General features: G+C 41.5%; 55 protein-coding genes (1 of these 55 running past the window's edge). 24 read left to right on the forward strand and 31 right to left on the reverse strand.

Going from position 1 to position 57671, the window contains the following annotated elements; translation table 11 throughout:
- Positions 1–339 precede the first annotated feature (339 nt).
- The 18 genes from IRQ78_RS18755 to mnmE form a co-directional block, all read right to left on the reverse strand.
- Complete coding sequence (locus tag IRQ78_RS18755; protein WP_194442910.1) at positions 340–2169, reverse strand: choice-of-anchor I family protein; 1830 nt, start codon at positions 2167–2169, stop codon at positions 340–342.
- A gap of 143 nt (positions 2170–2312) precedes the next feature.
- Entirely contained in the window at positions 2313–3671 is a 1359-nt protein-coding gene (gene glmU, locus IRQ78_RS18760; protein WP_194442911.1) for a bifunctional UDP-N-acetylglucosamine diphosphorylase/glucosamine-1-phosphate N-acetyltransferase GlmU, read from the reverse strand.
- Positions 3672–3943: 272 nt separating this feature from the next.
- Positions 3944–4366, reverse strand: coding sequence for a F0F1 ATP synthase subunit epsilon (locus tag IRQ78_RS18765; protein ID WP_054554812.1), 423 nt, complete (start codon positions 4364–4366; stop codon positions 3944–3946).
- Between the two features lie 13 nt (positions 4367–4379).
- Positions 4380–5765 (reverse strand): F0F1 ATP synthase subunit beta, encoded by a 1386-nt coding sequence (gene atpD, locus IRQ78_RS18770; RefSeq protein WP_054554811.1) that lies wholly within the window; start codon positions 5763–5765, stop codon positions 4380–4382.
- Between the two features lie 32 nt (positions 5766–5797).
- Positions 5798–6658 (reverse strand): F0F1 ATP synthase subunit gamma, encoded by an 861-nt coding sequence (gene atpG, locus IRQ78_RS18775; RefSeq protein WP_054554810.1) that lies wholly within the window; start codon positions 6656–6658, stop codon positions 5798–5800.
- Positions 6659–6717: 59 nt separating this feature from the next.
- Positions 6718–8259 (reverse strand): F0F1 ATP synthase subunit alpha, encoded by a 1542-nt coding sequence (gene atpA / locus IRQ78_RS18780; RefSeq protein WP_054554809.1) that lies wholly within the window; start codon positions 8257–8259, stop codon positions 6718–6720.
- A gap of 14 nt (positions 8260–8273) precedes the next feature.
- Positions 8274–8807 (reverse strand): F0F1 ATP synthase subunit delta, encoded by a 534-nt coding sequence (gene atpH / locus IRQ78_RS18785; RefSeq protein ID WP_194442912.1) that lies wholly within the window; start codon positions 8805–8807, stop codon positions 8274–8276.
- Between the two features lie 16 nt (positions 8808–8823).
- Positions 8824–9294 (reverse strand): F0F1 ATP synthase subunit B, encoded by a 471-nt coding sequence (atpF, locus tag IRQ78_RS18790; protein ID WP_054554807.1) that lies wholly within the window; start codon positions 9292–9294, stop codon positions 8824–8826.
- Positions 9295–9336: 42 nt separating this feature from the next.
- Entirely contained in the window at positions 9337–9570 is a 234-nt protein-coding gene (atpE, locus tag IRQ78_RS18795) for a F0F1 ATP synthase subunit C (protein WP_010561330.1), read from the reverse strand.
- A gap of 56 nt (positions 9571–9626) precedes the next feature.
- Entirely contained in the window at positions 9627–10484 is an 858-nt protein-coding gene (gene atpB, locus IRQ78_RS18800) for a F0F1 ATP synthase subunit A (RefSeq protein WP_054554806.1), read from the reverse strand.
- 15 nt (positions 10485–10499) lie between these two features.
- On the reverse strand, positions 10500–10880 hold the full coding sequence (locus IRQ78_RS18805; protein ID WP_054554805.1) for an ATP synthase subunit I: 381 nt from the start codon (positions 10878–10880) through the stop codon (positions 10500–10502).
- Positions 10881–11039: 159 nt separating this feature from the next.
- Positions 11040–11951, reverse strand: a complete 912-nt coding sequence (locus IRQ78_RS18810; RefSeq protein WP_194442913.1) for a ParB/RepB/Spo0J family partition protein — start codon at positions 11949–11951, stop codon at positions 11040–11042.
- Between the two features lie 20 nt (positions 11952–11971).
- Entirely contained in the window at positions 11972–12757 is a 786-nt protein-coding gene (locus IRQ78_RS18815; RefSeq protein ID WP_054554803.1) for a ParA family protein, read from the reverse strand.
- Between the two features lie 13 nt (positions 12758–12770).
- Entirely contained in the window at positions 12771–13391 is a 621-nt protein-coding gene (rsmG, locus tag IRQ78_RS18820) for a 16S rRNA (guanine(527)-N(7))-methyltransferase RsmG (RefSeq protein ID WP_054554802.1), read from the reverse strand.
- A gap of 15 nt (positions 13392–13406) precedes the next feature.
- Positions 13407–15296, reverse strand: coding sequence for a tRNA uridine-5-carboxymethylaminomethyl(34) synthesis enzyme MnmG (mnmG, locus tag IRQ78_RS18825; protein WP_194442914.1), 1890 nt, complete (start codon positions 15294–15296; stop codon positions 13407–13409).
- Between the two features lie 429 nt (positions 15297–15725).
- A complete protein-coding gene (gene mioC, locus IRQ78_RS18830) occupies positions 15726–16175 on the reverse strand; it encodes an FMN-binding protein MioC (protein WP_194442915.1) in 450 nt (149 codons plus the stop codon).
- Between the two features lie 586 nt (positions 16176–16761).
- Complete coding sequence (locus tag IRQ78_RS18835) at positions 16762–17502, reverse strand: isocitrate lyase/PEP mutase family protein (RefSeq protein ID WP_194442916.1); 741 nt, start codon at positions 17500–17502, stop codon at positions 16762–16764.
- Between the two features lie 146 nt (positions 17503–17648).
- Entirely contained in the window at positions 17649–19013 is a 1365-nt protein-coding gene (gene mnmE, locus IRQ78_RS18840; protein ID WP_194442917.1) for a tRNA uridine-5-carboxymethylaminomethyl(34) synthesis GTPase MnmE, read from the reverse strand.
- A gap of 209 nt (positions 19014–19222) precedes the next feature.
- Between mnmE and IRQ78_RS18845 the strand changes: the two genes are divergently transcribed.
- Together IRQ78_RS18845 and IRQ78_RS18850 are read left to right on the forward strand one after the other, a co-directional pair.
- Positions 19223–21370 (forward strand): TonB-dependent siderophore receptor, encoded by a 2148-nt coding sequence (locus IRQ78_RS18845; protein ID WP_194442918.1) that lies wholly within the window; start codon positions 19223–19225, stop codon positions 21368–21370.
- Positions 21371–21379: 9 nt separating this feature from the next.
- On the forward strand, positions 21380–22585 hold the full coding sequence (locus IRQ78_RS18850; RefSeq protein WP_194442919.1) for a PepSY-associated TM helix domain-containing protein: 1206 nt from the start codon (positions 21380–21382) through the stop codon (positions 22583–22585).
- Positions 22586–22641: 56 nt separating this feature from the next.
- Here IRQ78_RS18850 and yidC read toward each other — a convergent pair whose 3' ends face one another.
- From yidC to rpmH, 4 genes are all read right to left on the reverse strand, one after another.
- Positions 22642–24273 (reverse strand): membrane protein insertase YidC, encoded by a 1632-nt coding sequence (gene yidC, locus IRQ78_RS18855; protein WP_063530446.1) that lies wholly within the window; start codon positions 24271–24273, stop codon positions 22642–22644.
- 8 nt (positions 24274–24281) lie between these two features.
- Positions 24282–24554 carry a membrane protein insertion efficiency factor YidD gene (gene yidD, locus IRQ78_RS18860; protein ID WP_054563758.1) on the reverse strand — a complete coding sequence of 91 codons (273 nt, stop codon included), beginning with the start codon at positions 24552–24554 and terminating at the stop codon, positions 24282–24284.
- A 128-nt stretch (positions 24555–24682) separates the two neighbouring features.
- On the reverse strand, positions 24683–25105 hold the full coding sequence (rnpA, locus tag IRQ78_RS18865; protein ID WP_058583673.1) for a ribonuclease P protein component: 423 nt from the start codon (positions 25103–25105) through the stop codon (positions 24683–24685).
- 7 nt (positions 25106–25112) lie between these two features.
- Positions 25113–25247: a 50S ribosomal protein L34 gene (gene rpmH, locus IRQ78_RS18870; protein ID WP_008488847.1), complete on the reverse strand. Its 135-nt coding sequence runs from the start codon at positions 25245–25247 to the stop codon at positions 25113–25115.
- Positions 25248–25753: 506 nt separating this feature from the next.
- On the opposite strand from rpmH, the gene dnaA reads away from it, so the two are divergent.
- The 7 genes from dnaA to IRQ78_RS18905 all read left to right on the forward strand — a co-directional run bounded on the left by dnaA (position 25754) and on the right by IRQ78_RS18905 (position 35438).
- A complete protein-coding gene (dnaA, locus tag IRQ78_RS18875; RefSeq protein ID WP_054554793.1) occupies positions 25754–27151 on the forward strand; it encodes a chromosomal replication initiator protein DnaA in 1398 nt (465 codons plus the stop codon).
- A gap of 13 nt (positions 27152–27164) precedes the next feature.
- Complete coding sequence (gene dnaN / locus IRQ78_RS18880) at positions 27165–28268, forward strand: DNA polymerase III subunit beta (protein ID WP_054563760.1); 1104 nt, start codon at positions 27165–27167, stop codon at positions 28266–28268.
- Positions 28269–28274: 6 nt separating this feature from the next.
- Positions 28275–29369 (forward strand): DNA replication/repair protein RecF, encoded by a 1095-nt coding sequence (recF, locus tag IRQ78_RS18885; protein ID WP_054563761.1) that lies wholly within the window; start codon positions 28275–28277, stop codon positions 29367–29369.
- A gap of 12 nt (positions 29370–29381) precedes the next feature.
- A complete protein-coding gene (gyrB, locus tag IRQ78_RS18890) occupies positions 29382–31808 on the forward strand; it encodes a DNA topoisomerase (ATP-hydrolyzing) subunit B (protein ID WP_054554790.1) in 2427 nt (808 codons plus the stop codon).
- Between the two features lie 141 nt (positions 31809–31949).
- Entirely contained in the window at positions 31950–32849 is a 900-nt protein-coding gene (gene glyQ, locus IRQ78_RS18895; RefSeq protein ID WP_054554789.1) for a glycine--tRNA ligase subunit alpha, read from the forward strand.
- 8 nt (positions 32850–32857) lie between these two features.
- Positions 32858–34927, forward strand: coding sequence for a glycine--tRNA ligase subunit beta (gene glyS / locus IRQ78_RS18900; RefSeq protein WP_138618662.1), 2070 nt, complete (start codon positions 32858–32860; stop codon positions 34925–34927).
- A gap of 61 nt (positions 34928–34988) precedes the next feature.
- Positions 34989–35438, forward strand: a complete 450-nt coding sequence (locus IRQ78_RS18905; protein WP_054554787.1) for a hypothetical protein — start codon at positions 34989–34991, stop codon at positions 35436–35438.
- 213 nt (positions 35439–35651) lie between these two features.
- Here IRQ78_RS18905 and IRQ78_RS18910 read toward each other — a convergent pair whose 3' ends face one another.
- From IRQ78_RS18910 to fadB, 4 genes are all read right to left on the reverse strand, one after another.
- Entirely contained in the window at positions 35652–36176 is a 525-nt protein-coding gene (locus IRQ78_RS18910; protein ID WP_194442920.1) for an REP-associated tyrosine transposase, read from the reverse strand.
- Between the two features lie 135 nt (positions 36177–36311).
- Positions 36312–36551: a sulfurtransferase TusA gene (tusA, locus tag IRQ78_RS18915; protein WP_054554785.1), complete on the reverse strand. Its 240-nt coding sequence runs from the start codon at positions 36549–36551 to the stop codon at positions 36312–36314.
- A gap of 153 nt (positions 36552–36704) precedes the next feature.
- Entirely contained in the window at positions 36705–37871 is a 1167-nt protein-coding gene (gene fadA, locus IRQ78_RS18920; protein ID WP_054554784.1) for an acetyl-CoA C-acyltransferase FadA, read from the reverse strand.
- 5 nt (positions 37872–37876) lie between these two features.
- Positions 37877–40036 (reverse strand): fatty acid oxidation complex subunit alpha FadB, encoded by a 2160-nt coding sequence (fadB, locus tag IRQ78_RS18925; RefSeq protein WP_194442921.1) that lies wholly within the window; start codon positions 40034–40036, stop codon positions 37877–37879.
- A 195-nt stretch (positions 40037–40231) separates the two neighbouring features.
- On the opposite strand from fadB, the gene IRQ78_RS18930 reads away from it, so the two are divergent.
- The 9 genes from IRQ78_RS18930 (at position 40232) to IRQ78_RS18970 (ending at position 48067) form a co-directional block, all read left to right on the forward strand.
- Positions 40232–42118 (forward strand): transglycosylase SLT domain-containing protein, encoded by a 1887-nt coding sequence (locus IRQ78_RS18930; RefSeq protein WP_166339776.1) that lies wholly within the window; start codon positions 40232–40234, stop codon positions 42116–42118.
- A gap of 93 nt (positions 42119–42211) precedes the next feature.
- A complete protein-coding gene (gene pepQ, locus IRQ78_RS18935; protein ID WP_054554781.1) occupies positions 42212–43534 on the forward strand; it encodes a Xaa-Pro dipeptidase in 1323 nt (440 codons plus the stop codon).
- Positions 43535–43591: 57 nt separating this feature from the next.
- The gene (locus tag IRQ78_RS18940; protein ID WP_194442922.1) at positions 43592–44209 is read left to right on the forward strand and encodes a YigZ family protein; all 618 of its coding nucleotides are present in this window, start codon (positions 43592–43594) and stop codon (positions 44207–44209) included.
- Between the two features lie 95 nt (positions 44210–44304).
- Entirely contained in the window at positions 44305–45756 is a 1452-nt protein-coding gene (locus IRQ78_RS18945; protein WP_054554779.1) for a TrkH family potassium uptake protein, read from the forward strand.
- 35 nt (positions 45757–45791) lie between these two features.
- Positions 45792–46448 carry a flagellar brake domain-containing protein gene (locus IRQ78_RS18950; protein ID WP_187490738.1) on the forward strand — a complete coding sequence of 219 codons (657 nt, stop codon included), beginning with the start codon at positions 45792–45794 and terminating at the stop codon, positions 46446–46448.
- 468 nt (positions 46449–46916) lie between these two features.
- The gene (locus IRQ78_RS18955; protein WP_054554777.1) at positions 46917–47126 is read left to right on the forward strand and encodes an EF-hand domain-containing protein; all 210 of its coding nucleotides are present in this window, start codon (positions 46917–46919) and stop codon (positions 47124–47126) included.
- A 67-nt stretch (positions 47127–47193) separates the two neighbouring features.
- Positions 47194–47406: an EF-hand domain-containing protein gene (locus IRQ78_RS18960; protein ID WP_194442923.1), complete on the forward strand. Its 213-nt coding sequence runs from the start codon at positions 47194–47196 to the stop codon at positions 47404–47406.
- Between the two features lie 140 nt (positions 47407–47546).
- Positions 47547–47762 (forward strand): EF-hand domain-containing protein, encoded by a 216-nt coding sequence (locus IRQ78_RS18965; RefSeq protein ID WP_054554775.1) that lies wholly within the window; start codon positions 47547–47549, stop codon positions 47760–47762.
- Between the two features lie 86 nt (positions 47763–47848).
- A complete protein-coding gene (locus IRQ78_RS18970; RefSeq protein ID WP_054554774.1) occupies positions 47849–48067 on the forward strand; it encodes an EF-hand domain-containing protein in 219 nt (72 codons plus the stop codon).
- An 84-nt stretch (positions 48068–48151) separates the two neighbouring features.
- Here the strand turns inward: IRQ78_RS18970 and trkA are convergent, their stop codons facing one another.
- The 4 genes from trkA to def are packed head-to-tail and all read right to left on the reverse strand — an operon-like array spanning position 48152 to position 52303.
- Positions 48152–49528, reverse strand: a complete 1377-nt coding sequence (gene trkA / locus IRQ78_RS18975; RefSeq protein WP_054563775.1) for a Trk system potassium transporter TrkA — start codon at positions 49526–49528, stop codon at positions 48152–48154.
- A gap of 12 nt (positions 49529–49540) precedes the next feature.
- A complete protein-coding gene (gene rsmB / locus IRQ78_RS18980) occupies positions 49541–50827 on the reverse strand; it encodes a 16S rRNA (cytosine(967)-C(5))-methyltransferase RsmB (RefSeq protein ID WP_054554772.1) in 1287 nt (428 codons plus the stop codon).
- Complete coding sequence (gene fmt / locus IRQ78_RS18985; RefSeq protein WP_194442924.1) at positions 50820–51773, reverse strand: methionyl-tRNA formyltransferase; 954 nt, start codon at positions 51771–51773, stop codon at positions 50820–50822. The genes rsmB and fmt overlap by 8 nt, the downstream gene beginning before the upstream one ends.
- Before the next feature lie 20 nt (positions 51774–51793).
- Positions 51794–52303: a peptide deformylase gene (gene def / locus IRQ78_RS18990; RefSeq protein WP_054554770.1), complete on the reverse strand. Its 510-nt coding sequence runs from the start codon at positions 52301–52303 to the stop codon at positions 51794–51796.
- Positions 52304–52421: 118 nt separating this feature from the next.
- Between def and IRQ78_RS18995 the strand changes: the two genes are divergently transcribed.
- From IRQ78_RS18995 to hemF, 6 genes are all read left to right on the forward strand, one after another.
- The gene (locus IRQ78_RS18995) at positions 52422–53540 is read left to right on the forward strand and encodes a LysM peptidoglycan-binding domain-containing protein (protein ID WP_054554769.1); all 1119 of its coding nucleotides are present in this window, start codon (positions 52422–52424) and stop codon (positions 53538–53540) included.
- Positions 53541–53570: 30 nt separating this feature from the next.
- Positions 53571–54668, forward strand: a complete 1098-nt coding sequence (gene dprA / locus IRQ78_RS19000) for a DNA-processing protein DprA (protein WP_054554768.1) — start codon at positions 53571–53573, stop codon at positions 54666–54668.
- Positions 54661–55134 carry a DUF494 family protein gene (locus IRQ78_RS19005; protein ID WP_054554767.1) on the forward strand — a complete coding sequence of 158 codons (474 nt, stop codon included), beginning with the start codon at positions 54661–54663 and terminating at the stop codon, positions 55132–55134. Before dprA ends, IRQ78_RS19005 begins: the two co-directional genes overlap by 8 nt.
- Positions 55135–55205: 71 nt before the next feature.
- The gene (locus IRQ78_RS19010) at positions 55206–55775 is read left to right on the forward strand and encodes a DNA topoisomerase family protein (RefSeq protein WP_138617973.1); all 570 of its coding nucleotides are present in this window, start codon (positions 55206–55208) and stop codon (positions 55773–55775) included.
- Between the two features lie 34 nt (positions 55776–55809).
- Complete coding sequence (locus IRQ78_RS19015) at positions 55810–56376, forward strand: L-threonylcarbamoyladenylate synthase (protein WP_062564610.1); 567 nt, start codon at positions 55810–55812, stop codon at positions 56374–56376.
- A 2-nt stretch (positions 56377–56378) separates the two neighbouring features.
- A complete protein-coding gene (gene hemF, locus IRQ78_RS19020; protein ID WP_138617969.1) occupies positions 56379–57329 on the forward strand; it encodes an oxygen-dependent coproporphyrinogen oxidase in 951 nt (316 codons plus the stop codon).
- Here the strand turns inward: hemF and IRQ78_RS19025 are convergent.
- On the reverse strand, positions 57326–57671 hold the 3' portion of the coding sequence (locus IRQ78_RS19025; RefSeq protein WP_138617967.1) for a hypothetical protein. It continues 107 nt past the right edge of the window; only the last 346 of its 453 coding nucleotides appear in the window; its start codon lies beyond the right edge, outside the window; its stop codon occupies positions 57326–57328. The genes hemF and IRQ78_RS19025 overlap by 4 nt on opposite strands.

The following is a 57671-nucleotide window of genomic DNA, read 5'->3' on the forward strand; positions in this document are numbered from 1 at the left end:
ATAATACATCCTTAATTTTTCGAGTCAACACTTAATTTTAAACTTTCTTTTTAGACCGTTTTAAACCGAAGTTTTACTTAACTCTGTGTCACTTTGTTCAGCGCTTTTCATTGCTGCCCGCCGTGTCAGTGGATGCGCATTATAGGGATGCGAAGAATTAACGCAAGCACTTTTTGAAGGTTTTTTTGATTATTTTCGAATTAGTACAATAACCATACAAATAAAGGGCTACAGAGAGGTTTTAGCTCAAAAAGCAGTCATTTTTGTGAGGATAAAATGGCATAGAACAAGCGACATACATTAAATTAGCTATGTCGCTTTTTATTTTTATAAGGCGGATTAGTTAGTAGAAATTTCCCAAACAGCGATTGAACCCGAAATTTCATTACCAACAACTAGCAATGCTTCATTCGTTGCACTTTGTTCTGCAGGTATAAATGTCATACCTTCAGGAGCAAGATCACCTGTTATATCTGCATCAGCTTCTAGGCCACGATTAAAAAAGTAATCTTGGAATGTCACATTGTATGGATTAGTAATATCAAACACCATAATGCCACCCATACGCTCTAACCCGATAAATGCAAATGTACGTTCGCCAATCGTACCCAGTGCTAACGCTTCTGGTTCTGCACCTTTGTCATCAGAGCGACTATCACCGTCATTTTCATCTTCGTTATTATTGAATGCTGCTCCGTGAACTGATGCAGTAATACGTGAGATTTGATCGCCCGAGTCAAAAACCACCATGCCGTTACTATCCCAGATAGTAAAAGAGCGGGCACCATATGCATAGAGTGATTCATATTCGCCATTATTATCTTCATCACCTTTAACAGTGGTCACTTTTAAACGGCCAATATCACTGTTGTCATTGTTCAGGTAATCAAAATTGCTTGCCAGTGTTAAGTCTTTAGCTCTAGTTTCATCTATATATGATAAACAACCATCATCTTCATCGTAATCTAGACCACCTTTTGCTAAACAATCAGCTTCGTCGGTTGTATCAAAGAAGTATTCTCGTGCATCACCTTCGTTCGCTGTGACAATAAAGTTAGCACCTTTCCAGCTAAAGCTTGAAATCGTATCTGGTTGATACATGCCATAGAGGCCAGGGTACGATTTAAAGTTAACGCCACCGTCTTTATCAGATGCATCAAAAAGTAAATTAGACCAATCTTTAAAACCTAATCCTTTAAGCTCGAGGCTATTATCTTCAAGATTGACGATAGCAAGGGCGTTATTTTCTTGTAGTGAGACGTAGGCAAACTTATTGTCTTTCGAAACGCTGATGTATTCAGGTTCTAAATCCATTGCTACGGTTGTATTAATCAAGTTACCGTTGATTGTTCGACCTGTCGGGTTAGCAAATACAATCCCAAGTTCTTCAAGCTCTGCTTGTTTGTCGTTATAAGCCGAAAAAGTAATGCTAATAGCAGTATCTGCAATTACACCATCATTAATATTAATAATGCTGATAGAGCCTTCAGGGTCAATGCTATAGTCACCATTAGGTTCACCTTCATTTGCAACCAGTACTTTATTGCCATCATGGCTAAAAGTAACCATGTCGGGCAGGGCGCCTACAGATACATTTTTAATAAACTGAGGCTCGTCGCCACTAATATCATAAAATGCGATTAAACCTGCATCACCGGTATTACTAGCTGCCATTGCAACGGCTAAAAGTTCATTATTAGCATCAATCGCGATACTGTTCGCATCACCCACACTGTGCTCATTAAGTGCAAGGGTAATCTCTGAGGTTAAATTAGTGCCGTTTATAACCCCTTCGTTATCTTTAACTAAAGCTGCACGGTCAAAGCTATCGGCTTTCATGATATTAACGACCGCAGAATCACCGGAACTATTGATAGCAAATATTCGTTGTTTAGATGCTTGGTAAGCAACAATTTCCGCAGCACCTTCAGGGCTTTCTGCGTTCAGCACTGCACGGCCGATAAGATTTATAGTTAAAGCAGCGTTTGCATCTGTACCATTTGCTCCGTCATTTCCGTTTGTACCATCGGTGCCATTTACTCCATCAGTTCCATTTTGACCTGCAGGACCTTGCTCACCTTGTAGGCCGTCTTTGCCGTCGTCACCGTCTAATGAGCAGCCAGAAAGAATGGTTAAAAGTGATAGCGCAATAATTGATCTTTTTAACATTATTATTTTTCCTTGGAGTTGTATTGAGGCAATTACAACACGCAGGCATTACAACTATATGGCACTTTTATGAGAACAAAATTTAGTCATAAAAAAAGCGAGTATAAACTCGCTTTTTATTTATAAATTAGTAGGGTAGCTCATTACTTTTTAGTTGGGCGCTTCCAACCAGTAAGGTTACGTTGTTTACCACGAGCGACTGCAAGCTGATCATCTTCAACAGTATTAGTGATAACAGAACCTGCGCCAATCGTTGCCATTGAGCCAATATTAACAGGGGCCACCAGTGATGAATTAGAACCGATAAAGGCGTTATCTCCAATAATGGTTTTTGATTTATTTACGCCATCATAGTTACAAGTAATAGTCCCTGCGCCAATATTAACTTTTTCGCCAACTTCAGTGTCGCCTAAGTAGGTTAGGTGGTTTGCTTTTGAGCCTTTACCTAAGCGAGTCTTTTTCATCTCAACGAAGTTACCAATGTGCGAGTCTTCTTCCATAATCGCACCAGGGCGAAGGCGGGCATAAGGACCTAAAGTACATTTAGCAGCAACACTGGCTTCTTCAACAAGTGAGTTAGCTTTAATAACAACGTTATCGCCGATAGTACAATCTTTAAGTACGCAATTTGGGCCAATTTGTACGTTATTACCCAGAGTTACTTTACCTTCGAAAATAACATTAACGTCGATCAGTACGTCTTCGCCAGTCGTTACTTCACCACGTACATCAATACGAGCAGGATCAGCAAGTGTTGCGCCGTTTAGCATTAGCTCTTCTGCTTGCCATGCTTGGTATGCACGTTCAAGCGCTGAAAGTTGTACGCGATTATTAGCACCTTCAACTTCCATCGGATGCTCAGGCTGTGCAGAAGTAATTTCAACCCCTTCACTGTGTGCCATAGCAACAATGTCTGTTAGGTAGTATTCACCTTGGGCGTTATTGTTAGATAGGTTACCTAACCAACGTTTGAGTAGCGCACCATTAGCAGCCATAATACCGGTATTGATTTCTTTAATCGCAAGTTGCTCAGGTGAAGCATCTTTTTGTTCGATAATACCTACTAGCTTGCCATTTTCACGGATCATTCGGCCATAACCTGATGGGTCATCTAAGGTAACCGTTAATACTGCTAAGCCTTTTTCTGGAGTCGCAGCAAGTAGCTTTTCTAAGGTCGCGCGTTTTGTTAGTGGCACATCACCATAAAGAATTAATACGGTGTCATCATCGGCAATGTGTTCTTTAGCAACAGCAACAGCATGACCCGTACCGAGTTGTTCTTCTTGTAATACCCAGTTTACTTGGTTGTGCGATAGGGCTTCTTGAAGCTGATCACGGCCATGACCATAAACAAGATTTGTTTCACGAGCGCCAAGGGCAGTGGCATTATCAATAACGTGCTGAACCATAGGTTTGCCAGCAACTTTGTGTAATACCTTAGGTAGAGCAGAGCGCATACGGGTGCCTTTACCCGCAGCAAGAATAACGGTAGTCAGAGACATTAAAACAATATCCTTCTTTCTTTGTTTTAGGTGTGCAATATTTTGTGAGTTCTGGAAAACATACAAAGTTGTGTAAGTCACATCATGTGTAAATACGCAATCCTAATGTGTTGGACTGAACCTTGAATGAAACAGCTATTCACTATTAATTTACACTATTGTAGCGAGCTTTGATGAAGGATATAAGTATAAATATAAAGTAGGGTGCTAAACGGTGAATTTTAGGCACAAAAAAGCCCACGTTAAGTGGGCTTTTCGAAAACCGAGTAGGCTTACTTTTTACGTAATTGTTGAATTACGCGAAGTTGAGCGATTGCTTCAGCAAGTTGCACTGCAGCTTGTTGATAATCTAACTCAGCAGTTGACGTATTCGCCATTTGCTCTTCAGCATCACGTTTAGCTTTTTCAGCCGCTTGCTCGTCTAGGTCTTCACCACGTACTGCAGTATCTGCAAGAATCGTGATGCGATCCGGTTGAACTTCTAGCGTGCCGCCAGCAATATACATCACGTCTTCGTGACCAAATTGCTTAACTAAACGTACCATACCAGGTTTTAGGGCAGTTAATAATGGAGCGTGACCATAGTTAACACCAAGGTCACCTTCACTACCACTCACTTGAATCGATTCAACCAGACCAGAGAACAAGCTCTCTTCTGCGCTTACTACGTCAAGATGTACAGTCATAGCCGCCATACTACCCTCCTAATTACATGCTTTTGGCTTTTTCTTGAGCTTCTTCAATAGAGCCAACCATGTAGAACGCTTGCTCTGGCATATCATCAAACTCACCGTTTAAGATACCTTTGAAGCCAGCAATTGTGTCTTTAAGTGACACGTATTTACCAGGCGCGCCTGTGAATACTTCAGCAACGAAGAACGGCTGAGATAGGAAACGCTGGATTTTACGTGCACGAGATACAACTTGCTTATCTTCGTCAGAAAGCTCGTCCATACCTAGGATTGCGATGATGTCTTTAAGTTCTTTATAACGTTGAAGAACTGTTTGAACACCACGCGCTGTATCGTAGTGCTCTTGACCGATTACTAGTGGGTCAAGTTGACGTGAAGATGAATCAAGTGGGTCTACCGCAGGGTAGATACCAAGTGAAGCGATATCACGAGAAAGTACTACTGTTGCATCTAAGTGAGCAAACGTTGTTGCTGGAGATGGGTCAGTTAAGTCATCCGCAGGTACGTATACCGCTTGGATTGAAGTGATTGAACCCGTCTTAGTAGATGCGATACGCTCTTGAAGTACACCCATTTCTTCAGCAAGAGTTGGTTGGTAACCTACTGCTGAAGGCATACGACCTAGAAGTGCTGATACCTCTGTACCCGCTAGAGTATAACGGTAGATGTTATCAACGAAGAAAAGTACGTCACGACCTTCGTCACGGAACTTCTCTGCCATAGTAAGACCAGTTAACGCTACGCGTAAACGGTTACCCGGTGGCTCATTCATTTGACCGTATACTAGAGATACTTTATCTAGTACGTTTGAGTCGTTCATCTCATGGTAGAAGTCATTACCCTCACGAGTACGCTCACCAACACCTGCGAATACTGAGTAACCGCTGTGCTCGATTGCGATGTTACGGATAAGTTCCATCATGTTTACGGTTTTACCAACACCGGCACCACCGAATAGACCAACTTTACCACCTTTAGCGAATGGACATACAAGGTCGATTACCTTGATACCAGTCTCTAAAAGTTCTACTGAACTTGATTGTTCTTCATAAGAAGGTGCTGCACGGTGAATAGACATACGCTCTTCTTCACCAATTGGACCAGCTTCATCAATAGGGTTACCTAATACGTCCATGATACGACCTAGTGTCTTCGTACCTACTGGAACGTGGATTGGCTGACCTGTACCTTCTACTGCAGTACCACGACGTAAACCGTCAGTAGTACCAAGTGCGATACCACGTACCACACCGCCACCTAGCTGTTGTTGAACTTCTAAAGTTAAACCAGCTAAGTCGCCATCTGTTACTTTTAGTGCGTCATATACGGCTGGCACGTTGTCTTGTGGAAATTCGATATCCACAACGGCGCCGATAATTTGGACGACCTTACCTAAACTCATGTCTATTCCTCTCATTAAACTTTGCCGAAGCGTTAAACTGCTGCCGAACCGCCAACAATCTCACTAATTTCTTGTGTGATTGCAGCTTGACGAGCCTTGTTATAAACAAGCTGTAACTCATCCATAAGGTCGCCTGCGTTATCAGTTGCAGCTTTCATTGCAACCATACGGGCAGCCTGTTCAGAGGCAGCGTTCTCAACTACACCTTGGTATACTTGAGACTCAATAAAGCGTACTAACAGAGCTTCTAAAATTGCTTCTGGGTTTGGCTCATATAAGTAATCCCAAGAATGTTGAGATACTTCTTCTTCAGCTTTTGGCAAAGGGAGTAACTGATCGATTGTTGGCTCTTGCTTCATAGTATTAACGAACTTGTTAAATACTACGTATAAGCGGTCAATTTTACCTTCAGAGTATGCATCTAGCATTGTCTTTACAGGACCAATAACGTCTTGTAGTGAAGGTGTATCTCCTAAGTTCGCTTTTTTAGCGACTAACTTACCGCCAAAACGTTGGAAAAAGCCAGCTGCTTTGCTACCTAAAGTAGTAAATTCAGCTTCAACGCCTTTTTCTTTCCACGCTTTAACATCTAGGGCAACTTTTTTGAACTCGTTTGAGTTCAAGCCACCACATAGACCACGGTCAGTAGAGATAACAATATAACCAACTCGTTTTACTTCACGCTCTTCTAAGAAAGGGTGAGTAAAATCAAGATTTGCTTGAGCAACACGACCAATCACTTGGCGTAAGTTTTCAGCGTATGGACGGCTTGACGCCACACGTTCCTGCGCTTTTTTCATTTTAGACGCAGCAACCATTTCCATTGCGCTGGTGATCTTTTGAGTATTCTTGATACTCCCGATCTTGCTTTTAATCTCTTTTCCGCTGGCCATGACTCTCTCTCCGAATCAGGTGGGCTTTAGTTGCCTAAAGCTCACCATTCATAACTAAATTACCAAGTTTGCGTCGACTTGAACTTCTCTAGAAGTTCTTTAAGTTGAGCTTCAATCTCAGCGTTGTAGTTACCAGTTTCATTGATTTGAGCCATTAGCTCTGCGTATGTGCTGTTTGCATAAGAAATTAGGCCAGCTTCGAAATCCATGATTTTCGCGATTTCGATGTCTTTTAGGTAGCCTTTTTCAGCAGCAAATAGCGACAGAGACATTTCAGCAACAGACATTGGTGCGTACTGTTTCTGCTTCATTAGCTCTGTTACGCGCTCACCATGCTCTAATTGAGCACGTGTTGCATCGTCAAGGTCAGACGCGAACTGCGAGAACGCAGCTAATTCACGGTACTGAGCTAACGCTAGACGGATACCACCACCTAGTTTCTTAACGATTTTAGTTTGCGCTGCACCACCAACACGAGATACCGAGATACCAGCGTTAACAGCTGGACGGATACCTGAGTTGAATAAGTCAGTTTCTAAGAAGATCTGACCATCGGTGATAGAGATAACGTTTGTCGGTACGAACGCAGAAACGTCGCCGCCTTGAGTTTCAATGATTGGCAATGCCGTCAATGAACCTGTTTTACCTTTCACTTCACCATTAGTGAACTTCTCAACGTAATCAGCGTTTACACGTGATGCACGCTCTAGAAGACGTGAGTGAAGGTAGAATACGTCACCTGGGTATGCTTCACGGCCTGGTGGACGCTTAAGTAGTAATGAGATTTGACGGTAAGCAACAGCTTGCTTAGATAAATCATCATATACGATTAGCGCGTCTTCACCACGGTCACGGAAGTATTCACCCATAGTACAACCAGAGAATGGTGCTAGGTACTGAAGTGCCGCAGATTCAGAAGCTGATGCAACAACAACAATCGTGTTTTCTAATGCACCGTGCTCTTCTAACTTACGTACTACGTTAGCGATAGTAGATGCTTTTTGACCAACTGCAACGTACACACACTTAACGCCTGTACCTTTTTGGTTGATGATAGCATCGATTGCTAATGCAGTTTTACCAGTTTGGCGGTCACCGATCACAAGCTCACGTTGACCACGACCTACTGGGATCATCGCATCGATAGATTTATAACCAGTTTGTACTGGCTCATCTACTGATTGACGTTCGATAACGCCTGGTGCGATTTTCTCAACAGGTTCAAAACCGTCGTTATCTAAAGCGCCTTTACCGTCGATAGGTGCACCTAGTGTGTTAACAACACGACCAAGTAGACCACGACCAACAGGAACCTCTAGGATACGACCAGTTGATTTAACTTTTACGCCTTCTTTAAGGTCAGCGTAAGGACCCATTACTACAGCACCTACTGAGTCACGCTCAAGGTTTAGTGCGATAGCATAACGGTTGCCAGGAAGCTCGATCATCTCACCTTGCATACAGTCAGCAAGACCGTGGATGCGGATGATACCGTCAGTAACAGATACGATAGTACCTTCGTTACGAGCTTCACTTACAACTTCGAACTGCTCAATACGTTGTTTGATCAGATCTGAAATTTCAGTGGAATTAAGTTGCATGCTCTTTTTCCCAATTACGATTGTAGTGATGTAGCTAAGCGGGCTAATTTGCCACGTACTGAGCCGTCGATTACAGTGTCACCCGCCTTAATGATAAGACCGCCAACAACTGTAGTATCTTCACTACAATTCAGCTTAACTTTGCGTGCGAAACGTTTTTCAAGTGCCGCTACCAATGTTGCTTGCTGCTCAGCAGCAAGCGGTGTTGCAGAAATCACGTCAACGTCGATTTCTTGGTCGTAGTCCGCTTTAAATTCAGCGAATAACTCAGCAACAGCAGGCAGTGCAACTAAACGTCCATTTTCAGCCATCACCTTGATTAGGTTCTGACCTTGTTCGTTGAGCTGCTCTGCACAGATCTTGATAAACAGATCTGCTTGTTCAGTAGCAGTAGGCAATCCAGCTAGCGCGGCAGCGGCTTGCTCGTTGCTGGCAACATGGCCAGCAAAGAACAGCATGTCGTTCCAACTTTCAACAGTGCCTTTTTCAACGGCAAGTTCAAAAGCCGCTTTAGCGTATGGGCGAGCGATAGTAGCCAATTCAGACATGCTCATACCCTCCTAATTACAGCTCAGCGACAAGTTTTTCAACGATGTCACTGTGTGCGGCTTGATTGATTTCGCGCTCTAAAATCTTCTCAGCACCAACCACTGCCAGCGTCGCTACTTGTTTACGTAGTTCTTCTGTTACACGGTTACGCTCTGCTTCGATTTCAGAGTGCCCTTGAGCAATAATTTTTTCACGCTCTTGTTGACCACGAACAGTTTCTTCGTCAACGATTAGCGTGGCACGCTTTTTAGCTTGTTCAATGATATCAGCCGCTTGAGCTTTTGCCTCTTTAAGCTGCTCAGCAGCTTTCTTTTGCGCAAGTTCTAAGTCTTTTTCGGCTCTATCAGAGGCAGCTAAACCATCTTCGATTTTCTTCTGGCGAGCTTCAATTGCACCATTTAGTGGTGGCCATACGTATTTCATACAGAAAAGTACGAAAACCGTAAATGCAATTAATTCACCGATAAGAGTGGCTGTTAAGTTCACGACCGCTCCTCCTTAAAATAGTAAGCTGTTCAAAAAATAATATTAAAGTACGAACAACAATACCATTGCGATACCAACACCGATCATAGCTACGGCATCGATTAGACCAGCAAGGATGAACATCTTAACTTGTAATGAAGGTGCAAGTTCAGGTTGACGAGCACAAGCTTCTAGGAATTTACCACCCATGTTACCGAAGCCGATAGCAGTACCGATTGCACCGAAGCCGATAAGTAGAGCAACAGCGATGTACTTAAGACCAATCATTAGTTCCATTTTTTTCTCCAAAGTTTCAATTGTAAATTAAAGTTAAAATTTAAAAGTGTAAAAAATTAGTGATTATCTGAGCTTGCCATGCTTAGGTATACGATTGTAAGCATCATGAATACGAATGCTTGCAGTACGATTACTAAGATGTGGAATACAGCCCAAATAAAGTGCAACGGTAGTTGCATTAAACCAACTGCGCCGATCAAGATGAAAATCAACTCACCAGCATATAAGTTACCGAATAAACGCAGTGCTAACGAGAACGGCTTAGCAACTAAAGCGATTGTTTCTAGTAATAAGTTACATGGGATTAAGAACACCATCGCTAGCTTGTTATTAGAGCTAAACGGGTGAAGGGTTAATTCAGCTAAGAATCCGCCAATCCCTTTGATTTTGATTGCGTAACCGATCATCAGAATGAATACACCAATAGCAAGTGCAGCAGTCATGTTGATGTCTGTTGTAGGTACAATCTTCATGTAAACATCGTGAGAATCCATACCAAATGCTTGCTCGCCAACGAAGCCAGCGAATGCAGGTAGGAAATCAACCGGAATCAAGTCCATTAAGTTCATTAAGAACACCCAAACGAAAATCGTTAGAGCTAATGGAGCGATTAATGCGCTTTTACCGTGGTATGTGTCACGTACGTTGTCGCCAACGAACTCAACGATCATTTCAATGAAACACTGAAATTTACCAGGTACACCGGTATTTGCTTTCTTAGCGGCACTACGGAAGATCCATAAAAATACAAGACCTAGACCGATTGACCATGCGAGGGTATCTATATTCCATGTCCAGAAACCACTGTCTGCACACGCTTTGTTGAAGGCAAGACCAGCGTCGGTCGAGCACATCTTAGCGTTAGTTAAGTGGTGCTGAATATGGCTTGATAGAGTTACTTCTTCTGCAGCCATGTTATATCCCAAAAGTTAATGATTAAAAAAAACGGGCGCAAACAATCCGCTAAATAACACCAATACATAAACACAGAAAAACGGTAATAAAACGACCGTATAAGACTTCAGTATCAGTGCAAACAAAACGATTGTTAGCATAAATTTTAATCCGTTGCCGCGCTTTAGCGAGGCATACACTTGATTTACTCGACTTGCACCCATATAACGGAATGCATAGACAGCAAATACAAAATTAGGGAGTAGTGCAACAGCTCCGCCAGCAAGCGCTGACTGGCCGGCATTGACTCCCCAACCTATAAAAACAATTACTGCAGCGATTAATGCTACGATACCCTGAAGACAAATTAATTTAAATGCGGCAAGCCTATACGGCCTTGCTAACCTATTAGTCACGTTTTGTTAACCTTTAGAACGTTAAATTGTCAGGGTATGAAAACTGGCGAAATTATACTGATTCCTACCAGTTTTGCAACTTGAGTCGACCCTTTGTAGTGCAAAAACACCACAAATGTCTCTTTTTGGACATGTTATTAATTAATGACGGGAATAGTCTTAATTTATACGGCTTAAAATGCCATCCAACTCATCAAGAGTTGTATAAGAGATAACCAGTTTGCCTTTGCCTTTTTTATTGTAGTTTATTTCTACTTTGGCGCCTAAATTTTCAGCAAGTTTTTGTTCTAACTGTTTGACATCCGGATCTTTTTCTTGCACTTCTTTTTTCGGAGCAGGTTCTAAAATAGAGCGAACTAATTTCTCAGTTTCACGAACAGTCAACGCTTTAGCAACGGCTAATCTAGCAGCATCTGACTGCGCTTCGCCTTCAAGTGCCAATAAACAACGTGCATGACCCATTTCGATGTCGCCATGTTCTAACAAGATTTTAACATCTTCGTTAAGGTTATTTAGACGTAGTAAATTAGTCACAGTCGTACGCGATTTACCAACTGCTTCGGCGACTTGTTGATGAGTGAGTTCAAATTCGTTAAGTAAACGATTCAATGCAATCGCTTCTTCCATCGCGTTTAGGTCTTCACGTTGGATATTTTCAATCAATGCGATCGCAACGGCTGCTTCATCTGGTACATCTTTGATGATACATGGAACAGCATCTAATTTTGCAAGTTGAGCAGCACGCCAACGACGTTCACCAGCAATAATTTCATATTTGTCTGCACCAATTTGGCGCACAACAATTGGCTGAATGATGCCTTGAGCACGAATTGAGCTGGCTAACTCTTCTAGCGCTTCTTCAGACATGTCTTTACGCGGTTGATATTTACCCGATTGTAAAAACTCAATCGCTAATTTTTGCAGCTCACCTTTGCTTTGCTCTGCAACTACTTCATAGACTTGCTCTGGTGTTGCTGTCGCTTGTTGCTGATTATTTGCACTTGGGGCAGGTTTTGATGAACTTAATAAAGCGTCGAGTCCTCGGCCTAAACCGCGTTTTTTAGCAGACATGTTATTTTTTTACCTCGAAGTTAGGCTACTGCTGAAGATGTTTTCTCTTTTCTACGTAACATTTCGCCGGCTAGGGCTAAGTAAGCTTTAGCACCACTTGATGCACGGTCATAATACATGGCAGGGGCACCAAAACTCGGCGCTTCTGCTAAACGGACATTACGTGGGATAACGGTACGATATACTTTATCGCCAAAATGTTGTTTGAGTTGTTCTGATACATCATTTGCAAGGCGATTGCGCGGATCATACATGGTGCGCAAAATCCCTTCAATTGTTAACGCTGGATTTACTAGCTTAGATAGCTGCGTAATGGTATCCATTAATGCCGTTAAACCTTCAAGGGCATAATACTCACATTGCATCGGAACTAAAATCGAATCTGCGGCAGCCATGGCATTAACAGTAAGCATGTTAAGTGAAGGCGGGCAGTCGATAAAAATGAAATCGTATTGGTCTTGAATTTGTTCAAGCGCATTACGTAAACGCACTTCACGCGCAAACAATTCCATTAGTTTAACTTCAGCGGCAGTCACATCGCCATTAGCAGCAATTAAGTGATACTCACCTGAGGTTTCTTTATTGATCACTTCATCGATTGGTGTTTCTTCAATCAATAAATCGTAAATAGTCGCAACATCACCGTATTTATCGACACCACTACCCATGGTAGCGTTTCCTTGCGGATCAAGATCGATTAATAACACTTTACGCTTCGTCGCGGCCATCGATGCCGCGAGGTTCACAGCGGTGGTCGTTTTACCAACACCACCTTTTTGGTTTGCTAATGCGATGACTTTTGCCACAGTGCTCTGATCCCTAGTCTTTAGATAGAATGATTAGATGTCTTTGCGCATCTAACTCAGGTACTTCCAAGCTGATTTTTTCATCAAACTTAATACCTTTAGGTAATGAGTCTAGTTCTTCGCTCGGAAATACGCCTTTTAAGGCGATAAATTTACCTGAATGATCAATCAAGTGCGCACACCAGTCAACCATATCTTGTAAAGAGGCGAATGCACGACTTAATACACCATCTAATTTAACACTTGGTTGATATTCTTCAACTCTAGACTGCACTGGGGTTACATTTTCAAGACCAAGTGCATGTTTTACCTGCATCAAAAAGCGTACGCGTTTACCTAAACTATCTAACAATACAAATTGTGTATCAGGTAAAGCGATGGCTAATACGATACCCGGTAAACCAGGACCCGTACCTACATCAATGTAATGTTTGCCTTTAAGGTGTGGTGCAACAACTAAGCTATCCATAATATGTTTAACCATCATTTCTTCAGGTAAACGAACAGAGGTTAAGTTATAGGCTTTGTTCCACTTGTCTAATAATTCAACATATTGCACAAGTTGTTGTTGCTGTTTTTCTGTTAGCGCAATATCAGTTTGCGCTAACAGCGAAGTTAATTGTTGTTGTAACACTGTATTCCTCACCAACTACGCAGTCTTGCGCAGTAAGCCTTGCTTTTTCAGATAGACTAATAATAGCGAAATAGCAGCAGGGGTGATACCTGAAATACGTGACGCTTGGCCAATTGTATCTGGACGACTATCAGTAAGCTTTGCGATAACCTCATTTGATAAGCCAGAAACAGTTGAATAATCAAAGTCTTTTGGTAATACAGTTTGTTCATGACGTAGCTGCTTATTGATCTCATCTTGCTGACGAGCAATATAGCCTGCGTACTTAGTATGGATCTCAACTTGCTCAAGTGCAGCTTGGTTATCAAACTCAGAACCTAAACCATCAATTGCCATTAAGTCGTTATAACGAATTTCAGGACGGCGGATCAGATCTTCAAGGCTCGCTTCACGAGTCAGTGGTGTTTTTAATAACGCATTTACTTGATCAACAGCAACATGATCTTTGTGGATCCATGTTTCTTTTAAACGTTGCGTCTCTTTTTCGATGATTTCCATTTTTTCGTTAAATGCAGCCCAACGAGCATCGTCAACTAAGCCAAGTTCACGGCCTTTAGCAGTTAAACGGATGTCGGCATTATCTTCACGAAGTAATAAACGGTATTCAGCACGGCTAGTAAACATACGGTACGGTTCTTTAGTACCTAATGTTGCTAGGTCGTCAATGAGTACACCTGTGTATGCTTCATCACGACGAGGTGTCCAAGACTCTTTGCCTTGTACTTGTAATGCGGCGTTCATACCCGCAATTAAACCTTGTGCGCCTGCTTCTTCGTAACCGGTTGTACCATTGATTTGGCCTGCGAAGAATAAACCATTAATAAACTTAGTTTCTAATGATTGCTTTAAGTCGCGCGGATCAAAGAAGTCATACTCAATCGCATAACCAGGACGACAAATATGTGCATTTTCAAAACCAGTGATTGATTGCACAATTTCAAGCTGTACATCAAACGGTAAGCTCGTTGAAATACCATTTGGATATAATTCGTATGATGTTAAACCTTCAGGCTCAACAAAGATTTGATGTTTGTCTTTATCAGCAAAACGTACGATCTTATCTTCGATTGAAGGGCAGTAACGTGGACCAATACCTTCAATTACACCTGAATACATAGGTGAGCGATGTAAGTTATTGCGGATCACATCATGTGTTTTTTCATTTGTATAAGTGATGTAACACGGGATCTGCTGTGGGTGATCCGATTGTTTACCCATAAATGAGAATACAGGCGTTGGGGTATCACCTGGCTGTTCTTGCATCTTGCTAAAATCAACAGTACGCGCATCAATACGAGGAGGCGTGCCTGTTTTTAAGCGATCAACACGGAAAGGTAATTCACGTAAACGCTCAGCAAGTGCAATAGAAGGTGGATCACCGGCACGACCGCCTTTGAAGTTCTCTAAACCAATATGGATCTGACCACCTAAGAAAGTACCTACGGTAAGAACCACAGAAGGCGCGCTAAAACGAAGACCCATTTGCGTTACAACACCGATTACTCGATCACCTTCAACGATTAGATCGTCACATGATTGTTGGAAGATCTTTAAGTTTTTTTGATGTTGTAAAGTATGTTGAATAGCTGCTTTATACAAAGCACGGTCAGCTTGTGCACGTGTAGCACGTACTGCAGGGCCTTTAGATGAGTTTAAAGTACGAAATTGAATACCGCCTTTATCAATAGCCTGAGCCATTGCACCACCAAGAGCATCGATCTCTTTAACTAAATGGCCTTTACCAATACCGCCAATTGCCGGATTACAAGACATTTGACCAAGGGTATCCATATTATGAGTTAGCAATAGGGTATTCATGCCCATGCGAGCAGATGCTAATGCAGCTTCAGTACCTGCATGTCCACCACCTACAACAATAACATCAAAACGTTCGTGAAAAATCATTTATGGGATCCTACTTAATCGACCAGCAAAACTTTGCAAAGGGAGCGTATTCTACCTAGAAATTTAGAGAAGATAAATGATTAAACAGTGCTCAAGATCTAAGTGGGTGATCTCTAATAATATAAAGGATCTTTTAAAGAGATCTTTTATTACTCTTATTACTAGTAACGGCTAGATCTGTTGATAATGTTCGCTTTACTATTTAAAACATAATCTTAACGCAGATCTAAAGGTGTTAATATGATCGGATCTTCCCGCGTAAAAGCTTTGATCAAAAGGCCTATTTATACACAGGGCAATATCGATTGGATCTTATCCAAGGGATAAACTAGGTTAAAATCGCAGTTAGATCAGTGTTTATCCACAATCTGATCTAAATTATCAGTAAATTGTGGGTAACTTTTATAACAACGATCAATACCGATCGGCTTAATTGAGCCCTGCTGATTCGATCCAGCTTGGTAACCAGGCTAATGCCGTGTCTTCTGGCAATGCTTCATCAAGAATATTTAGCTCTAAGCGTTCTGCCACGCGGTTTGCGCCTTTATTAGCTAATAACTCATCTAGATTACGGCCTGCATAGTTATAGGTGTCGTAACTAGTGTCACCTAACCCAATCACACTGTAGTTTAATCCTTTAAGATCAGCCTGTTGGTTAATAGACTCAACAAATGGCAGTAGGTTCTCTGGATAGTCTCCAGCGCCGTATGTAGAAGTACATAACAACCAAATAGTATCTTGCTGATTAATATCATCAAATATAGGCTGTTCATGAAGCTGCACTTGGATCCCTTGTTGTTCAAGGGCTTCTGTTAGTTGCACTGCCACGTATTCTGCAGATCCCATTTGGCTGCCAACGATGATATTTACTGATTGCATGTGATTGATCATGTATAGAAATAAGTGGCCACATGATAACTAAGTTAGGGTGTGAGTAAAGCGTTGAATTACGATCTGAATAAGTTTTTCTGCTTAAAATGACAGCTTTAATTTAATACTTTTTATAATCTACTGTTTTTAATAGTTTTTTATATTTATTCATAAATTAAACCCTTTGATCAAGCTGTTAATAAATTTGGGGAAAGTTCTGATCAAGTTAAATATTGGAAACTGTATAACTTTGCTAAGTTGTTGATCTTTAATTGTGTGTAAGCGCTTAAATTTTCAGATCTGATAAAAATAGTGAGTATGATCGTTTTGTGGATAGATCGCTTGTTGATAACGATCGGTTTGCAATTTGCGATCAATAAAATAGATCGAAAAAAACTTAAATAAGCGCTAATAAAGGCTGTTTTTAAGAAAATTAGTTATCAAAAAGGGCTGTTGTATGAAAATAAATTCAAATTTCCGCGTTTTTTTATGATCAAATCAGCCTTTAGATCTAAAAAAGCCCCAAATGTGGATAACATTTTTAGCTAAATTCGATCTTAAAAGCTGTTTTGATCTGATTTTTTAGCTCGCTAAGTTAGTTTTCGATCTGAGTTAAACTGGTTTTTATCGTATTACCGACTAGATCATAGAGCGAATTACCCAATGAAAACCGTTTTGCACCACCAGCGAAAGCGGCTTTTGCTGAGTTAAAATTGCTCATTGCCATCACATTTAATGGCATATCTATTGTGTTAGCTAAGCCGGTTATGTGCTCTATGTTCGTTAAGCCGGGCACAAACAGACCGTCAGCACCTGCATCTTGATACGCTTTTGCTCGCTTTAATGTTGCTTGAAAAGGGGAGTCACTAACAAAGTAGGTATCGGTTCTGGCGTTTATAAATAAACCACCGAAGCCATTTTCGTTAAGTACTTTCTTTATTTCACTAATAATAGTGCATTGCTGCTCGGTAGATCTCAGTGCGTTAGTGTCTTTATCTGAGTCCTCTATGTTGATGCCTACAACTCCTAATCTTGCTAACGCTAAAACGTTTTCGCTAATTTGCAGCGGATCGTTACTGTAGCCTGACTCTATATCCACAGAGAGTGGAATATGAAGGTGTTCGGTTAAGCTTTTAGCCAGTGCTAATTGAGTTTTAAAAGAGATGTTTTCACCATCAGCTAACCCTAAACTGGCAGCAATTCCCCAGCTGGTTGTTGCTACGGCTTTAGCTCCCGCAACTTGGATGAATTGTGCTGAACTAAGATCCCATGCATTAGCGAGTACAAAGCCCCCATGCTGGTGGTGTAATTGGTGAAAAAGTTGATATTTGTCCATGATGTCCTCCATTTAATGACATCGCTAGACTAATTGATATGAGGTTAATTACTGGCTGGTTTCGGCCCTGAACCGATAATTGATTACTGGACTAAAAACAAAAAAAGAGTCTTGCGACTCTTTTTTATAATATTGATGACCGGAATTTATTTACCGATACAGAACGAACTAAAGATTTTCCCTAGTAGGTCATCAGAGGTAAATTCACCCGTTATCTCATTTAAGAACTGTTGAGTTAGGCGTAACTCTTCAGCCAAGATCTCACCAGCAATATGCATCTCTAATTGCTCTTTGCCTGTGTTTAAATGATAGGCAGCATGATCAAGTGCATCTAAGTGACGACGGCGTGCCATAAATCCACCTTCTGTGGCGCCTTGGAAACCTATACATGCCTTCAAGTGAGTACGAACTAACTCTATACCCTCTGCATTTTTAGCACTCAAACGGATCACCGGATATTGATTATGTTCATCCATACCGACATTTTCACCGGAAATATCGGCTTTATTTCGGATCACAGTAACACCCATACCCTCTGGTAACTTGGCCATAAACTCTGGCCAAATATCATGAGGGTCAGTGGCTGATGTATCAGTGCCGTCTAACATAAATAGTACGCGATCGGCTTGGTTAATTTCATCCCATGCGCGTTCAATACCAATTTGCTCTACTTTATCTGGGCTTTCACGCAGGCCAGCGGTATCAATAATATGTAGTGGCATACCATCAATGTGGATATGTTCGCGTAATACGTCACGTGTTGTACCCGCTATTTCGGTAACGATGGCTGCATCACGGCCAGCTAACGCATTAAGTAGGCTTGATTTACCAGCGTTAGGGCGACCAGCAATAACAACACGCATACCTTCACGCATGATGCTACCTTGTTTAGCTTGCTGAGTTACATTCTCTAATTGATCAATGATGGCATTGAGATCTGTTGATACTTTACCGTCTGATAAAAAGTCGATTTCTTCATCAGGAAAATCAATTGCAGCTTCAACATACATACGTAGGTGAATGACTTTCTCCACCAGCGTTTCAATATGTTTAGAGAATTCACCTTGCAGTGATTGGAGGGCGCTTTTTGCTGCCTGTTCACTGGTTGCATTAATTAAATCGGCAATTGCCTCTGCTTGAGTTAAATCAAGCTTATCATTCATAAATGCGCGCTCAGAGAACTCACCTGGCTTTGCTAAACGTACACCGTCAATTTGGCTAATTTCTTTTAATAGCATATCTAATACGACAGGGCCGCCGTGACCTTGTAGTTCTAGTACGTCTTCGCCGGTAAATGAATTTGGCCCTTGGAAGTAAATAGCAATACCTTGGTCAAGCTGTTCACCGCTCAAGCTTTTAAATGGCACATAGTCTGCGTAACGTGTTTTAGGACAACGGCCAATAATCTGTTCTGCCACTGTTTTAGCTAAGCTACCAGAGACGCGAATAATACCAACCCCACCACGTCCTGGTGCGGTCGCTTGTGCTGCAATTGTGTCTTGATTAATCATGCGATGAAATAATGCCAATAAAAGAATGAATGCTGGCTCTATTGTAACCTATGGCTTAATTTCATGCGAATAGCTGTTTGAGTAATGAGGTAGCAAAAGTCTGATGTAAGTAATACTTTATTTAGCTTTAATTAATAATAAACACTCATTGAAAATGATAACTATATTCATTAACATGTTGCGCATTCTAAATCTTATCGTTTTTTATTATGCGTCATTCTGCTGTTTTTATTGCACTTGCTGCTGGTTTTTCGGGCGTTGCCCATGCTCAAACTGAAGTGACTACTTCGGATCAAAGTGATTCAAAAGAACTCGAAAAAATAGAAGTTGTTGGCCGTGCGTTTTCTTTATATCGCCCAACCGAGTCAAGTTTTGCTACTCGTACCAATACACCTTTAGAGAAAATTCCTCAGTCAATTCAAATTTTGCCGCAGGAGCTGATTAGTGATCAGGCTGCTCGCCAAATTACCGACCTTTATAGCAATATAGCTGGTGTTAATGCCTTTAGTTATTCAGGCGTGACATTCCGTGGTTTCCGCCAAGATGAGATTTTATATGATGGCGTAAAGGGCGATCCTTTCAATGGCTTTGCTGTGCCGCAATTATTTAATATTGAACAAGTTGCGGTTTTAAAAGGACCTGCTGGCGCTATATACGGTAGTGGTAATCCGGGTGGTATTATTAACTATGTAACTAAGAAGCCTAAATTCACCAGTGAACACAGTATTGAAGTTGAAGTAGGTAATGATGACTTCTTCAGTGGTGCATTAGAAAGCACAGGAACATTGAGTGAATCACTTGATAATCATGCTTACCGTGTTGGTCTTTACCGTGATACTGAAAAGCCATTCCGTGCTAATACTAGCAGCGATAATACCATTGTTGATCTTGGTTATACGTGGCTTATAAACAGTGCAACCGAATTGACCACTCAGTATACCTATATAGAGCAAGAGTTGGGTGGGGCACGTTTACGTGGTGTACCTGCTGATGATAATGGCAATTTTCTAACTGATATTAGCTGGAATCATAACGAGGCGACAGACTTTCAAAATGTTGAAGCCCATGTCTATCAGGCTACTTTAAAACATGAATTTAATGATGTTTGGCGCACAGATGTCACAGCACGTTATTTTGATAACAAAGAAGTGCAAAACTACCATGAACCAAGAGGCCTCGTAGATACAGATGACGACGGTATTGTTGATTGGAGCCATCGTGAGTTTCGTGATCAAGTTCGTGAGAACGAAGGCTTTAGCTTAACAGCTAATGCGATTGCGGAGTTTGCATTTGCTAATATGCAGCATCAAGTGCTGTTTGGTAGTGATTGGTATGAACATGATTTTGAAAGCGTCTACCGTACAGCTACGCAACAAAGTAAAGGTGGCCCAGTACCAGGACTTGATCTTAACAACCCTGAGTATGGTTTAACCTCTGCTGATGATTATGATCTTGATAGTATTACCCCACGGCTTGGCAAAACGAATAGCACCCGCTTTGGTGCTTACTTACAAGATCAACTAGATATCACCGCTAATTGGAGTGTGACAGCTGGCTTAAGGTATGATCGTTTTGAAGACAAAGATCTGTTAAATCAAACCGAGTTTTCTGATAGCGACTTAACCTACCGTATTGGTACCAGCTATAACATTAACGATATGTTCTTCCCTTATGCGCTGCATGGCACAGGCTTTGTGCCGCAAAGTGCGAGTAATCAAGAAACAGCAAAGGGCGGTCCGTTCTCGCCGGAGACTAGCCGTATTAACGAGTTAGGCTTAAGAACCAAACTATTAGCAGACACGCTTGCTGTTAATATGGCTGTGTACGATATTGTCCGCGAAAACATCCTACAACCTAGCTTATTAGGTGATGTTGCAGGTGACGGCGTTGATGATTTAGTTGCCGTTGGTGAAGTACAAAGTAAGGGTTTTGAACTTGAGGTAGTTGGCGATATTACTGATAGCTGGGTAGTGACTGCAAGCTATGCTTATAATGATACCCGTATTACTGAAGCAAACGACAGTATTACCAATCAAATTCCTGATAGTGATAAATTTGCTAACGCGCCGCAAAATACTCTAGGTATATGGACACGCTATGAGCTACCTAGCTTATCGTCATCTATTTCTGCTGGCTTAGATTATGTTGATGAACAGCTTAGTTTAGGCGGTCAACGTGTTAAACCTTACACTGTTTACAACATGGCGTGGCAAACAACCGTTGATAACTGGCAATGGCAGCTATCAGTTAAGAACCTATTTGATAAAGAATACGCAAGCAGTGGCTTTATCGAACGAACAGGGCACTTTCCTGGTGAACCACGTCGCGTTTATTTAAGTGCTAAATACAGTTTTTAATGGTGGCGTGTGAACGCTAAAAGTTGGTTTAACTTACATTCTTGGGCAGGACTCTTTGTTGGAGTCCTGCTTTTTGTTACCTGCGTATCGGGAACACTCGCTACGTTAAGTCATGAACTCGAGTACTTAACAGACGCTAAGTACCGTGCTTTAACTTCTTCTGCCTCTACTAACTACCTAGCTCTCGAAAACACCCTTAATAAGCATTATCCGCAAGCTCAGTTACTTTATATCCAACGTCATAAGCAAGATTACCTTGCCACTGAAGCGGCTCTTAAAGTCGGTGATTCATTTCGCTTTGTATATTTAGATGCTGCAACTGGTCGCTTACTCGGTGAAGGAGAGTGGGCGCGGATATCGCGGTTTTTACGTAACTGGCATATGAACTTATCGATGGGCTGGACGGGTAAATTAATCGTCACCAGTTTGAGTATTTTACTCGTTATTTTATTGGTTTCGAGTTTTTATGTGTATCGGCGCTGGTGGCAAGGCTTTATGAAAAAGCCTGCTGCGCTAAGCCTAGATAAACGTAGTAGTTGGTCTGATTGGCATAAGCTGTTAGGGCTTTGGAGTTTATGGTTTATTGCTGTGATGGCCATCACAGGGGTTTGGTATCTGGTAGAACATGGGCTGCAAACTGCGAAGGTACCTCACTATGTCTCTAGTCCACAAGCTGTGAGTGAGTTTAAAAAACAAAGCCCTCGTAAAGGTCTATCGCCAATTAGTTTAGCTACAGCTTATACAGCCGCTCAACAGGCGTTTCCTAGCCTTGATATTCGCTATATTCGTTATCCTAATAAAGCGGATCAGCCTATAGAAGTGCGTGGTTATAACGATGATATTTTATTGCGCCTGCGTGCTAACCGGGTTTATTTAAAACCAAGTTCCGGTGAAGTTCTAGGCATACAAAAAGGGGAAGAACTAAACCTGCTTCCACGAATTAAAGACACCGCTGATCCGCTGCACTTTGGTAACTTTGCAGGCATTGGTACTAAGCTTATTTGGGGGCTATTTGGTGCATTGATGAGCTTTGTAAGCGCTGCTGGCATCTATATGAGTTGGCTTAGGGTTAAGCGTAAAACAACGACTGGAAAGTGGCTTGGTTTATCTGGGGTGGTTGCAATCGGTTTGGTAGTTGCTTCGTTACTAACAACGAGTTTGAGCTTTACTGAACGCAGTGTGCCTAATCAAGTTTATTCTCCTATTCTCGGTTAGCTATTTTCAGGCATTAAAAAAGGCGCAGTTAGCGCCTTTTTTATTGGGTTAAGAGTTTAGCCTCTTACCTTAATACCTTTTTTCTCCATACCGCGGTAGATGATTAGCATCTGAGCGATTGAGATAAGGTTCGATACTAACCAGTAAAGTACTAGGCCAGATGGGAACCATAAGAAGAAAATAGAGAATACTACTGGCATAAAGGTCATCATTTTTTGCTGCATAGGGTCAGTAACCGTCATAGGTTGCAGCTTTTGAGTGATGAACATACTTAAACCAAATAGAACAGGTAATACGTAGTATGGGTCCATTGCTGATAAGTCATTTAACCATAAAACGAATTCAGCATGACGTAGCTCAGTTGATTCTAAGAATACGTAGAATAATGCTAAGAATATTGGCATTTGTAGTAACAGCGGGAAACAGCCACCCATAGGGTTCACTTTTTCTTTGCGGTACATTTCCATCATAGCTTGACCGAATTTTTGACGGTCATCACCATACTTCTCTTTTAGTGCAGCCATTTTAGGTTGTAAGGCACGCATCTTCGCCATTGACGTGTATTGTGCTTTAGTAAGCGGGTACATTGCCGTTTTAACGATAACCGTGATTGCAATGATAGCTAGACCCCAGTTACCTAGGATGCTGTGTAACCACTTAAGTAGTACGAATAATGGTTGTGAAATAAACCATAACCAACCGTAGTCTACAGTTAGGTCTAAGTCTGGGTGAATTGCTTCTAGTACGTCAGACTCTTTCGGGCCCATGTAATAAGTTGAGCTAAGTGTTGCTTGCGTACCAGCTTGTACGTTAACTGCTTCACCTTTAGTACCAATAATTGCCGCATTACCAGCAACTAATTTGCTGTAAAGGGTATTTTGTTGGTCTTGCTTTGGTACCCACGCACTTACAAAGTAATGTTGAATAAATGCAATGTAGCCGCCAGCTGTAGTGATGTTAAGGTTTTTATCAGCCATGTCTGAGAAGCTGTACTTTTCGTATGGCTCTTCTTCAGTACCAAATGCTGCACCTAAGTAGTTTTGATCTACTAAGCTACCTTTTTCTTGTACTGTGCGTTTTACTTGCGTGTATAACTGAACTTGAATTGGATCAGCTGTTACGTTGTTTACTGTGTACTCTAAATCTACAGCGTAGTCGCCTTTTTTGAAGATATAAGTTTTAGTAAAGGTCACACCTTTACTGTCAGTAAACTCAAGTGGTACACGTAGCTCATCACCCGTTAAAGTGAATGCTTTTTGTGTGGTTTTATAAACAGGGCGACCAGCAACAGTTGCGTCAGGACCATTTAAACCAATTAAGCCACTTTGCGAGAAGTATTGCTTACCATCGAACTCACCTAATAGCATGTAAGGTGTGTTACTGCCTTTTTCTTCTTCGTACTGAAGTAAGTCTGTTTCAATGATGTCACCACCACGGGTGTCAATTTTAACAGTGAATACATCAGTTGTTACATCGATAACTGAGCGCTTTGCTGTCGTTACAGCTGGAACTTCACCGTCAGATGATGCTGGAATAAAGTCATCAGATTCTGGTGTTGTTGCGCCTAGTGTTTGTGTTGTGGCACTTGGATCAGCCTTTGGTGCGTTGTAGTCGTTATTCCATTCTTGAAATAATAAAAACGACACAAGCATCAAGCCGATTAATAAAAACGTGCGTTGCGATTCCATAACAGCTCTTATTTCTCGTGTTGGTGGTTAATATGATTTTTTGCCGGTACGGGATCATCCCCACCAGCATGTAAAGGGTGGCATTTTAATATGCGTTTAACAGCTAACCAACTGCCTTTTACACTTCCATGCAAATTAATTGCTTGAATAGCGTAACTAGAGCAAGTTGGATTAAAACGACAATGCGGGCCTAATAGTGGACTTATCCATTTTTGATAGCCGCGTATTAGCATGACTAAACAGCGCTTTGGAATAGCAACAAGTGGTTTAAGTAACCTCATGATGTGTCTGCCCCTGCGTTAATTTAGTCAATGGATACCATGAATTTAAATTCCCATCGTAGAATTTTAAATGCATGATTAAAAGGTGAGCTAAAGATACCTTAATTAAGCCTGTAATTCTATTGCTATCAGGCTTGTTTATTAGATTTAGCTGATTTATTCGGGCGTTTTTTAAATGGTGGTGGTTTAGGTGCACCAGGCTTGCAGCGTTCGTTAATTTTTCGCCACAATTTATTTAGTTGCTTTGTCAGCTCTTCGTTTGACTGTTCATCAATACCACTTTTAACCATAAGCACAATATCAATGTTATCGAGTTTATGTTGATTTAAACGGAAACTTTCGCGAGCAAGTCGTTTAATTCGATTACGTTGACAGGCTTTTTTAACGCGTTTTTTTGCGACCGTAAGACCTAATCGAGGATTAGTTTGGTCATTGCGTTTAGCTAATAGGGTAAAGAAAGGAGTCGCAGCGCGTGCTGGTTCATTAAAGATTCGAGAGTAATGCGAGGGAGTTAACAGACGTAACTCCCTGCTGAAGCTAAAGTCTTCCACTTATATATTAAGCAGAAAGAACTTTACGGCCTTTAGCACGACGACGAGCTAATACTTTACGGCCATTTGCTGTTGCCATACGAGCACGGAAACCGTGTGTACGTTTGCGTTTTAAAACGCTAGGTTGAAAAGTTCTTTTCATAACAATTCCATCCGATCGGTTAAGGTTAAAACATCCTATGCAGGTCGCGATCCTGGCACAGGTGCCATTGCGAGCGCGAGATATTATAGATGAAGACAACAAAAGTCAATCATTAAAACGCTGCAGAGGCCGTAATTATAAAGGATCCTTTTACCTGATCATATAGGATCATCATAAATAAGAAGTTTTCCACAGCCTCTGTATAAAAAGTGAATAAAAGCTTGGGAAAAGCCAATTCGATCGTAGAATTTGATCGCGATCTGGCTGCAAATTTGTTATGATCACTGTTCGAGCTTAAAAAATAATTTTCTTAAAAATCAGTGTTTTATTCTTTTATGTTGCTGAGATCATATTTTTCATAAAAATCAATCTTGTACTTGTGGATAAAGTACCTTCATAATAGTCGGTCTGGGCCAAGAAAGTTGGTCAAAGATTAGCAATAAATGTTTGATTTTCCATCATTAAAGATGAACGGGAATAAAAATTAAATCTCTGGGAGTTTAACTGTGTATCTGTCGGTTTGGCAAAGTTGTTTATATGTATTGCAAGATGAATTGCCTTCACAGCAATTCAGTATGTGGGTAAGACCACTTCAAGCAGAAAGTACCGAAGATACGTTGACTATATATGCACCTAACCGTTTTGTTTTGGATTGGGTGAGAGAAAAGTATTTAAACCGTATTAATGAACTACTCGTTGAAATTTGTGGTGATGAAGCACCTGAATTACGTTTTGATGTTGGTAGTAAACCTATTTTAAATGCCCAAGTGGCATCAGCACCGGCTGCAACAGAAGCTAGCGCGCCTGTTACCCAACAGACTGCCGAAAAACAACAGCCAAAACCTGAAAAAGCAGCGGTCGAACCTGCACCAAAATCAGGCTATAAATCAAACATTAAAGAAAATTACACCTTTGATAGCTTTGTTGAAGGTAAATCAAACCAATTAGCAAAAGCTGCAGCGACTCAAGTTGCAGATAACCCAGGTTCAGCATTTAACCCTGTATTTATATACGGTGGTACTGGCTTAGGTAAAACTCACTTATTACACGCTGTTGGTAACGGTATTATGGCTAATAAGCCAGACGCGAAAATTGTTTATATGCACTCAGAGCGATTTGTGCAAGACATGGTTAAAGCGCTTCAAAATAATGCCATCGAAGAATTTAAACGTTATTACCGAAGTGTTGATGCATTGATGATCGATGACATTCAATTTTTCGCTAATAAAGAACGCTCACAAGAAGAGTTCTTTCATACCTTCAATGCTTTACTTGAAGGAAATCAACAAATTATCTTAACTTCAGACCGCTATCCTAAAGAGATAGAAGGGGTTGAAGATCGCCTTAAATCACGTTTTGGTTGGGGCTTAACCATTGCTATTGAGCCACCAGAACTTGAAACGCGCGTTGCTATTTTGATGAAAAAAGCGCAGCAAAGTAAAATCAATTTACCTCATGAAGTTGCCTTTTTTATCGCGAAAAAATTACGCTCAAATGTGCGTGAATTAGAAGGGGCGTTAAACCGCGTTATTGCTAATGCAAACTTTACTGGTCGTCCGATTTCGATCGACTTTGTAAAAGAAGCGCTACGTGACTTACTTGCGCTGCAAGATAAACTGGTAACAATAGATAATATTCAACGTACTGTTGCTGAGTATTACCGTATTCGTGTGTCAGATTTACTCTCTAAACGTCGTAGCCGTTCAGTAGCAAGACCACGTCAAGTGGCCATGGCATTATCAAAAGAACTTACAAATCACAGTTTACCTGAGATTGGTGACGCCTTTGGCGGCCGTGATCACACAACTGTATTACACGCTTGTCGTAAAGTTAAATCACTCCGTGACGAAAGCCATGAAGTGAAAGAAGATTATCAAAACTTAATAAGAACCTTGTCATCTTAAGGCCGACTTTATTATGCAAATAACAATATCAAGAGAGCAATTTTTAAAACCTTTAGTTCAAGTGTCTGGTGCGATTGAGCGTAAGCACACTTTACCGATTTTATCGAACGTACTGTTAGTTGTTGAAAACGGACAACTTTCGATGACGGGTACTGATCTTGAAATTGAGTTAGTGGCGAGTGTGTTTGTCGGTGAAGATACCACTGATACGCAACTCACTTTACCAGCTAAAAAGTTACTCGATATTTGTAAAAGTTTACCTGATGGCTCAGACCTTACGTTAAGTAGCCAAGATCATCAGTTACTATTAACAAGTGGTAAAAGCCGTTTTTCTTTAACTACGCTGGCCGCTGAAGATTTTCCGAATCTTGAGCAGTGGGATGGTGAAGTTGAATTTCAACTAACGCGTTTAGAACTGCGTAAGCTTTTAGAAAGCACGCACTTTTCTATGGCGAATCAAGACGTACGTTATTATTTAAACGGTATGTCATTTGAAGTTGATAACGCAGATATTAAAACAGTGGCTACAGATGGTCACCGTTTGGCGATTGCACAAAAGCAATTACCACAGTCTTTAAATACACAACGTCAGTTAATTATTCCACGTAAAGGTGTACAAGAAATTATGCGCCTAATGGTGGCTGATGATGAGCTAGTTACCATTCAATTTGGTGCTAACCATATTCGTATTATTGATACTGAGTTTACGTTTACCAGTAAGCTGGTGGATGGTCGTTTCCCTGATTATCGTCGAGTATTGCCACGTGGTGGTGATAAAGTGATTACTGCTAACCGTGAATGGCTTCGTAGTGCTTTCCAACGTGTGTCTATTTTATCGAATGAAAAATTCCGTGGTGTACGATTAAACCTATCTGAAGGTTTATTAAAAATTACTGCTAACAACCCTGAGCAAGAGCAAGCTGAAGAGGTTGTTGAGGTAATGTACCAGGGCGGCGAACTTGAAATTGGCTTTAACGTTTCTTATGTGCTTGATGTACTTAATACATTAAAAACAGAAGATGTAACCTTTACGCTTGCAGATTCTAATAGCAGTGCGCTAATTGAAGGTGCAGGTGACGAAGAAGCTATGTACGTTGTAATGCCGATGCGCCTATAAGCTTATATGAGTTTAAGTCATTTAAGCCTCAATAATTTTCGGAATATTGAGGCGCTGACACTTGAGCCGGTTAATGGTATAAACATTATCTATGGTGAAAATGGCAGCGGAAAAACCAGCCTCCTTGAGGCGATATATTTCCTTTCTCACGGTAAATCATTTCGTACCGCCAAACATAAAAATATCATTCAGCATCAACAAGACAAGTTTGTGATTCATGGGCGCAAAGCGCTGCATGATTTGTCTATTCCGATTGGTATAAGTAAAAACCAAGCGGGTGAAACATCTTTAAAGATTCAGGGAAAAACGAGCCGTAAAATCTCTGAATTAGCTCAGCTAGTGCCGGTGCAAGTTATTACTCCAGAAAGCTATTCGTTGTTTTTTGGTGGCCCAAAAGAGCGTAGAAAATTTCTCGATTTAGGATTGTTCCACGTGGAACATGACTTTTTTTATCTGTGGCAGTCTTTTAATAAAGTACTGAAACAACGTAATGCTTTATTAAAAAGTAAACCTAGAGATTATTTTGAACAGATCAAGTTTTGGGATAAAGAATTTGTTAGACTAGCTGAACAAATAAATAATCTAAGAATCGCGTATATAAGTAGGTTTAAGCAGCAGTTTTTTGATAAAATGTGTGCAGAATTAACGCTTGTAAGCGATTTAGAAATTAACTTTCATGCGGGCTGGAAAGAGAGTGAAACTCTCTCAGAGGCGCTTGAGCAAAGCTTTGAACGTGATGCTAAACAAGGTTTCACAAGTAAAGGTCCGCATAAAGCTGATTTTAGTTTTAGTGTTTCTGGTAACAGTGTAGAAAATACCTTTTCTCGCGGTCAATTGAAGCTCTTGCTTTATGCGTTAAAAGTAACGCAAAATAGCTTAATTGAGTCAGAAACTGATAAGCAATCTATATTGCTAATAGATGACTTACCTTCAGAACTGGGTGAAGATACAAAAGAAAAAGTGGGTCAGCTTTTGACTCATTGCGATTCGCAACTTTTTATCTCATCAATTTTATCTGAAAGTATTTCTGCTGTGGTGGAACCCATGCAACGAGAACTAAAAATGTTCCACGTGAAACATGGCAACCTAATAACAAGATAAGTGGGATTAACCATGTCTGAGAATTACGATTCGTCGAGTATTAAAGTACTTAAAGGATTAGACGCAGTAAGAAAGCGTCCAGGAATGTATATAGGGGACACCGATGACGGTACAGGCCTACACCACATGGTGTTTGAGGTTGTTGATAACTCTATCGATGAAGCCTTAGCTGGTCATTGTGATGATATTTTTGTAACGATTCACTTAGACGGTTCAGTCTCTGTAAGAGATAACGGTCGTGGTATTCCTACATCTATTCACGAAGAAGAAGGTGTTTCTGCGGCTGAAGTTATCATGACGGTACTTCATGCTGGTGGTAAGTTCGATGATAACTCATATAAAGTATCAGGTGGCTTACACGGTGTAGGTGTTTCGGTAGTAAATGCACTATCTGAAAAGCTACAACTGACTATTCGTCGTGAAGGCAAAATTCACCAACAAACATATACTATGGGTGTACCAGATGCGCCATTAGCTATAATTGGTGACGCAACAGACACAGGTACTGAATTACGTTTCTGGCCAAGTGGTGAAACATTCAGTGACCTTAACTTCCACTACGATATCTTAGCAAAACGTTTGCGTGAGCTTTCGTTCTTAAACTCTGGTGTAAGTATTATTCTTACTGATGAGCGCGAAGAATCTAAGAATGACCACTTCAAATATGACGGTGGTATCCAAGCATTCGTAGAATATCTAAACCGTAACAAAACACCTGTACATAAAAGTGTTTTCCACTTTACCCATGAGCGTGAAGAAGACGGTATTAGTGTAGAAGTTTCAATGCAGTGGAACGATGGTTTCCAAGAAAGCATTTACTGCTTCACAAACAACATTCCACAACGTGATGGTGGTACGCACTTAGCTGGCTTTAGGGCGGCATTAACGCGTACGCTAAATAACTACATGGAAAAAGAAGGCTTTAACAAAAAAGCGAAAACAACAAGCAATGCGACGGGTGATGATGCTCGTGAAGGCTTAACTGCGGTTGTAAGTGTTAAAGTACCTGATCCTAAGTTCTCATCACAAACGAAAGACAAACTAGTATCAAGTGAAGTTAAGTCTGCTGTAGAACAAGCAATGGCAGAAAAACTAACAGAGTTCTTATTAGAAAACCCTGTTGATGCTAAAACAGTTGTTGGCAAAATTATTGATGCAGCACGAGCTCGTGAAGCAGCACGCAAAGCACGTGAAATGACACGCCGTAAAGGTGCAATGGATTTAGCTGGTTTACCAGGTAAATTGGCAGACTGCCAAGAAAAAGATCCAGCACTTTCTGAACTATACATAGTGGAGGGTGACTCTGCAGGTGGTTCAGCTAAGCAGGGTCGTAACCGTAAAAACCAAGCAATTTTGCCACTTAAAGGTAAGATTCTTAACGTTGAAAAAGCGCGCTTTGATAAGATGCTTTCTTCTCAAGAAGTAGCAACTCTAATCACTGCATTAGGCTGTGGTATTGGTCGTGATGAATATGACCCAGAAAAGCTACGTTATCATCGTATCATTATCATGACCGATGCGGACGTGGATGGTTCTCACATTCGTACCTTACTACTGACTTTCTTCTACCGTCAAATGCCAGAGATTGTAGAAAAAGGCTTTATCTATATTGCGCAACCACCACTTTATAAAGTGAAAAAAGGTAAGCAAGAACGCTACATTAAAGATGACCCAGCGCTTGTTGATTACTTAACATCATTAGCATTAAACAATGCAGCACTTTATACAAGCGAAGGTGCATCTGCACTTGAAGGTGAAGAACTAGAAAGAATCGTTCACGACTATCAAAATACAGTTAAAGTGATTGAGCGCTTAAAACGTAAATATCCAAACTCGGTTATGGAACGTTTAATTTATCAAAGCGAAATTACTGAAGCTGATTTAGCAGATGAAGCAAAAGTTAAAGAGTGGACTAACACGCTAGTTGACGACTTGATTGCACGTGATGAAGATGCAACTATCTTCCATGCGGGCACTGAGCACGATACTGAGCGCAACATGTATTATCCTGTTGTGAATATTCGTCAACATGGTGTGGATAAAGCACATGTACTAAACCATGACTTCATCACATCGCGTGACTACAAACGCATTGCAGCGACAGGCGTAAACATTGCTAACTTACTCGAAGAAGGAGCATATGTTCAACGCGGTGAGAAAACTCTTGCTGTTGATAACTTTGTGGATGCATTAGAGTGGTTAATCAATGAATCAAAACGCGGCCTTTATATCCAACGCTATAAAGGACTCGGTGAGATGAACCCTGATCAGCTTTGGGAAACCACTATGGACCCAGATGCTCGTCGTATGTTGAAAGTAACAATTGAAGATGCAGTCGCTGCAGACCAATTGTTTGCGACTCTAATGGGTGACCAAGTTGAGCCGCGTCGTGACTTCATCGAAACGAATGCACTACGCGTAGTTAACCTAGACGTATAACGCTAAATTAAGAATTAAAAAGGAGCCAACTGGCTCCTTTTTTTATTGCTGAAAAAGCACAAACTGCTTAAAACCTTACTGCACACAAGGTATACTGAGAGCAATTTTCAGACTAAACGCACCAGATACTATAAGCCAAATATGCAAAAATATGACGTTAAAACCTTTCAAGGTTTGATCCTGGCTTTACAGGACTATTGGGCACAGCAAGGCTGTGTGATTGCTCAACCACTCGATATGGAAGTGGGAGCAGGGACATTTCATCCGTTAACTTTCTTAAAGTCGATTGGCCCAGAGCCAATGTCGAGCGCGTATGTTCAACCATGCCGCCGTCCAACTGATGGTCGTTATGGTGAAAACCCGAACCGTTTACAGCATTACTACCAATTCCAAGTAGTATTAAAACCATCACCAGAAAACATCCAGGAGCTTTATTTAGGCTCTTTAGCTGCTGTTGGTATCGATACACTAACTGATGAAGTTCGCTTCGTAGAAGACAACTGGGAGTCGCCTACATTAGGTGCTTGGGGTCTAGGTTGGGAAATCTGGTTAAACGGCATGGAAGTAACTCAATTTACCTACTTCCAGCAAGTAGGTGGCTTAGAGTGCTCACCAGTAACCGGTGAGATCACTTATGGTCTTGAGCGTTTAGCAATGTATATTCAGGGCGTAGATAGTATCTATGACCTAGTATGGGCAGACGGTCCTATGGGTCGTGTGACATATGGTGATGTATTCCATCAAAACGAAGTAGAGCAGTCAGCTTATAACTTCGAACAAGCGGATGTTGAGTTCTTATTTGCACAGTTCGATCACTGTGAAAAAGAAAGCGAAAAGCTAATTGAAGCAGGCTTACCATTACCAGCTTATGAGCAAGTAATGAAAGCATCACATGCGTTTAACTTATTAGACGCTCGTCACGCTATCTCTGTAACAGAACGTCAACGTTATATCTTACGTGTTCGTGCTTTATCTAAAGCATGTGCGCAAAGTTACTATGATGCCCGTGAAGCTCTTGGTTTCCCGCTTTGTAAGGATTAAGAATTAGCATGTCAGCAGAAAATTTATTAGTAGAAATTGGCACTGAAGAGTTGCCACCGAAAGCACTTCGTAAACTTGCTGAGTCGTTTGCTGAGAACTTAGCAGCTGAGCTTGCAAGCTTAGAATTAAATCATCAAGGCGTTAACTGGTACGCATCACCACGTCGTTTAGGCTTACGTGTTACTGCACTTGAAGCAAAACAAAGTGACAAGGTTGTAGAAAAGCGTGGTCCTGCAGTTGCAGCCGCTTTTGATGCCGATGGTAATCCAACTAAAGCAGCAATGGGCTGGGCTCGTGGTTGTGGTATCGATGTAAGCGATGCACAAACACTAGAAACAGATAAAGGCGCTTGGTTATTACATAAAGCACAGGTTGAAGGTCAAGCAACTACATCGCTTATGAGTGATGCAGTAAACAAAGCACTTGCTAAATTACCTATCCCTAAACCAATGCGTTGGGGTGCAAATAAAACACAATTTATTCGCCCAGTACACACAGCGACTATTTTATTTGGTAGCACGCTGATCGAAGGCGAAATACTTGGTAAGCAAGTTGGCAACCAATTACAAGGTCACCGTTTCCATCATCCAGAAAAAGTAACAATCAACCACGCTGATGATGTGTTTGATGTGCTGAAATCTGCTTACGTTGTCGCAGACTTCGAAGCGCGTAAAGCACAAATTCGCGAACAAATTGAAGCAGCAGCTAGCGCTGTAAATGCAAAAGTAGCTATGGATGAAGACTTACTTGAAGAAGTAACATCCTTGGTTGAATGGCCAGTAACGCTGACTGCAACATTCGAAGAAGCATTCTTAGACGTTCCTTCAGAAGCGCTTATCTATACCATGAAGGACGACCAAAAGTACTTCCCGTTATTAGACCAAGATGGCAACTTACTTAACAAGTTCCTATTTGTTTCAAATATCGAAAGTAAAGACCCAAGCGTGGTCATTGCTGGTAACGAAAAAGTTGTTCGTCCTCGTTTAGCGGATGCGCAGTTCTTCTACGAAACAGATAAGAAGAAAACGCTAGAGAGCCGTTTAGAATCGCTAGATACCGTTTTATTCCAAAAGCAACTTGGTACGCTGAAAGATAAATCTGAGCGTATTAGTGAACTTGCCGGTTACATTGCTGAGCAATTAGGTGCCGATGCCGAGCTGGCTAAGCGAGCAGGTTTATTAAGTAAAACAGACTTAATGACCGAAATGGTTATGGAGTTTACCGACGTACAAGGTGTAATGGGTATGCATTACGCTCGTCACGACGGTGAAGCAGAAGAAGTTGCACTCGCGCAAAATGAACAATATATGCCTCGCTTCGCGGGCGATAACTTACCAACAAATGTGATCAGCTGTGCGGTCGCAATTGCTGATAAGTTTGATACGCTGGTGGGTATTTTTGGTATTGGTCAAGCGCCAAAAGGCGACAAAGACCCATTTGCACTTCGCCGTGCAGCAATTGGTGCATTACGCATCATGGTTGAAAAATCATTACCGCTAGATATCTTAGACCTTGTTGCTAAGTCACAAACGTTATTCGGTGAAAAGCTAACAAACCTAAATGTATCAACAGATGTGTTTGAGTTTATGTTAGGTCGTTTCCGCGCATGGTATCAAGATGAAGGTATCGAAGTTGATGTCATTCAAGCTGTGCTAGCTCGTCGTCCAACTAAACCAGTTGATTTCGACCGCCGTGTTAAAGCAGTAAGTCACTTCCGTACATTAGACGCAGCAGAAGCGCTTGCAGCAGCAAATAAACGTGTAAGTAATATCTTGGCTAAAAATGACATCACAACACAAGGTGATGTGAATGAGAGCCTATTAAGCGATGACGCAGAAAAAGTATTAGCGTCACACGTTGCTAAGTTTGCAACTGAGCTTGCACCTTTATATGCAAATGGCGATTACCAAGAAGCATTATCACAACTTGCGGGTATCCGTGAGAGTGTTGATAACTTCTTCGATAACGTCATGGTAATGGCTGATGACGAAGCGGTTAAACAAAACCGTTTAGCATTGTTAAGCCAACTAAGCCGTCTGTTTTTAGATATTGCTGATATTTCTGTACTTCAGAAGTAAGCAGTAGCCAATTAATAAAAGCCAGCTCAGTGCTGGCTTTTTTGTAGCATAAGGAACAGTAATGAAACGTGTAATTACTTTAGCATTAGCAGGCTTATTAACAGCCTGTTCTAGCCAAATGCAAATGCCAAGCATTGACGATATTCTGCCAAGTAAAGAGCTTGACCGTACTATGTATTTACGTGGTGATTTTACTTTGTGGGATGCCGAGCCGCAGTATCAATTAGAGCAAGTTGCACCGGGCATATTCCAAACCGACGTTAAGTTTTCAACACCAGGTAAGGTTTATGAATTCAAAGTGGCGGATGCTGATTTTAGCGAAGGCTATAATTGTGGTTACAGTGATATGGACCCAGCAGGGCAATCATTGGTTCTAGGCCAAGCCGCCAATGCAGATTGTAATACCATCTACAATTATTTCAGCTTTAAACCCGCTGCAAAAGGCGTATATGTAGTGAGCTTTGATTACCGCAATAGTAATCAACCAAAAGTGACAGTAACTCGAAAGTAAAGCTCTGTGCTGGGTAGGTTGGGTAGAGCGAAGCGAAACCCAACGCATACACTCACCTTGAAGGTTAGCTGGGGTATCTAGCTCTGCAACGGATTAGCTATCGGGAGTGTTCGATATATCGCAGAAAATAAGTACCTCTAACACGTTGGGTTTCGTTGCTCTAAACTCAGCCTACACTGATTAGGTTAGATCAAAGCGAAACCCAAACTCTAATCAATCTTCATATAGATTAAATGCGATATCTAACTCATCATCTGACAAATTAAAAGCAGAAGACTTACTCAATTTCCTATAAGACGAAAATGGCCAGTCTTCAACTTGATTCACGTATTTATGTTTCACAGGGTTGAAGTAAATATAATTAATATGGTTCACTAGGTCTTGCTCGTCCTTTATATAATGCTCCCAATACCGTCTCTGCCAAATACCTCGTTCACATTTCTGAATGCGACTAGGCGATTTATGCTCGCAATTATTTAGTTGTCTAGAAAAATTAGACTTAATTAATCGCCACCGTTTTGCATAATCACAATCTCCAACAGGTAATTGCCAAATAGCGTGTAAGTGATCTGGAAGAATGACAATGGCAAGCGTTTTAAAAGGATGTGACTTAGCCACACTTTTATAAGCTGAACGTAGCAAAGTGATGTTTGAAGTTAAAAGTGCTGAGTTTCTTTGCGCAATCGCTAGAGTAAAGAAATAGGTGCCACCGGGGATTAATACTCTTCTGTATCGCATACATTCATCCTTGAATGTTAAATGATAAGAGTAGCTTAATTTCGATTAAAAGTTGAATTTCACGAACTTTAATTTGTTGCCATCATCTTGCGATAACGTTGGGTTTCGCTTCGCTCTAACCAACCTACGAGCTCGTTATAACCCTTTCTTCACCAAGTATCGATACGGTGCTTGTTCTACATCTTTAGCCACAAGTGTGTGATCCATAAAAGTACAAAAGCTTGGGATATCGCGGGTGGTTGATGGGTCGTCGGCGATGATAAGTAAGGTTTCGCCATCTTTCATTTTTCGTACTGCACCACGCACCATCATCACGGGTTCTGGACAACGAAGGCCAAGTGCATCTAATTGGTGATCGGGATTATCAAAACTCATGGCTGACCTTTTAGGTGAAAGAGACGATTAATAAGCGGCTATTTTAACTTTCTATTGCCGCCAGTTTCAATAAGTGAAAGCAAAGCAAATAAAAAAGGCGCACTGAGCAATTCAGTGCGCCTTTTTATCACCAAGATGTTTGGTGTGAGCTCGTTATTCTACGCGCTCAAATACAGTTGCAATACCTTGGCCTAAACCAATACACATAGTTGCTAGGCCGTATTTAGCGTTCTTGTCTTCCATTAGGTGAACAAGCGTTGTGCTAATACGTGAACCAGAACAACCAAGCGGGTGACCAAGTGCAATTGCACCACCATTTAGGTTAACTTTTTCATCTACCACATCCATCAGACCTAGGTCTTTTAATACTGGTAGAGATTGTGCTGCGAAGGCTTCGTTAAGCTCTGCAACATCGATATCGTCAATAGTGATACCTGCTTGTTGAAGTGCTTTTTGCGATGCAGGAACAGGGCCGTAACCCATGATTGATGGATCGCAACCTGCAACAGCCATTGATTTAATACGCGCACGAATTGGTAAACCAAGTTCTTTTGCTTTCTCTTCGCTCATTACAAGCATTGCTGATGCGCCGTCAGAAAGTGCAGAAGAAGTACCTGCGGTTACGCTACCTGATGCTGGATTGAATACAGGGCGAAGTTGCGATAAACCTTCAACAGTTGTCTCAGGACGGATTACTTCATCGTCTTCAACTAAGATTAAAGAACCATCTGCATCGTGACCTTCCATTGGCAGGATTTCACGACGGAAACGACCTTCAACAGTTGCCGCGTGTGCACGTTGGTGTGAACGGTAAGCAAATTCGTCTTGTTGCTCGCGGCTAATGCCGTGTAGCGTAGCAAGGTATTCTGCAGTTAAACCCATTACGCCAGCAGCTTGTGCTACAGACGTTGATAAACCTGGGTGAAAATCATTACCGTGAGTCATAGGTACGTGACCCATGTGCTCAACACCACCAATGATGTAGGTATCACCAGCGCCAGTCATAATAGCGCGTGCTGCATCGTGTAATGCTTGCATTGATGAACCACATAAACGGTTAACTGTGACAGCTGGTACTGAGTGAGGGATACCGGCTAGTAGTGCTGCGTTACGAGCAATGTTAAAACCTTGCTCTAAAGTTTGTTGTACACAGCCCCAGTAAATATCATCAATTGATGCTGGATCAACGGCTGGGTTACGGTCTAACAAACCTTTCATTAAGTGAGCACTTAAATCTTCCGCACGCTTGTTTTTGAATACGCCGTTCTTTGAACGACCCATTGGTGTGCGGATACAATCTACGATTACTGGATTATTCATGTTTCTTATCCTTCCACCTTATAGAATACACGGCCTTCTTCGGCCCACTTGCGAGTTTCATCTGATACTTGGTAAATCGCACCTAAGTGAGCGTATTTGTCTGCTGTTGCAACAAAGTTCGCTAAACCAGTTTGATCTAAGTAACGGAATGCACCGCCTCTAAATGGAGGGAAACCAATGCCGTAAATTAGCGCCATGTCAGCTTCTTGTGGTGACGCTACGATACCTTCTTGTAAACAAAGTAGTACTTCGTTGATCATCGGGATCATACAACGGTCAATGATTTCTTGTTTATCGAAATCTTTAGGTGCATCAGTAATAGCACTCAGTAACTCAGTTGCTGTAGCATCTTTTGCTTTTTTCAGGCGACCACGACGGTCTGGCGCATATTGGTAGAAACCAGCACCATTTTTCTGACCAAAGCGTTTTTCGTTTGCAAATACAGTAACAGGGTCTTTATCTTGGCGAGCCATACGCTCAGGGAAACCGTCAGCCATTACACCAGTACAGTGGTAAGCTGTATCGATACCTACAACATCAAGAAGATAGGCAGGACCCATTGGCCAACCAAATACATTTTCCATCACTTTATCAACTTTAGTGAAGTCAGCACCTTCAACAACAAGTTTGCTGAAACCTGCAAAGTAAGGGAATAGTACGCGGTTTACAAAGAAACCAGGGCAGTCGTTTACAACGATTGGTGATTTACCAAGTTTTAATGCGTAATCAACAACGGCATTAATTGTTGCTTCTGATGTTTTTTCACCACGAATGATTTCTACTAATGGCATTTTTGGCACTGGGTTAAAGAAGTGCATACCACAGAAATTTTCTGGTTTTTCAAGTGCCGATGCTAACTCGTCAATACGAATTGTTGAGGTATTTGAAGTTAGGATAGTGCCCGCTGGTAAGTCTTTTTCAAGGCCCGCAAGAACAGCTTGCTTCACTTTAGGGTTTTCAACCACAGCTTCAACAACGATGTCTGCGCTTTGTAAGTCTGCATCGTTTAGCGTTGGCTTGATCTTGCCTAAGGTAGCAACCATCTTATCCATCGTCATATGGCCACGTTGTACTTTTTTGCCAAGTAGCTTAGATGCTTCACCCATACCTAAATCAAGTGCATCTTGGTTGATGTCTTTCATGATAATAGGTGTGTCTTTATAAGCAGACTGGTATGCAATACCACCGCCCATAATACCTGCACCTAATACAGCAGCTTGTTTGATCTCAAGCTCACTGTGTTTAGCTTGCTTCTTCGCTTTACCTTTAATGTATTGGTCAGCTAAGAAAATACCTGTTTGCGCAGCAGCTTCGCTTGTTGCTGCTAATTTAGCAAAGTTAGCGTTTTCAATCGCCATTGCTTCAGCGCGTTCACAGTTTGCCGCAGCTTTGATTGTTTTTACAGCCATAACAGGTGCTGGGTAGTGACCTTTTGTCTGACCCATTACCATGCCTTCCGCCATCGCAAAGCTCATACCTTGCTCAACACGGTTCATTTTCAGTGGCTGTAATTTTACTTGTCGTTTTGCTTGCCAATCTAGCTTGCCAGCAATTGCTTGCTCAAGTGTTGCAATACTTGACTCTAAAAGTTTGTCAGCACTAACTACTGCGTCAAATGCACCTACCTTTAGGGCATCAGCGGCGCGGTTTTCTTTACCTGTAGTGATCCATGTCATCGCATTATCAGCGCCAATAAGGCGTGGAAGGCGAACAGTACCACCAAAACCAGGCATAATACCTAGTTTAACTTCAGGTAGGCCAATTTTAGCGTTAGAGCTAGCAACGCGGTAATCGGTAGCAAGTGCCCACTCACATCCACCACCAAGCGCCATGCCGTTTACAGCACTTAGCGTTGGGAAAGGTAAATCTTCAATTGCATCAAAAACGTCAGTTGCATTTTTGATCCATGCAACAAGTTCTTCTTGAGGCTTAGTGAAGGTAGGTAAAAATTCGAAAATGTCGGCACCGATAATGAAATGATCTTTATCGCTGGTGAACACCATGCCTTTGATATCTGAGTTTGTTGCCAATTCTTTTAATGCTAAAGCGCAATCTTGCAAGGTTTGCTGCGAAAGTTTATTTACTGAGCCGTCTGCACAGAACTTAAACTCGGCGATGTTGTCCTTGATGAAAGCAACTTCAAATGAATCGCTTTTATATAACATTATTATTCTCCCTAGTTTATTAACTAAGACTGGTACGATGAGTTTGCATTTCAATCAGTGTGCTTGCTTTAAAATGAAAATGCAACGAAAAATTTACTACGCTTTATCGCGATTGGTTAAAATATAGCTGGTTTGGTGCTAAGGTGTAGCAGAAGTTTTTTGTTATTAATTCTTTAATTTTTGTTAAAGGTCATCATGAAAAAACAACTCTTTGGTTGGACAGCTGCCGCATTACTTTTTCCTTTTTTTGCAGCTGAAGCCAACGATAAACATGACGCTTTTTTAAAAGCAGAAAAAAAGGCGCGTTACGGTGATTATCAAGACATGAAAGAGGCGGCAAATGGGCTTGATCACCCATTGAAACCTTATGTCGAAAAGGCTTATTGGCAACGAAACCCAAGCCTTAAACACCAGACCGAAATCGAGGACTACCTCAATGTTTACCAAAACACGCCATTAGAGTGGCCTGTGCGTAAGGCATGGCTTAATTATTTAAAAAAGTATAATAAAAAAGCGGCTTATATTCGTAACTACCGCGAAACAAGCAATAACGAATTAACTTGTCCTTATTTAAGTTTTCAATTGGACTTAGGTGCCCCTGAAAAAGCCATCATGAACCAAGTAACAGATTTATGGGTGGTAGGAAAATCTCAGCCAAAAGAATGTGATGAGTTGTTCTCACTTTGGAAGAAAAAAGGCTACCAGACCGAAGAGCGAGTTTGGCAGCGTATTAGCTTAGCTGCCGAAGGAGGCTCATCGAGTTTAATTCCATATTTAAAAACATTATTGCCTCGTGCTGATCAATATTTAGCTGATTTATATTTAAAGGTACGCAAAGACCCAAGTGCTTCGGCGGGTCTTTATCGTTATAAGAAAAAGTCTGCTAAAGAAGGGCAAATCGCGATTTATGGTGTGAAGCGCTTAGTATGGCGAGATAAAGACCTTGCATTACGTGCATGGGAAAAACTCGAAACCATGTTTAATTACACTGACGAGCAAAAAGCAGACGTTTACTACAGCTTTGCGTTATCGCTTGCCTCAAGCGGTCATCAACAAGCACGCTTTTGGTTAAATAAGGTGCCTAAAGAACGCCAAACTCAAAAGTTAATGCAATGGCAACTTGGTAATATGCTAGAGAGGCAAGATTGGTCTGGCATAGTGGCGTTTTTCACAGGTAAAGAAAACTTGAGCCTTGGTCAGCAATATTGGCTGGCGTATAGCTTAAATCAACGTGGTGAAGTCGAACGTGCTCGTGAGATTTGGCAAACAGTGGCTAAAGAGCGTGACTATTACGGCTTTTTAGCGTCTGCACGCTTAGGTGTTCCGGTTAGCTTAAATAATAAAGAAATTAATATAAGTAACAAGTTAAAGCTTGAGGTGGCCAATGCCCCTGGCTTTAAGCGCGCTCGCGCTTTGTATGAGCTTGAGCGTTTTACTTCTGCGCGTCGTGAATGGAATTATTTAACGGATACATCAACCAAAGAAGAAAAGCTCGCTGCGTCTTTGCTTGCTGCTGAACTTGATTGGTATGACAGTACCATCTACACCTTAGCGCAAATAAAAGAGTGGGACTATGTCGACTTACGTTTCCCATTTGCATTTAAGAATGTGTTTGCCACTTATAGTAGTCGTAGCCATATTGATGTCGCTTGGAGCATTGCAATTTCACGCCGTGAAAGCTCTTTTGCACCGGATGCGCGTTCTCATGCCAATGCCCATGGTTTAATGCAGTTGTTGCCAAGCACTGCTAAATACATGAATAAGAGCTCGGTATCACGAAAACAGTTATATCAGCCTCGTACTAATATTCGTCTTGGTAGTGAGTATTTGCAGTATTTGAAAAAGAAAAATCATGGCAACGAAATCCTAGCAACGGCTTCTTATAATGCGGGCTACCATCGTATTAAACGCTGGATCCCTGAGCAAGCTATGCCAGCAGAGCTGTGGATTGAGTTAATTCCTTATACAGAGACACGAAACTACGTTAAGAACGTGTTCGCTTACAGGCAGGTTTATCACACTCGATTAGGACGCGATGGCAATGTTCTAGCGCCAATCCTTGATATGTCGATGGGTGGTTAAACTCGATTTGCCACACTATTCTCCCTCAGTTGGGGGATAGTGCTGGCTATGATAGACTTCTAACAAGTTAAATTTACTAAAGATGGGTTTACTATGGATAAATTAGCGGTGCTATACGCCGAACATATTGCAACCTTGCAACAACGCACTCGTACAATTACAGAGCGTGAAGGTTTAGAAGGGTTAGTAATTCACTCAGGTCAGGCTAAACGTCAGTTTTTAGATGACATGTATTATCCGTTTAAGGTGAATCCGCAATTTAAAGCTTGGTTACCAGTGATCGACAATCCACATTGCTGGATTGTGGTTGATGGTGCATCTAAGCCGAAACTGATTTTTTATCGTCCTGTCGACTTTTGGCATAAAGTGCCTGACGAACCACGTGATTTTTGGGCTGAGTATTTTGATATTGAATTATTAGTACAGCCAGATCAGGTAGAAAAACTGCTTCCTTATGATAAAGCTAAATATGCTTATATCGGTGAATATTTAGAAGTAGCGCAAGCACTGGGCTTTAGCATTATGAATCCAGAGCCAGTGATGAACTACTTGCATTTTCATCGTGCTTATAAAACACAATACGAGCTTGAGTGTTTACGACAAGCTAACCGTATCGCGGTAGATGGCCATAAAGCAGCACGTGATACGTTTTTTGCTGGTGGTTCAGAGTTTGATATTCAGCAAGCTTACCTTATGGCTACCCGCCAGAGTGAAAACGAAATGCCTTACGGTAATATCGTTGCACTAAATGAGAACTGTGCAATTTTACATTACACGCATTTTGAACCTAAAGCGCCGCAAACGCATCATTCTTTCCTTATTGACGCTGGTGCAAACTTTAATGGTTATGCTGCTGATATCACACGTACTTATGACTTTAAAAAGTCAGGTGAATTTAGCGACTTAATTAAAGTAATGACTGAGCATCAAATCGCTTTAGGTAAAGCATTAAAGCCAGGTCTGTTATACGGTGAATTGCATTTAGATTGTCACCAGCGTGTAGCGCAAGTACTAAGCGACTTTAATATTGTGAAATTACCAGCCGCTGAAATTGTGGAACGTGGTATTACGTCGACGTTCTTCCCGCATGGTCTTGGTCACCACCTTGGTTTACAAGTTCACGATATGGGTGGCTTTATGGCTGATGATACAGGTGCGCACCAAGCACCACCAGAAGGTCATCCTTTCCTACGTTGCACTCGCTTAATCGAAAAGAACCAAGTATTTACTATTGAACCTGGTTTATACTTTATCGACTCGTTATTAGGTGACCTTGCGCAAACTGACAACAAACAGTTTATTAACTGGGAAAAAGTTGAAGCGCTTAAGCCATTTGGCGGTATCCGTATTGAAGATAATATTATCGTTCATGAAGATAGCCTAGAAAACATGACGCGTGATCTACACTTAGATTAACGATAAAGGTTCGTGAATATCGGGGCCAATAGGCCCCATTTTTTTAGATAAGCAATTATGTCTGAATACCAATATCCGGCTGAGCCGGTTTTTTACCAAGAAGAAATCAAAAAAAGCACCTTTATTGTGCATATTGCCCACACTCCTGATCTTGCGGCAGCAAAAGCCTTTATTAAAGAAATTCAAGATAAATACAGCGATGCTCGTCATAATTGCTGGGCACATGTTGCGGGTAACCCTGGTGGCAGTCATGTGTATGGTTTTTCTGATGATGGCGAGCCTAATGGCACGGCTGGTAAGCCAATGCTTAATGTATTAACAGGTTCTGGTATTGGTGAAATTACAGCGGTGGTAACCCGTTATTTCGGGGGCATCAAGCTTGGTACAGGTGGGCTAGTTCGCGCTTACGGCGGTAGTTTAAATAATGCCATGCGCGAGCTTAAAACCATTACCAAGGTACCGAGTGTTGAGCTGGTTGGCCAAAGTGATTACAGCGTACAAGGTGCAATCGAGCAGTTATTAAAAAATCAGTATCAGGTGCTTAATATCGAAAAACAATTTGCAGAGAACATCACTTGGCAAATTGAAATCGATAGCCGTCAGGCAGAGCAAGCGATTGCTGATATCCATGAATTGACTCATGGCGGAGTGAGCCTAAAAGTCAGAAAAGTTTGAAATGTAAAAATAATACATTCCGTTTACTTACAATTAAGGCTGTAAGACAATAAACTGTATTAGCTAAACATTTAATAAGAAAGCGATACGCCTAGATGCAATTTCGTACCATAATAAAAATTCTCGGCCAGCTGGTGGCGTTATTTAGTATCACTATGGTGCCACCGGCACTGGTGTCTTTGATCTACAAAGACGGTGGTGGTGTGCCATTCGTTCTCGCTTTTATCTTTAGTGTTGTAATTGGTTTAGCGGCTTATTATCCAAACCGTCATGAACATGGTGATCTTAAAGCCCGTGAAGGCTTCTTGATAGTGGTCTTGTTCTGGTTAGTACTAGGTACCTTCGCAGCGGTGCCTTTAGTGTTCTTACAAGAACCTAACCTCTCCCTAGCTGACTCCGTATTTGAGGCCTTTTCTGGGCTGACAACGACAGGGGCTACCGTACTTACGGGCATAGAATACCTACCTAAATCAGTGCTCTTTTATCGCCAGCAACTGCAATGGCTAGGTGGCATGGGGATCATCGTACTCGCGGTCGCGGTACTGCCTATGCTAGGGGTCGGTGGCATGCAGCTATACCGTGCAGAAACACCTGGTCCGGTTAAAGACTCAAAAATGACACCGCGTATTGCCGATACTGCAAAGCACCTTTGGTATATCTATGTATCGCTGACGATTGCCTGTACGCTTGCATACTGGGCTGCAGGGATGGATTGGTTTGATGCAATATGTCATGCATTCTCTACGATTGCGATTGGTGGCTTCTCTACCTACGACGCATCAATGGGGCAGTTTGATAGCCCATTAATTAACTTTATCTGTGTCGTGTTTTTACTGATTGCAGCCATTAACTTTTCGCTGCACTATGCAGCTGTATCGTCACGCAATATTCGTGTTTATTTACGCGACCCTGAATTCAAAGTGTTTTTATTGATTCAATTAGCATTGGTCATTGTCTGCTTTACTGTGCTGTCATCAAATAATATTTATGCCGATGGTGATGAGACTCTCGACCAAGCCATGTTCCAAGCGGTTTCAATGAGTACAACCGCGGGATTTGCGACTGATAACTTCTCAGCATGGCCGCTGTTCCTACCTATTTTACTTATCTTTTCAAGTTTTATTGGCGGCTGTGCCGGATCTACCGGTGGTGGTATGAAGGTCGTGCGGGTGTTCTTACTTTACCTACAAGGTATTCGTGAACTTAATCGTCTAGTGCATCCGAGGGCTATTTATTCAATTAAATTAGGCCGAAAAGCACTCCCAGATAAAGTTGTAGAAGCCGTTTGGGGCTTTTTCTCAGCCTATGCGTTAGTGTTCGTCATTATTATGTTGGCGCTGATGGGCACCGGTATGGATAACATCAGTGCATTCTCAGCAACCGCTGCTTGCTTAAATAACTTAGGCCCTGGTTTAGGTGAAGTCGCCGCTCATTACGGCGCGATTTCTGATACGGCAAAATGGCTACTTACTATTGCGATGGTATTTGGTCGTTTAGAAATATTTACTTTATTAGTGTTATTTACCCCAACGTTTTGGCGAGGGTAAACGGCGGATAACTCTCTAGGAATGGAGATCAAAAAGTGCCAAAAACCCAAAAACAATTAAATTTAGAAAAGTTAACCTGTATTCCTGCTGGTAGCTTAGTTGATGTGGAAATTATCACACCAACAAATAGTAAGCGTGTGAAAACAGAGTTTATTGGCTTGATGAATGAGCAATACATCATCTTAAATTACCCTTCCTCAAAGCGATTGGCGAACGGCAGTGATTTCATCAAAGACGGTGTGATGGTGATTATACGGGCTGTGCTCGAAGCGGGTGGTGGGCAAGTGATTGCTTTTCGTCAGCAAATAAACGCCTTATCATCGCACCCTTATCGCTTAATTTTTCTCGACTTTCCTCAGCAAGTGCAGCTTTATAGCTTGCGTAGTGAAGCGCGTATTCCTACTTTATTCCCTGCAAACTTAGTGATTTCGGAGCAAAAATTGGCAGGGCTTATTAAAGATATTTCTGTGACAGGTGTGCAGTTTGATATTAATAGCAAGGAGGACTTAAGCGCTTTTAAAGGACAAAGCTGCCAAATCACCCTAAGTAAACGTGAGTTTAGTGGCAAGGTATGCAGCGTACGCAAGCGAGCGGGTGGCTTTATGTTTGGTGTGCAACTTGATACCAGTGAAGATGAAATGAAAAAATTCATGGAAGAGCACTTAATTGACCTTTCAGTGTTGGATAGTTAATGCCAATTCGCCATTTTGCAACAAAATGGCTATTTTCCTCAATTTAACCCTACAGATATTAAAATTATTTTATAAATAAATTTAAATAACCAATTAAATCAATGTATTACTAATTAAATTAATTTCGATTTTTTTCTTTAAGTTTTGTTGTTCAGATAGAGTTTATTTTCCAATCCCTAACTTTTCTGTTTTCTAATCCGAATTAATCGCTATTGTCTCCATTTTAATCTTTGTAACTTATTGATTTTAAAGGTGACAAAAAACCAACCACCGAGCTTGTTGCAAAACAGCAACAAATAAATCGCGTTATTTCCCCCTAATTCTCGGTATTTTAATTTAATACACTGATTTTATTGTTCTTTTTAACTTTGGCATCGAAGTTGAAATAGTCTTAGCGAACACAGAGAAAAACTGATTCAGGAACATATCCTTTATCACAGTTGAGACAACATTGAAGGAATAGTGATTATGAAAACGTTACACAAAACTTTAGCACTTGTAGCTCTTGCAACTTCATCTGCAGCATTTGCCGCTGACTTTGACACATTAGATGTTAATGGTGATGGCGCAATCAGCAAAAGCGAAGCATCTGTAAGCGAAGCATTAATGAGCCAATTTAAAGAGCTTGATACAGACGGCAACGGTGAGCTGTCAAAACAAGAGTACTCAAAAGCTTAATTTCATTGTAAGGACGCACTGAAAAGGATTTCTAACTCAAGACAACACATTTTGAAGGAATGACATTATGAACACAGTAAATAAAACACTAGCACTTATGGCACTTGTATCTTCATCTGCAGCATTTGCGATGAGTGACTTCGATACCTTAGATGTTGATGGCAATGGTGTTATCAGCCAAAGCGAAGCATCGGTAGATGCAGAGCTTATGAGCAAATTCAGTAAACTAGACACTGACGGTAACGGTGAGTTATCGAAACAAGAATTTTCAAAAGCTTAATGTGATTAAGCAAAACCAGTTTATTTAGCTGATTAGTTCTGAGCTGCCAAAGACAGCCTAAATGGATAAGGGAATCCATGACAAAGGACAACACTGGAAGTGTGATCAGCTAACACTTTTAATATTGAAGGAATATGATTATGAAAACAGTAAACAAAACATTAGCTTTAATCGCACTTGCATCATCATCAGCAGCTTTTGCAGCATCTGACTTTGACACTCTAGACGTTGACGGTAATGGCGTGGTTAGCAAAAGTGAAGCAGCCGTTGACGCAAAAATTATGTCGCAGTTTAAAACACTAGATGTGAATGGCGACGGCGTTCTTACTGAAGCTGAGTTCTCTGAAGCCGAATAACTGAATTAGTACGTAGTTATACCAGTTTCCACTAAGCAAGGATCTCAGAAACGGATTTCACTCTTTTAAAATTTAAGGTAGTTATTATGAAACAGTTAAGCACAACAATCGCAATTTTAGCACTAGCAACATCATCAGCAGCCTTTGCACAAGGCGTAAGCTTTGCAACGTTCGATACCGACGGTGATGGTGTGATCAGCAAAGAAGAAGCGTCTGCAAATATGCAGCTTGAAAAGTTATTTCCAGAGTTAGATAGCGATGGTAATGGCGAACTTTCAAAAGAAGAGTTTGCTCAAATTCAGTAGAATCTTTTAGAAAAGTTAGGTACTTTCACTTCAAGAGTCGTAAAGCAGCTGTCATGGCTGCTTTTTTCGTTTATAAGCGTTCGTTTACAAGAAGATAGCACTTACTTGGAATAGCTTTTCAACAACTGTAATGTGCTTTTTATCAATCAAGAACATGATAACGTGGTCGCCAGACTGAATAACGGTATCGTCATGGGCAATCAGCACATCATCGTTACGTACAATTGCACCAATGGTAGTTCCAGCTGGTAGCTTAATATCAGCAATTGCTCGGCCAACAACTTTAGATGTATGCTCATCACCATGAGCGACAGCTTCAATAGCTTCTGCTGCGCCTTTACGTAACGAATAAACATTAACAATGTCACCACGGCGAACGTGTGTTAGTAGTGCTGAAATAGTGGCTTGCTGAGGCGAAATAGCAATATCAATCTCACCACCTTGTACTAAGTCTACATAAGCGCCACGCTGAATAAGCACCATGGTTTTTTGTGCGCCCATACGCTTTGCCAGCATCGCAGACATAATGTTTGCTTCATCATCATTGGTAACAGCAATGAAAACATCTACTTGTTCAATATGTTCTTCAGATAACAGTTCTTGATCAGAGGCATCGCCACAAAATACGACGGTGTTATCAAGCATTTCAGAAAGCTGTGCTGCACGCTCTTTATTGCGCTCAAGCAGCTTAACGCTGTGGTTTTTCTCAAGTGAACGCGCAAGGCCCGCACCGATATTACCACCACCGGCGATCATGATCTTTTTGTATGAACGTTCGAGCTTTTGAAGTTCATTCATGACTGCGCGAATATGCTTTGTTGCAGCGATAAAGAACACTTCATCGTCCGCTTCGATAACGGTTGTGCCAAGTGGTTTAATCGCTTTACCTTGACGATAAATAGCCGCTACCCGGGTTTCGACATTCGGGATGTGCTCTTTCAAGGCTGAAAGTGCATAACCCACCAGCAAACCACCGTAATAGGCTTTCACCGCAACCAGCGATAACATGCCATCGGCAAATTGTAATACCTGTAAAGCACCCGGATAGTCGATTAAGCGACGAATATACTTAGTTACCAGCGCTTCAGGAGCAATGTAGTGATCAACAGGTAAGTCGTCATTATGAAATAGCTTTTCACGGTACTTTAAGTATTGCTCTGAGCGAATACGGGCAATTTTGGTTGGTGTGTTAAAAATACTATAAGCAACTTGGCAAGCAACCATGTTCACTTCATCTGAACTGGTTACGGCAATAATCATATCGGCGTCTTCTGCGCCTGCGCGACGCAATACATCGGGATGCGCACTGTGACCGGTAACACCTTGTAAGTCGTACTTATCTTGTAGCTCTCGCAAACGGTTACCGTCGATATCGACAACGGTGATCTCATTTTGCTCACCTACGAGGTTTTCTGCCAATGTGCCACCAACTTGTCCGGCACCGAGTATGATTATTTTCATAGCTTGTTCTTATTAGTGTTTTTTAACTAGCTTTGCGTAATAGAAACCGTCACTTTCACCAGGCAGTAATTGCAGACCAGGTAAAGTAGGGGTGTCGTTTTCATGCAAAGGTATGTGTTCAGCACTTTGATTATTGGCAAGGAACTTCGCAACTTGTTGTTGGTTCTCTTGCGGTAATACAGAGCAGGTCGCATAAACTAACGTACCACCAGGCTTAAGTAGAGGCCAAATGCTATTTAGGATATCGCCTTGTAAGTTAGCTAGATCTTCAATATCAGATGCACGACGTAACCACTTAATATCAGGGTGACGACGGATCACGCCAGTTGCTGAACAAGGCACATCAAGCAAAATACGGTCGAATTGCTGTTCATCCCACCAGATATGGGGTTGTGAAGCATCGGCACATTGTAGATCGGCAGCCAAGCCAATACGCACTAAGTTTTGTTTAACACGTTCTAGACGCTCGCTGTCGCTATCTAGTGCTAATACGTCAGCGTCGGCCAGTTCTAGGATATGGCACGTTTTACCACCTGGCGCTGCACACGCATCTAAAATGACATCATCATTTTGTGGATCTAAAAAGCGTGCTGCTAATTGTGCCGCTGCATCTTGAACTGAGCAGGCACCGGTATCAAACTCTGGTAATGCGTATACATCACACGGTTTAGCTAGTTTAATACCATCAGGAAAATCAGCATTAAGGGTATGCTCAATATCATTTGCTTTAAGCATCTCGCTGTATTCTTGGGTGCTGTACTGCGCTTGGTTTACACGTAACCACATAGGTGCTTGCAACTGATTCGCTTCAAGAATTTCTTGCCAGTTATCAGGATAAGCTGCAGTAACTTGTTTGATAAACCAACCTGGGTGGTTAAATTTGCAAACAGGAATTTGCTTTGCTTTTTCTTCAAGCTCAGCTTGCTCACGTTGGAAACTGCGTAAAATCGCGTTAATCAGACCTTTTAAACCCAGTGCGCGCATTTGCTGAAGCGCATTAACCGTTTCGCTGATTGCTGCATGAGGTGGTACACGCATATGTTGAAGTTGGTAAATACCCACATACAACAAGAACTGGAAAATACGGCGCTTACCTTTTAGTGGTTGATCTAAAAGTTGCTGGCAATAATTTTCTAGGCTAGGTAAATAGCGCAGCACACCGTAGCAAATTTGTTGTAGTAAGGCTTTATCTTTCGGCGATAAACCCTGGCTTGCAAAAGGTAGCTCTTGATTAAGCGACGCGCCTTTATCGACTACGTTGTAAAGGGTTTCAGCAGCAAGTGCTCTTACATTACTCATTGCTTTGACCTAATACTGAGCCAGGCTCGACCCAATCACTGCGACCATTTAAAAAGTCAGTAACAGCCATTGGTTTTTTACCTTGCGGTTGAAGAAGGGTGATTTTAAGTGCATCTTGCCCACAGCCAACAGTAATACCTTGCTTATCAGCAGCAATGATTTTACCGGCTTGTGCAGTTTGCGATACAACTTCGGCTTGCCAAATTTTTACTGTTTGTCCTGCCATTTCGGTAAAACAAACAGGCCATGGATTAAAAGCGCGGATATTACGCTCAATTTGCGCAGCATCCATTGACCAATCAATATTGGCTTCGTCTTTTGATAACTTTTTAGCGTAATTAGCTTGTGCGTCATCTTGCTTTTCTGGAGTGATTTCACATGCAGCAAGACGGTTGATTGTACTGATCAGTGCATCAGGACCCAATGCAGCTAATTTATCGTATAAAGAGCTACTGGTTTCTGTGCTATCAATTGGGCAACGGCTGATATGCAGCATGTCGCCTGTATCTAAGCCTTCATCCATTTGCATTATTGTTACACCGGTTTCGTTGTCACCAGCCCAAATAGCACGTTGGATCGGTGCAGCACCACGCCAGCGCGGTAAAATAGAGCCATGCACGTTTAAGCAGCCTAAGCGCGGTGCATCTAAAATCGCTTTTGGTAACAGTAAGCCGTACGCCACTACAATCATAATATCGGCGTTCAGGCTGGTAAGCTCTGCAAGCGCTTCATCTGATTTGAGTGATTGCGGTTGAAATACAGGTAAATCATGAGCAAGTGCCAGCTCTTTAACTTCACTGGCTTTTAGCTTTTTACCTCGGCCCGCTGGGCGATCTGGTTGGCTATATACACCAACAATGTCGTGCTCTGAGTCAATCAGTGCTTGTAAATGGCGCGCAGCGAAATCCGGCGTACCAGCAAAAATAATGCGTAATGGTTGTGTCACAGATATTCCTATTGATTAACTTATGATTTAGCAGCCAGCTTAGCTTCTTTCTCAAGCTTTTTACGGATACGTTGGCGCTTTAAAGGCGATAGATAATCAATAAATAGGGTGCCTTTAAGGTGATCAAGCTCATGCTGAATACAAATCGCTAATAGCTCGTCAGCGTCTAGGCTGAATTCTTCACCGTTTTCATTTAGCGCTTTAACAGTGACTGTTTCTGCGCGGTCAACTTTTGCATATGAATAAGGAACTGATAAACAGCCTTCTTCACTCACCGTTGAACCATCTTTTTTGGTGATTTCTGGGTTGATTAACACTAACGGTTGGTCGCGCTCTTCAGATACATCAATCACCACAATGCGCTGGTGGATATCTACTTGCGTTGCTGCTAAGCCGATACCGTTTTCGTCATACATAGTTTCAAGCATGTCTTTGACGATTTGACGAACTTCATCGTTTACTTCTGGCACTTCTTTCGCGATTGTACGTAAACGCTCATCCGGAAATCTTAAAACTTCTAACCTAGCCATAGTTACCTTTTACACTTGTGATTCATTTAGGGTATTGTATGCTCTTATTTTAGCCATTCGTGTTCACCTTTAACAGGTTTTGGTTGATAATAATCGAAAAACAACACAAGGAAGCCAAATGAGATACCCACTAGTTGCGGCTTTGCTAGCCTTTAGCAGTGCTTTTCCTGCAATTGCTGATGTGTTAACAATAAAAAAAGATGCGCCAAAACAATACGTTGTAAAAAAGGGCGACACACTTTGGGATATTTCTGGTGTGTATTTAGATGAGCCTTGGCAATGGCCTGACTTATGGCAAATGAATCCACAAATTGCGAATCCACATTTAATATACCCGGGTGATGCGCTCACTTTAATTTACGATAAAGACGGAAATCCTCGTTTAGTTAAAAATGCGCGTTATAAAAAACTCTCTCCAGAAGGGCGAATCACTCCAAAAGGCAAAAATGCAGTGCCTACCTTACCATTGGAATTATTACGCCCATATTTAAGCTATGAGCAAGCGATTAGTGCCGAAATTATTGCTGATAAACCCTATATTTTAGGCGCTAGTGTTAATACTAAAATGAACACCTTGGGGCATACACTCTATGTTAAAGGTGACCTGCATTTAAATGAAGCGTATGGGGTTTATCGAAAAGGAAATGACCTTGTTGATCCAAAGACCAATGAAGTATTGGCGAATAAAGCTGAGCTTGTGGCGATTGTTCGCTCATTTAGAAGCGGTGATGTAGCAAATGGCGTTCCTGCCTCAGTTAAGGTTGAGCTAGTAAAACAAGAAATTAAGCCGCATGACTTTTTAATGCCAGCAATGGAAGGGCAGATGTTGCCTGCCTATTTCACAATGAAACGTCCAGACACGGCTTTAGATGGCACGATAATCGCGTCAGCTAATGAAATGCGTGAATTTAGTACCATGGATATTGTTGTACTAAACTTAGGCTCGGACCAAGTGAAACCGGGTTTCGTCCTCGATATTCAACGTCAATCACCAGAAGTGTATGACGGCCGCAATGGTCCTCGCTACCGCGAAGACTCTAACAGCCTTGAGAAATTCATGACTGACGCAAATGAGCTGTTCGGTATCGAAAGTGACGAAGACAGTAGTGTATGGCATATGCCAAAGGAAAAAGTCGGTGAACTAATGGTGTTTAAGGTATATGACAACGTTAGCTACGCATTGATTGTGAAAAATCAGCACCCGATCCGAGTTGGAGATTATGCAGTTATAAACTAACTCACAATTTGGGCGCTCTAAGGAGGGAGCATGGCACAGGTTTCAGGCAAGCTATCCCATTGGCTTGCCTTTTATTTATGTAAAGGGCTTGGGATAAAAAGCCTTATTGCATTAAGTCAAAAGCAGCCACTGGATGAGCTATTTAAGTTATCTAGTTTAGAGCTTCAGCAGCTGGGCTTATCACAAAGCCAAGCCGATAACTTAGTTAATACCGATTGGCAATTAGTCGCCCACTATCAAGAGCAGATATCAACGCTTAAAATCAAAGTGATCAGTTATTTTGATAGCAACTATCCGCCCTTACTCAAACAAATAGCCAGTGCACCTATCTTATTATTTTGTTTAGGTAACACTGAGCTATTACGGTCACCACAAATAGCAATTGTCGGTAGCCGTAATGCCACACCAACAGGGCTTGAAATAGCCGCTGAATTTGCTCATCAATTATCTTCTGTTGGCATGACGGTGACATCTGGTATGGCTTTGGGCATTGATGGCGCAGCCCATAAAGGTGCATTAGCAGGAACAGGAAACACCATTGCTGTACTTGGTACGGGTATCGATATTGCCTATCCCAAACGCCATAGTTTGCTCATTAAACAAGTTGCAGAGCGGGGCTTATTGGTTTCTGAGTTCTTACCAGGCACTGCTGCTAATGCCGCTAATTTTCCGCGCCGAAACCGTATTATCTCTGGATTATCATTAGGTGTGTTGATTGTAGAAGCGCAGATTAAAAGTGGCTCTTTGGTTACCGTACGCTATGCACTTGAGCAGAATAAAGAAGTGTTTGCAGTGCCGGGTTCTATAAAAAGCCCACTTTCAGAGGCGAGTCATTTTTTAATTAAGCAAGGCGCTAAATTGACAGAAAATATTAGTGATATTCTTGATGAAGTGAGCTTTTTCTGTGAAAACAGTCTATATAGTATAGAACAGCCCATAGCAGATGAACCCGACTGCCCAGTGTTCAAAAGTATAGGGTATGAGGTAACAAGTGTTGATCAAATAACACAGCGCAGCCAATTACCTGTAGACGAAGTACAAGCTCGGTTACTCGACCTAGAGCTCGCAGATAAAATCGAACGAGTACTAGATGGTTATATAAGACTGGGAGGACATAAACATGTTTGACATCCTCATGTATCTTTTTGAAAACTATATCCATAGTGAAGCTGAAATCTTTACTGAAGAGAACGAACTTACCGATGAGTTAGTTCGTGCTGGCTTCAACAAACCTGAAATCTACAAAGCCCTTGATTGGCTAGAGCAACTTGCAGACTTACAACAAAGCGATATCTACCCGTACCTTAATGCCCAACCACAACATGCTATGCGTATTTACACAGATAGTGAATGCCAAATGTTAAGTGTTGAGTGTCGCGGCTTTTTAATGTTTATTGAGCAAATTGGTGTGATTAACACCGTAACCCGCGAAATGGTGATAGATAGGCTTTGCGCTTTAGATAAACCATTTATTTCTTTGGAAGATCTAAAGTGGGTAGTGCTGATGGTGTTATTTAATGTACCTGGATCAGAGCAAGCTTACGCACAAATGGAAGACTTAATATTTGACGAACCAACCGATGTATTACATTAATTCGACTTTGCTTGTATCTTTGTTGAGTTTGGGTATATTAGGCGAAAATTAGCCAACCCCACAGGAATCTTATGAGTAAAATCGACCATTCTCTTTTTTCTGCAGATAAACATGCACTCGAAAAAGAGTATGAGGTTTGCCCTAAATGCGGTTCTGAATTGGTTATGCGCAACTCAAAGTCAGGGCCATTTTTAGGCTGTGCCAGTTACCCTAAATGTGACTACATCCGCCCATTAGCTCATCACGATAGCCAACAAATAAAAGTACTCGAAGACAGTGCCTGCCCAGAATGTGGCAAGCCATTGGTAATTAAAAATGGCCGCTACGGCATGTTTATTGGGTGTACGGGCTATCCCGAGTGCCACTATATTGCACATGATGAAGAGCCTGACGGTGCCCCTCAATTACCTGCTTGCCCAAAATGCAAAAAAGGCCAGCTGGTTGCGCGTAGTAATAAGTTTGGCAAAACCTTTTATTCTTGTGATGGCTATCCGCGCTGTAAATATACGCTTAATCATAAACCTGTGGCGACCGAGTGTCCTGCCTGTCAGTGGCCAATTATGACCGAAAAGAAAACTGCTTCAGGTGTTGTGTTACAATGCCCGCAGAAGTCGTGTATGCATAAGTTAGTCGAATCTTAATGCACTTGTAATTTGTTTATTTAGGAGAGTTTCTTTGTCTGATCCTGTTGCACAACCAGCCAATGCAATTGACGCTTTGCAGCAAGGCGGTGTGATTGTTTACCCAACCGAAGCTGTTTTTGGTCTTGGTTGCGATCCTGATAACCAAGCTGCGGTTGAAAAGCTTTTAGCCATCAAACAACGCCCTGTAGAAAAAGGCTTAATTTTAATTGCTGACAATTATGGCCAGTTATTAAAGTATGTAGATGATGCCAAAATCCCCATGGATAAACGTGCTGATATCTTTTCACAATGGCCAGGTGCTATCACTTGGGTGATGCCGGCAGCAAAAGAAACGCCAAAGTGGTTAACGGGTCAATTTGATACTATTGCTGTGCGTGTAACTGATCACCCAACAGTAAAAGCCCTGTGTCAGCAATTTGGTAAGCCGTTAGTTTCAACAAGTGCAAACTTAACCGGTCAAGAAACGGTAATGACTATCGCACAAGCGAAAAGCGAATTTGCTGACACGGTAGATTTTTATGTTGATGAGCCGTTAGGTGGCAACAGCCAACCAAGTGTGATCAAAGACGCTGCGACCGGCAAAGTATTTAGAGGATAAACATGCAAAGCGAGCTACTCGAACAAGTTAAAACCTATTTAATGGCCTTACAAGATACAATTTGTCAGGGTCTTGAGAGTGCCGATGGCAAAGCAAAATTTGTTGAAGATAATTGGCAACGTGCAGAAGGCGGCGGTGGTCGTACTCGTGTTATCCAAGGTGGTAATGTCATCGAACAGGGGGGGGTAAACTACTCGCATGTTTTTGGCGCGTCAATGCCAGCATCTGCAACAGCGCATCGTCCAGAGCTCGCAGGTCGTAGTTTTCATGCATGTGGTGTGTCATTAGTGATCCATCCTAATAATCCACATATTCCAACGAGTCACGCCAATGTGCGTTTCTTCATTGCCGAAAAAGAAGGTGAAGATCCAATTTGGTGGTTTGGCGGTGGTTTTGATTTAACACCTTATTACCCTGTATTTGAAGATGTACAACATTGGCATCAGGTGGCAAGCAATTTATGTCAGCCATTCGGTGCAACAGTTTACGACAAATATAAAAACTGGTGTGATGATTACTTTTATCTAAAACACCGTAGCGAAACACGTGGTGTTGGTGGCTTATTCTTTGATGATTTAAATGAGCTCGGCTTTGAACAAAGCTTTGCCTTTATGCAGGCGGTAGGAAATGGCTATTTAGATGCTTACCTTCCTATTATTGAGCGCCGTAAAAACACGCCGACAACCGAACAGCAACGCGATTTCCAACTGTATCGTCGTGGTCGTTATGTTGAATTTAATCTTGTTTGGGACCGCGGTACATTATTTGGCTTACAAACAGGCGGACGTACTGAGTCAATTTTGATGTCGATGCCACCATTAGCACGTTGGGAGTATAACTATGTACCTGCTGCAGATAGCCCAGAAGCTAAGCTGTATCAGTACTATTTACGTCCGCAAGATTGGTTAAACAGCAAAGAATCAGATTTAGTTGCACGTCAGTGGCAGCTTTAATCAAGTATTGAAACCACTCGAACCAACATTGCGTTGTCACCCTCTACGAGGGTGGCGACACTGTCACTGTTAGTCAGCTCTGCCAACACACTAAATAGCACTTCTGCTTTTAATATCTCTAACTTATCAGATGGTGTATCAATGGGGGCACTAACCTGTGTTAAGCATTGACTAATATCACAGGCATAGAAATCAAGTTTCACCTCAAAATATTCAGGGTGCTGAATAAGCTTATCAAAACCATCAACAATGCTTTGTTCATGTTTATCGCTCTGTGAGGTTTTATCTTGACTGATAAGAGATTGAGCAATCTGTTGAATATCATCCTGATAAATATATTGA

Source organism: Pseudoalteromonas simplex (assembly GCF_015278155.1).
In the GTDB taxonomy this organism is placed as follows: Bacteria; Pseudomonadota; Gammaproteobacteria; order Enterobacterales; family Alteromonadaceae; genus Pseudoalteromonas; species Pseudoalteromonas simplex.

Coding starts and splice junctions, on each gene's coding strand:
- IRQ78_RS18755 (WP_194442910.1), bottom strand. CDS start 2,169: ATGTTAAAAAGATCAATTATTGCGCTATCACTTTTAACCATTCTTTCT.
- glmU (WP_194442911.1), bottom strand. CDS start 3,671: ATGTCTCTGACTACCGTTATTCTTGCTGCGGGTAAAGGCACCCGTATG.
- IRQ78_RS18765 (WP_054554812.1), bottom strand. CDS start 4,366: ATGGCGGCTATGACTGTACATCTTGACGTAGTAAGCGCAGAAGAGAGC.
- atpD (WP_054554811.1), bottom strand. CDS start 5,765: ATGAGTTTAGGTAAGGTCGTCCAAATTATCGGCGCCGTTGTGGATATC.
- atpG (WP_054554810.1), bottom strand. CDS start 6,658: ATGGCCAGCGGAAAAGAGATTAAAAGCAAGATCGGGAGTATCAAGAAT.
- atpA (WP_054554809.1), bottom strand. CDS start 8,259: ATGCAACTTAATTCCACTGAAATTTCAGATCTGATCAAACAACGTATT.
- atpH (WP_194442912.1), bottom strand. CDS start 8,807: ATGTCTGAATTGGCTACTATCGCTCGCCCATACGCTAAAGCGGCTTTT.
- atpE (WP_010561330.1), bottom strand. CDS start 9,570: ATGGAACTAATGATTGGTCTTAAGTACATCGCTGTTGCTCTACTTATC.
- atpB (WP_054554806.1), bottom strand. CDS start 10,484: ATGGCTGCAGAAGAAGTAACTCTATCAAGCCATATTCAGCACCACTTA.
- IRQ78_RS18810 (WP_194442913.1), bottom strand. CDS start 11,951: ATGTCTGCTAAAAAACGCGGTTTAGGCCGAGGACTCGACGCTTTATTA.
- mnmG (WP_194442914.1), bottom strand. CDS start 15,296: ATGATTTTTCACGAACGTTTTGATGTTATTGTTGTAGGTGGTGGACAT.
- mioC (WP_194442915.1), bottom strand. CDS start 16,175: ATGCAATCAGTAAATATCATCGTTGGCAGCCAAATGGGATCTGCAGAA.
- IRQ78_RS18835 (WP_194442916.1), bottom strand. CDS start 17,502: ATGGACAAATATCAACTTTTTCACCAATTACACCACCAGCATGGGGGC.
- mnmE (WP_194442917.1), bottom strand. CDS start 19,013: ATGATTAATCAAGACACAATTGCAGCACAAGCGACCGCACCAGGACGT.
- IRQ78_RS18845 (WP_194442918.1), top strand. CDS start 19,223: ATGCGTCATTCTGCTGTTTTTATTGCACTTGCTGCTGGTTTTTCGGGC.
- yidC (WP_063530446.1), bottom strand. CDS start 24,273: ATGGAATCGCAACGCACGTTTTTATTAATCGGCTTGATGCTTGTGTCG.
- yidD (WP_054563758.1), bottom strand. CDS start 24,554: ATGAGGTTACTTAAACCACTTGTTGCTATTCCAAAGCGCTGTTTAGTC.
- rpmH (WP_008488847.1), bottom strand. CDS start 25,247: ATGAAAAGAACTTTTCAACCTAGCGTTTTAAAACGCAAACGTACACAC.
- dnaN (WP_054563760.1), top strand. CDS start 27,165: ATGCAAATAACAATATCAAGAGAGCAATTTTTAAAACCTTTAGTTCAA.
- recF (WP_054563761.1), top strand. CDS start 28,275: ATGAGTTTAAGTCATTTAAGCCTCAATAATTTTCGGAATATTGAGGCG.
- gyrB (WP_054554790.1), top strand. CDS start 29,382: ATGTCTGAGAATTACGATTCGTCGAGTATTAAAGTACTTAAAGGATTA.
- glyQ (WP_054554789.1), top strand. CDS start 31,950: ATGCAAAAATATGACGTTAAAACCTTTCAAGGTTTGATCCTGGCTTTA.
- glyS (WP_138618662.1), top strand. CDS start 32,858: ATGTCAGCAGAAAATTTATTAGTAGAAATTGGCACTGAAGAGTTGCCA.
- IRQ78_RS18905 (WP_054554787.1), top strand. CDS start 34,989: ATGAAACGTGTAATTACTTTAGCATTAGCAGGCTTATTAACAGCCTGT.
- IRQ78_RS18910 (WP_194442920.1), bottom strand. CDS start 36,176: ATGCGATACAGAAGAGTATTAATCCCCGGTGGCACCTATTTCTTTACT.
- tusA (WP_054554785.1), bottom strand. CDS start 36,551: ATGAGTTTTGATAATCCCGATCACCAATTAGATGCACTTGGCCTTCGT.
- fadA (WP_054554784.1), bottom strand. CDS start 37,871: ATGAATAATCCAGTAATCGTAGATTGTATCCGCACACCAATGGGTCGT.
- fadB (WP_194442921.1), bottom strand. CDS start 40,036: ATGTTATATAAAAGCGATTCATTTGAAGTTGCTTTCATCAAGGACAAC.
- IRQ78_RS18930 (WP_166339776.1), top strand. CDS start 40,232: ATGAAAAAACAACTCTTTGGTTGGACAGCTGCCGCATTACTTTTTCCT.
- pepQ (WP_054554781.1), top strand. CDS start 42,212: ATGGATAAATTAGCGGTGCTATACGCCGAACATATTGCAACCTTGCAA.
- IRQ78_RS18940 (WP_194442922.1), top strand. CDS start 43,592: ATGTCTGAATACCAATATCCGGCTGAGCCGGTTTTTTACCAAGAAGAA.
- IRQ78_RS18945 (WP_054554779.1), top strand. CDS start 44,305: ATGCAATTTCGTACCATAATAAAAATTCTCGGCCAGCTGGTGGCGTTA.
- IRQ78_RS18955 (WP_054554777.1), top strand. CDS start 46,917: ATGAAAACGTTACACAAAACTTTAGCACTTGTAGCTCTTGCAACTTCA.
- IRQ78_RS18960 (WP_194442923.1), top strand. CDS start 47,194: ATGAACACAGTAAATAAAACACTAGCACTTATGGCACTTGTATCTTCA.
- IRQ78_RS18965 (WP_054554775.1), top strand. CDS start 47,547: ATGAAAACAGTAAACAAAACATTAGCTTTAATCGCACTTGCATCATCA.
- IRQ78_RS18970 (WP_054554774.1), top strand. CDS start 47,849: ATGAAACAGTTAAGCACAACAATCGCAATTTTAGCACTAGCAACATCA.
- trkA (WP_054563775.1), bottom strand. CDS start 49,528: ATGAAAATAATCATACTCGGTGCCGGACAAGTTGGTGGCACATTGGCA.
- rsmB (WP_054554772.1), bottom strand. CDS start 50,827: ATGAGTAATGTAAGAGCACTTGCTGCTGAAACCCTTTACAACGTAGTC.
- def (WP_054554770.1), bottom strand. CDS start 52,303: ATGGCTAGGTTAGAAGTTTTAAGATTTCCGGATGAGCGTTTACGTACA.
- IRQ78_RS18995 (WP_054554769.1), top strand. CDS start 52,422: ATGAGATACCCACTAGTTGCGGCTTTGCTAGCCTTTAGCAGTGCTTTT.
- dprA (WP_054554768.1), top strand. CDS start 53,571: ATGGCACAGGTTTCAGGCAAGCTATCCCATTGGCTTGCCTTTTATTTA.
- IRQ78_RS19005 (WP_054554767.1), top strand. CDS start 54,661: ATGTTTGACATCCTCATGTATCTTTTTGAAAACTATATCCATAGTGAA.
- IRQ78_RS19010 (WP_138617973.1), top strand. CDS start 55,206: ATGAGTAAAATCGACCATTCTCTTTTTTCTGCAGATAAACATGCACTC.
- hemF (WP_138617969.1), top strand. CDS start 56,379: ATGCAAAGCGAGCTACTCGAACAAGTTAAAACCTATTTAATGGCCTTA.